Source organism: Micromonospora sp. CV4, assembly GCF_003667455.1.
Classification (GTDB): domain Bacteria; phylum Actinomycetota; class Actinomycetes; order Mycobacteriales; family Micromonosporaceae; genus Micromonospora.
This window is the reverse complement of sequence record NZ_RCVI01000253.1, coordinates 1-56,502: the sequence shown is the minus strand read 5'-3', so window position 1 is coordinate 56,502 and position 56,502 is coordinate 1. Positions and strand designations below refer to the sequence as shown.

Annotated in this window: 50 protein-coding genes and 1 pseudogene (1 of these 51 only partly in view); 29 read left to right on the top strand and 22 right to left on the bottom strand. The window is 72.1% G+C overall.

Annotated elements, in window-relative coordinates:
* Positions 1–1,043: the 3' portion of an aldo/keto reductase gene (locus tag EAD98_RS14115; RefSeq protein WP_121654495.1), read on the top strand. 16 nt of this gene lie to the left of the window's left edge; only the last 1,043 of its 1,059 coding nucleotides appear in the window; its start codon lies beyond the left edge, outside the window; it ends in the stop codon at positions 1,041–1,043.
* Positions 1,044–1,049: 6 nt separating this feature from the next.
* Here EAD98_RS14115 and EAD98_RS14110 read toward each other — a convergent pair whose 3' ends face one another.
* The gene (locus EAD98_RS14110; protein ID WP_121654494.1) at positions 1,050–3,206 is read right to left on the bottom strand and encodes an elongation factor G-like protein EF-G2; all 2,157 of its coding nucleotides are present in this window, start codon (positions 3,204–3,206) and stop codon (positions 1,050–1,052) included.
* 250 nt (positions 3,207–3,456) lie between these two features.
* On the opposite strand from EAD98_RS14110, the gene pgsA reads away from it, so the two are divergent.
* From pgsA to EAD98_RS14070, 8 genes are all read left to right on the top strand, one after another.
* Positions 3,457–4,086: a phosphatidylinositol phosphate synthase gene (pgsA, locus tag EAD98_RS14105; RefSeq protein ID WP_121654511.1), complete on the top strand. Its 630-nt coding sequence runs from the start codon at positions 3,457–3,459 to the stop codon at positions 4,084–4,086.
* A gap of 49 nt (positions 4,087–4,135) precedes the next feature.
* Positions 4,136–5,062 carry a phosphatidylinositol mannoside acyltransferase gene (locus EAD98_RS14100; protein WP_121654493.1) on the top strand — a complete coding sequence of 309 codons (927 nt, stop codon included), beginning with the start codon at positions 4,136–4,138 and terminating at the stop codon, positions 5,060–5,062.
* Between the two features lie 57 nt (positions 5,063–5,119).
* A complete protein-coding gene (locus EAD98_RS14095) occupies positions 5,120–6,280 on the top strand; it encodes a glycosyltransferase family 4 protein (protein ID WP_121654492.1) in 1,161 nt (386 codons plus the stop codon).
* 82 nt (positions 6,281–6,362) lie between these two features.
* Positions 6,363–6,866: a hypothetical protein gene (locus EAD98_RS14090; protein ID WP_121654491.1), complete on the top strand. Its 504-nt coding sequence runs from the start codon at positions 6,363–6,365 to the stop codon at positions 6,864–6,866.
* Positions 6,867–7,018: 152 nt separating this feature from the next.
* On the top strand, positions 7,019–7,936 hold the full coding sequence (pdxS, locus tag EAD98_RS14085; RefSeq protein WP_121654490.1) for a pyridoxal 5'-phosphate synthase lyase subunit PdxS: 918 nt from the start codon (positions 7,019–7,021) through the stop codon (positions 7,934–7,936).
* A 41-nt stretch (positions 7,937–7,977) separates the two neighbouring features.
* Positions 7,978–8,586, top strand: a complete 609-nt coding sequence (gene pdxT / locus EAD98_RS14080) for a pyridoxal 5'-phosphate synthase glutaminase subunit PdxT (protein ID WP_121654489.1) — start codon at positions 7,978–7,980, stop codon at positions 8,584–8,586.
* Between the two features lie 259 nt (positions 8,587–8,845).
* Positions 8,846–9,598 carry a YebC/PmpR family DNA-binding transcriptional regulator gene (locus EAD98_RS14075; RefSeq protein ID WP_121654488.1) on the top strand — a complete coding sequence of 251 codons (753 nt, stop codon included), beginning with the start codon at positions 8,846–8,848 and terminating at the stop codon, positions 9,596–9,598.
* A 104-nt stretch (positions 9,599–9,702) separates the two neighbouring features.
* Entirely contained in the window at positions 9,703–10,329 is a 627-nt protein-coding gene (locus tag EAD98_RS14070; protein ID WP_233583820.1) for a DUF402 domain-containing protein, read from the top strand.
* Positions 10,330–10,361: 32 nt separating this feature from the next.
* On the opposite strand, the gene EAD98_RS14065 is transcribed toward EAD98_RS14070, so the two are convergent.
* The 7 genes from EAD98_RS14065 to EAD98_RS14035 form a co-directional block, all read right to left on the bottom strand.
* The gene (locus EAD98_RS14065; RefSeq protein WP_121654487.1) at positions 10,362–11,423 is read right to left on the bottom strand and encodes an ABC transporter permease; all 1,062 of its coding nucleotides are present in this window, start codon (positions 11,421–11,423) and stop codon (positions 10,362–10,364) included.
* A complete protein-coding gene (locus EAD98_RS14060; protein WP_121654486.1) occupies positions 11,420–12,313 on the bottom strand; it encodes an ABC transporter ATP-binding protein in 894 nt (297 codons plus the stop codon). Before EAD98_RS14060 ends, EAD98_RS14065 begins: the two co-directional genes overlap by 4 nt.
* An 81-nt stretch (positions 12,314–12,394) precedes the next feature.
* Complete coding sequence (locus EAD98_RS14055) at positions 12,395–13,114, bottom strand: response regulator transcription factor (protein ID WP_121654485.1); 720 nt, start codon at positions 13,112–13,114, stop codon at positions 12,395–12,397.
* On the bottom strand, positions 13,111–14,451 hold the full coding sequence (locus tag EAD98_RS14050) for a sensor histidine kinase (RefSeq protein ID WP_121654484.1): 1,341 nt from the start codon (positions 14,449–14,451) through the stop codon (positions 13,111–13,113). The genes EAD98_RS14055 and EAD98_RS14050 overlap by 4 nt, the downstream gene beginning before the upstream one ends.
* Before the next feature lie 125 nt (positions 14,452–14,576).
* Entirely contained in the window at positions 14,577–15,524 is a 948-nt protein-coding gene (locus tag EAD98_RS14045) for a permease prefix domain 1-containing protein (protein WP_121654483.1), read from the bottom strand.
* Positions 15,521–15,862 carry a PadR family transcriptional regulator gene (locus EAD98_RS14040; protein WP_121654482.1) on the bottom strand — a complete coding sequence of 114 codons (342 nt, stop codon included), beginning with the start codon at positions 15,860–15,862 and terminating at the stop codon, positions 15,521–15,523. The genes EAD98_RS14045 and EAD98_RS14040 overlap by 4 nt, the downstream gene beginning before the upstream one ends.
* A 130-nt stretch (positions 15,863–15,992) precedes the next feature.
* Complete coding sequence (locus EAD98_RS14035) at positions 15,993–16,613, bottom strand: hypothetical protein (RefSeq protein WP_121654481.1); 621 nt, start codon at positions 16,611–16,613, stop codon at positions 15,993–15,995.
* A 187-nt stretch (positions 16,614–16,800) separates the two neighbouring features.
* Here EAD98_RS14035 and EAD98_RS14030 point away from each other — a divergent pair, with 187 nt between their 5' ends.
* Positions 16,801–18,201: a serine/threonine-protein kinase gene (locus EAD98_RS14030; protein ID WP_121654509.1), complete on the top strand. Its 1,401-nt coding sequence runs from the start codon at positions 16,801–16,803 to the stop codon at positions 18,199–18,201.
* A gap of 136 nt (positions 18,202–18,337) precedes the next feature.
* Positions 18,338–19,519, top strand: coding sequence for a low temperature requirement protein A (locus tag EAD98_RS14025; protein ID WP_121654480.1), 1,182 nt, complete (start codon positions 18,338–18,340; stop codon positions 19,517–19,519).
* Between the two features lie 27 nt (positions 19,520–19,546).
* On the opposite strand, the gene EAD98_RS14020 is transcribed toward EAD98_RS14025, so the two are convergent.
* From EAD98_RS14020 to EAD98_RS14010, 3 genes are all read right to left on the bottom strand, one after another.
* Positions 19,547–20,116, bottom strand: coding sequence for a hypothetical protein (locus EAD98_RS14020; RefSeq protein ID WP_121654479.1), 570 nt, complete (start codon positions 20,114–20,116; stop codon positions 19,547–19,549).
* A 77-nt stretch (positions 20,117–20,193) separates the two neighbouring features.
* Complete coding sequence (locus tag EAD98_RS14015) at positions 20,194–20,739, bottom strand: RNA polymerase sigma factor (protein WP_121654478.1); 546 nt, start codon at positions 20,737–20,739, stop codon at positions 20,194–20,196.
* 101 nt (positions 20,740–20,840) lie between these two features.
* Entirely contained in the window at positions 20,841–21,461 is a 621-nt protein-coding gene (locus EAD98_RS14010) for an L-threonylcarbamoyladenylate synthase (protein ID WP_121654477.1), read from the bottom strand.
* 145 nt (positions 21,462–21,606) lie between these two features.
* On the opposite strand from EAD98_RS14010, the gene dnaE reads away from it, so the two are divergent.
* Entirely contained in the window at positions 21,607–25,137 is a 3,531-nt protein-coding gene (gene dnaE, locus EAD98_RS14005; RefSeq protein ID WP_121654476.1) for a DNA polymerase III subunit alpha, read from the top strand.
* A gap of 24 nt (positions 25,138–25,161) precedes the next feature.
* On the opposite strand, the gene abc-f is transcribed toward dnaE, so the two are convergent.
* Complete coding sequence (abc-f, locus tag EAD98_RS14000) at positions 25,162–26,799, bottom strand: ribosomal protection-like ABC-F family protein (protein WP_121654475.1); 1,638 nt, start codon at positions 26,797–26,799, stop codon at positions 25,162–25,164.
* 305 nt (positions 26,800–27,104) lie between these two features.
* On the opposite strand from abc-f, the pseudogene EAD98_RS13995 reads away from it, so the two are divergent.
* The 3 genes and pseudogenes from EAD98_RS13995 (at position 27,105) to EAD98_RS13985 (ending at position 28,743) form a co-directional block, all read left to right on the top strand.
* Positions 27,105–27,496 (top strand): annotated as a pseudogene (locus EAD98_RS13995) (type II toxin-antitoxin system RelE/ParE family toxin).
* On the top strand, positions 27,496–27,810 hold the full coding sequence (locus EAD98_RS13990; protein ID WP_121654474.1) for a transcriptional regulator: 315 nt from the start codon (positions 27,496–27,498) through the stop codon (positions 27,808–27,810). Before EAD98_RS13995 ends, EAD98_RS13990 begins: the two are co-directional and overlap by 1 nt.
* Positions 27,811–27,912: 102 nt before the next feature.
* Positions 27,913–28,743: a transglutaminase-like domain-containing protein gene (locus tag EAD98_RS13985; RefSeq protein ID WP_121654508.1), complete on the top strand. Its 831-nt coding sequence runs from the start codon at positions 27,913–27,915 to the stop codon at positions 28,741–28,743.
* Positions 28,744–28,801: 58 nt separating this feature from the next.
* Here the strand turns inward: EAD98_RS13985 and EAD98_RS13980 are convergent, their stop codons facing one another.
* Both EAD98_RS13980 and EAD98_RS13975 read right to left on the bottom strand, forming a co-directional pair.
* A complete protein-coding gene (locus tag EAD98_RS13980; RefSeq protein ID WP_121654473.1) occupies positions 28,802–29,497 on the bottom strand; it encodes a response regulator in 696 nt (231 codons plus the stop codon).
* Positions 29,494–31,080 carry a sensor histidine kinase gene (locus tag EAD98_RS13975; RefSeq protein ID WP_121654507.1) on the bottom strand — a complete coding sequence of 529 codons (1,587 nt, stop codon included), beginning with the start codon at positions 31,078–31,080 and terminating at the stop codon, positions 29,494–29,496. The genes EAD98_RS13980 and EAD98_RS13975 overlap by 4 nt, the downstream gene beginning before the upstream one ends.
* Before the next feature lie 98 nt (positions 31,081–31,178).
* Between EAD98_RS13975 and EAD98_RS13970 the strand changes: the two genes are divergently transcribed.
* Entirely contained in the window at positions 31,179–32,567 is a 1,389-nt protein-coding gene (locus tag EAD98_RS13970; RefSeq protein ID WP_121654472.1) for a cation:dicarboxylase symporter family transporter, read from the top strand.
* A gap of 171 nt (positions 32,568–32,738) precedes the next feature.
* Here EAD98_RS13970 and EAD98_RS13965 read toward each other — a convergent pair whose 3' ends face one another.
* Together EAD98_RS13965 and EAD98_RS13960 are read right to left on the bottom strand one after the other, a co-directional pair.
* Entirely contained in the window at positions 32,739–33,842 is a 1,104-nt protein-coding gene (locus EAD98_RS13965; RefSeq protein WP_199723397.1) for a hypothetical protein, read from the bottom strand.
* A 157-nt stretch (positions 33,843–33,999) separates the two neighbouring features.
* On the bottom strand, positions 34,000–34,353 hold the full coding sequence (locus EAD98_RS13960) for a hypothetical protein (protein ID WP_121654471.1): 354 nt from the start codon (positions 34,351–34,353) through the stop codon (positions 34,000–34,002).
* 476 nt (positions 34,354–34,829) lie between these two features.
* Here EAD98_RS13960 and EAD98_RS13955 point away from each other — a divergent pair, with 476 nt between their 5' ends.
* Both EAD98_RS13955 and EAD98_RS13950 read left to right on the top strand, forming a co-directional pair.
* Entirely contained in the window at positions 34,830–37,010 is a 2,181-nt protein-coding gene (locus EAD98_RS13955; protein ID WP_158609795.1) for an FUSC family protein, read from the top strand.
* A 233-nt stretch (positions 37,011–37,243) separates the two neighbouring features.
* Entirely contained in the window at positions 37,244–38,281 is a 1,038-nt protein-coding gene (locus tag EAD98_RS13950) for an aminotransferase class V-fold PLP-dependent enzyme (RefSeq protein ID WP_121654469.1), read from the top strand.
* Positions 38,282–38,373: 92 nt separating this feature from the next.
* On the opposite strand, the gene EAD98_RS13945 is transcribed toward EAD98_RS13950, so the two are convergent.
* A complete protein-coding gene (locus EAD98_RS13945) occupies positions 38,374–38,895 on the bottom strand; it encodes a peptidoglycan-binding protein (protein WP_233583819.1) in 522 nt (173 codons plus the stop codon).
* Between the two features lie 79 nt (positions 38,896–38,974).
* The gene (locus EAD98_RS13940) at positions 38,975–40,147 is read right to left on the bottom strand and encodes an acyl-CoA dehydrogenase family protein (protein WP_121654505.1); all 1,173 of its coding nucleotides are present in this window, start codon (positions 40,145–40,147) and stop codon (positions 38,975–38,977) included.
* A gap of 98 nt (positions 40,148–40,245) precedes the next feature.
* Here EAD98_RS13940 and EAD98_RS13935 point away from each other — a divergent pair, with 98 nt between their 5' ends.
* The 3 genes from EAD98_RS13935 to EAD98_RS13925 are packed head-to-tail and all read left to right on the top strand — an operon-like array spanning position 40,246 to position 43,561.
* Complete coding sequence (locus EAD98_RS13935; protein WP_121654467.1) at positions 40,246–40,911, top strand: TetR/AcrR family transcriptional regulator C-terminal domain-containing protein; 666 nt, start codon at positions 40,246–40,248, stop codon at positions 40,909–40,911.
* A 56-nt stretch (positions 40,912–40,967) separates the two neighbouring features.
* Positions 40,968–42,425, top strand: a complete 1,458-nt coding sequence (locus EAD98_RS13930; protein WP_121654466.1) for an aldehyde dehydrogenase family protein — start codon at positions 40,968–40,970, stop codon at positions 42,423–42,425.
* Positions 42,422–43,561 (top strand): alcohol dehydrogenase catalytic domain-containing protein, encoded by a 1,140-nt coding sequence (locus EAD98_RS13925; protein ID WP_233583818.1) that lies wholly within the window; start codon positions 42,422–42,424, stop codon positions 43,559–43,561. Before EAD98_RS13930 ends, EAD98_RS13925 begins: the two co-directional genes overlap by 4 nt.
* A gap of 92 nt (positions 43,562–43,653) precedes the next feature.
* On the opposite strand, the gene EAD98_RS13920 is transcribed toward EAD98_RS13925, so the two are convergent.
* On the bottom strand, positions 43,654–44,583 hold the full coding sequence (locus EAD98_RS13920; RefSeq protein ID WP_233583817.1) for an SDR family NAD(P)-dependent oxidoreductase: 930 nt from the start codon (positions 44,581–44,583) through the stop codon (positions 43,654–43,656).
* Positions 44,584–44,742: 159 nt separating this feature from the next.
* A complete protein-coding gene (locus EAD98_RS13915) occupies positions 44,743–45,600 on the bottom strand; it encodes an SPFH domain-containing protein (RefSeq protein WP_121654465.1) in 858 nt (285 codons plus the stop codon).
* A gap of 222 nt (positions 45,601–45,822) precedes the next feature.
* Between EAD98_RS13915 and EAD98_RS13910 the strand changes: the two genes are divergently transcribed.
* From EAD98_RS13910 to EAD98_RS13875, 8 genes are all read left to right on the top strand, one after another.
* Complete coding sequence (locus EAD98_RS13910) at positions 45,823–46,584, top strand: ABC transporter ATP-binding protein (RefSeq protein WP_121654464.1); 762 nt, start codon at positions 45,823–45,825, stop codon at positions 46,582–46,584.
* A complete protein-coding gene (locus EAD98_RS13905; protein ID WP_089016639.1) occupies positions 46,571–47,263 on the top strand; it encodes an ABC transporter ATP-binding protein in 693 nt (230 codons plus the stop codon). The genes EAD98_RS13910 and EAD98_RS13905 overlap by 14 nt, the downstream gene beginning before the upstream one ends.
* A 49-nt stretch (positions 47,264–47,312) precedes the next feature.
* Entirely contained in the window at positions 47,313–48,563 is a 1,251-nt protein-coding gene (locus tag EAD98_RS13900; protein ID WP_199723396.1) for an ABC transporter substrate-binding protein, read from the top strand.
* A gap of 12 nt (positions 48,564–48,575) precedes the next feature.
* Entirely contained in the window at positions 48,576–49,457 is an 882-nt protein-coding gene (locus EAD98_RS13895) for a branched-chain amino acid ABC transporter permease (protein ID WP_121654462.1), read from the top strand.
* Entirely contained in the window at positions 49,454–50,467 is a 1,014-nt protein-coding gene (locus EAD98_RS13890; protein ID WP_121654461.1) for a branched-chain amino acid ABC transporter permease, read from the top strand. Before EAD98_RS13895 ends, EAD98_RS13890 begins: the two co-directional genes overlap by 4 nt.
* Positions 50,468–50,544: 77 nt before the next feature.
* Positions 50,545–51,177, top strand: coding sequence for a transcriptional regulator (locus tag EAD98_RS13885; RefSeq protein WP_233583816.1), 633 nt, complete (start codon positions 50,545–50,547; stop codon positions 51,175–51,177).
* Positions 51,178–51,328: 151 nt separating this feature from the next.
* Complete coding sequence (locus EAD98_RS13880; protein ID WP_121654460.1) at positions 51,329–52,897, top strand: DHA2 family efflux MFS transporter permease subunit; 1,569 nt, start codon at positions 51,329–51,331, stop codon at positions 52,895–52,897.
* An 11-nt stretch (positions 52,898–52,908) separates the two neighbouring features.
* A complete protein-coding gene (locus tag EAD98_RS13875; RefSeq protein WP_121654459.1) occupies positions 52,909–53,517 on the top strand; it encodes a TetR/AcrR family transcriptional regulator in 609 nt (202 codons plus the stop codon).
* 47 nt (positions 53,518–53,564) lie between these two features.
* Here EAD98_RS13875 and EAD98_RS13870 read toward each other — a convergent pair whose 3' ends face one another.
* Positions 53,565–55,484 carry a helix-turn-helix domain-containing protein gene (locus tag EAD98_RS13870; protein WP_121654501.1) on the bottom strand — a complete coding sequence of 640 codons (1,920 nt, stop codon included), beginning with the start codon at positions 55,482–55,484 and terminating at the stop codon, positions 53,565–53,567.
* Positions 55,485–55,498: 14 nt separating this feature from the next.
* Positions 55,499–56,281, bottom strand: a complete 783-nt coding sequence (locus EAD98_RS13865) for a 3-hydroxybutyrate dehydrogenase (protein WP_121654458.1) — start codon at positions 56,279–56,281, stop codon at positions 55,499–55,501.
* Positions 56,282–56,502 lie beyond the last annotated feature (221 nt).

Here is a 56,502-nt window from a genome sequence, read left to right as displayed (position 1 = left end):
GGATGTTGGGGCGCAGCGGCATCGAGGTCAGCGCCCTCGGCATGGGGTGCTGGGCGATCGGCGGCCCCTGGGCCGAGGGGACCCAGCCGCTGGGCTGGGGCGCGGTCGACGACGACGAGTCCGTGCGGGCGGTGCGCCGGGCGCTCGACCTGGGCGTCACCTTGTTCGACACCGCCGACACCTACGGCGCCGGGCACGGTGAGCGGGTGCTGGGGCGTGCGCTCGCCGGCCGCCGGGACGAGGCCGTGATCGCCACCAAGTGGGGCTACACCTTCGACGAGGCGAGCCGGCAGGCGACCGGCGAGGACGCGTCACCGGCGTACCTGCGGCGGGCGGTCACCGACTCGCTGCGCCGCCTGGGCACCGACCGGATCGACCTGTACCAGCTGCACCTGGCCGACCTGCCGGTGCCGCGGGCCGAGGCGCTGATCGGCACCTGCGAGGACCTGGTCACCGACGGCCTGATCCGGGCGTACGGGTGGAGCACCGACCACCCCGACCGGGCGACCGCGTTCGGGCACGCGGCGGCCGGCGCCACCGCCGTGCAGCACACCCTGTCGGTGCTGCGCGACGCCCCCGATCTGCTCGCCGTCTGCGACAAGTACGACCTGGCCAGCGTCAACCGGGGCCCCCTGGGGATGGGGCTGCTCACCGGCAAGTACTCGGCCGCCTCCACGCTGCCCCGCGACGACGTGCGGGGGCTCACCCCGGGCTGGCTGGAGTGGTTCCGCGGTGGCCGCCCGGCGCCGGAGTGGCTGCGCCGGGTGGGCGCGGTCCGTGCCGCGCTCACCGCTGACGGGCGCACCCTGGCCCAGGGCGCGCTGGGCTGGATCTGGGCCCGCAGCGGGCGCACCATCCCCATCCCGGGCTGCCGTACGGTCGAACAGGTCGAGGAGAACGCCGCCGCGCTGCACCGGGGCGCACTGCCGCCGGACCAGTTCGCCGAGGTGGAGCGCCAGCTGGCCGCTCTGCGCACCGCCGCCCTGCGCGACGCCGACCGGCCGCACTGGCCCCGCCCCACGCACCCCGTCACCCATCCCTGACCGGGGTCAGGTGGTGTGTTCCTTGCGCGCCTGGTCGGCCAGGTGGGCGGGCATGGGGTCGTGGCGGACGAAGTGGCGGCGGAAGGTGCCCGTGCCGGCGGTCATCGAGCGCAGCTCCACGGCGTAGCGGAGCAGCTCGGTGGCCGGCACCTCGGCGCGGACCAGGGTGCGGCCCTCGGCGTCCGGGTCCGGTTCGGTGCCGAGCACCCGGCCGCGTCGGCCGGACAGGTCGCCCATCACCGCGCCCACCGAGCCGTCCGGCACCCGGACGGTCACCTCGTCGATGGGCTCCAGCAGCGCCGGCTGGCCGCGTTCGGCGGCGTCGCGCAGCGCCAGCGCCCCGGCGGTCTGGAAGGCCGCGTCGGAGGAGTCGACGCTGTGCGCCTTCCCGTCGACCAGGGTCACCCGCAGGTCCACCACCGGGTGGCCGGCGACCAGGCCGCGCTCCAACTGGGCGCGGACGCCCTTCTCCACCGACGGGATGTAGTTGTGCGGCACCGCGCCGCCCACCACCCGGTCGACGAACTCGAAGCCGCTGCCGCGGGGCAGCGGCTCCACCTCGATGTCGCAGACCGCGTACTGGCCGTGGCCGCCGGACTGCTTGACGTGCCGGCCGTGCCCCTTCGCGGGCACGGTCAGCGTCTCGCGCAGCGACACCCGGACCGGCTCGGTGTCCAGTTCGACGCCGCCGGCGCGCAGCCGATCCAGCACCACGTCCGCGTGCGCCTCGCCCATGCACCAGAGCACCAGCTGGTGGGTCTCCGGGTTGCGTTCGAGTCGCAGGGTGGGGTCGCCGGCGACCAGCCGGGCCAGGTTGCGGGCCAGGGCGTCCTCGTCGGCCCGGCTGCGGGCGACGATCGCCACCGGCAGCAGCGGCTCGGGCATCTCCCACGGCGCGATGAGCAGCGGGTCGTCCTTGGCCGAGATGGTGTCGCCGGTCTCGGCGCTGCCCGACTTGGTGATCGCGCAGATGTCGCCGGCCACGCAGAGCGTCACCTCGCGCAGGCTGGCGCCCAGCGGCGTGTAGATGTGCCCGACCCGCTCGTCGGCGTCGTGGTCCGGGTGGCCACGCTCGGCCATGCCGTGCCCGGAGATGTGCACGGTCAGGTCGGGGCGCAGCGTGCCGGAGAAGACCCGGACCAGCGAGACCCGCCCGACGTGCCGGTCGACGGTGGTCTTGACCACCTCGGCGACCAGGGGACCCGCCGGGTCGCAGGTCAGCGGCGGGCGCGGTGAGCCGTCCACGCCGGCCACCGGCGGCAGCTCGTGCTCCAGCGGCGACGGGAACGCGGCGGTCAGCACCTCCAGCAGCGCGTCCAGGCCGACTCCGGTCTCCGCGCAGACCGGTACTACCGGGTAGAAGTGACCTCGGGCGACCGCCTTCTCCAGGTCCTCGATGAGCACCTCGGTGCCGATCTCCTCGCCCCCGAGGTACCGGTCCATCAGCGTCTCGTCCTCGCTCTCGGCGATGACCCCCTCGATCAGCTCGTTGCGGGACTCGGCGATGGCCGGCAGGTGCTCCGGGTCCGGCTCGCGCACCTCGGCGGGGTGCCCGGCGGTGTAGTCGAAGACCCGCCGGGTGATCAGGCCGAGCAGGCCGACGGTGGAGACCCCGTCGTCGCCGAGCATCGGCAGGTACAGCGGCATCACGTTGTCGCCGAAGACCCGCTGGCAGAGCGCGACCGCCTCGTCGAAGTCGGCGCGTGGCTGGTCGAGCCGCGCCACGGCGACCGCGCGCGGCATGTCGACCGCCGCGCACTCCTCCCACAGCGCCACGGTGGCCGCGTCCATCCCGCCCGCCGCGGAGACGACGAAGAGCGCGGCGTCGGCGGCCCGCAGCCCGGCGCGCAGCTCGCCGACGAAGTCGGCGTACCCCGGGGTGTCCAGGAGGTTGACCTTGATGCCGTTGTGCAGCAGCGGCGCGCAGGACAGGCTCACCGAGCGCTGCTGGCGCACGGCCGCCGGGTCGTGGTCGCCGACCGTGGTGCCGTCGACCACGTTGCCGGCGCGGGCGATCGTGCCGGTGGCCGCGAGCAACGCCTCGACCAGGGTTGTCTTGCCCGCTCCGGAGTGCCCGACGAGCACCACGTTGCGAACCCTGTCGGGTTCGGTCACCACCGGCGTGCCGCCGGCGGGACCCTTCTCCTGACTCTTCTGCGCCATGGGGCGCACCTCCCTCAGCCGGTGGTTGGTGGCGACCGCCGCGCGACGGGAAGCGGCCCGGGGCGAGTGCGCGGCGATATCCTCCGGTGGTCTGCTGCACAGCGGGAACGGGACGGGCGGACGGGTGAGCTGGCTCACCTCCTGGCTCGATCTCACACCCGTTGCCGGGTAGGCACAAGCCTGCCCCGGGCGGGTCGATGGGACCGGCCGTATCGCCGGAGCTGGGCGGACCGTTATCGTGGGGACCGCCATGGCGAAGATCTTCCAAGTGTCGGCCCGCGCGGGGATGACCCGCGTCGTCGAGCCGATCGCACGTGCCCTGCTCCGCGCGGGCGTCACCCCCAATGCCGTCACCGTTGCGGGCACCGTCGGTGTGCTCGTCGGCGCGCTCGGCTTCGGTGCCCGTGGCCATCTGGTCGCGGGCGCGTTGATCGTGACCGTGTTCGCGCTCACGGACCTGCTCGACGGAACGATGGCCCGGATGAGCGGCGGCTCCACCCGGTTCGGCGCGTTCCTCGACTCGAGCATGGACCGGGTCGCGGACAGCGCCGTCTTCGGCGCGGTCGCCTACTGGTTGGCCACCCAGAACAACCACTCCGGGGTGGCCGCCGCGCTGCTCTGCCTGGCCGCCGGCGCGCTGGTCTCCTACGTGAAGGCCCGCGCCGAGGGGCTGGGCATGACCTGCAACGTGGGCATCGCCGAGCGCACCGAGCGGCTGCTCATCGTCGGGGTCGGCGGAATCCTCACCGGTGTCGGCGTCGACCCGGCGCTGGAGATCGCGTTGTGGCTGCTCGCCGCAGTGTCGATCTTCACGGTGGGGCAGCGGATGGCGCACGTCTACCGCCAGGCCCAACAGCTCCAGCCGGACGGCCAGGCGTGAGCGCAGCGAACCACGTGGCACGGCGCGCAACGACCGGCGGCCGGGTCGCGTGAACCTCACCGAGCTGGGCTACATCGCCGGGTGGCGGGTGGTCCGCGCGCTACCCCGGCCGTTGGTGGCGGCGGCGTTCCAGGCGGGCGCGGACCGCGCCCACCGCGCCGGCGGCGGGGGTACGGCCCGACTGCGCGCGAACCTGCGCCGGGTGGTCGGCCCGGACCTGCCCGAGGCCGAGCTGGACGATCTCGTCAAGCGCGGGTTGCGCTCGTACGCCCGGTACTGGATGGAGGCGTTCCGGCTGCCCGCGCTGAGCCGGGCGCAGATCCTGTCCAGTTTCCGGCTCGACGGCGCCGAGCTGCTCGCCGCCGACGTGGCCGCCGGCCGGGGCGCGGTGGTGGCGCTGCCGCACGCCGGCAACTGGGATGCCGCCGGCGCCTGGGTGGCGGCCACCGGTTGGCCGATCACCACGGTCATGGAGCGGCTCAAGCCGGAGGGCGTGTACAAGCGTTTCATGGCGTTCCGAGAGGTCCTCGGGATGGAGATCCTGCCGACCCACGGTGGGCCGCGCCCGGCGTTCGACGTGCTGCTGGATCGCGTACGCGCCGGTGCGGTGGTGCCGCTGCTGGCCGACCGGGACCTCTCCGCCCGCGGGGTGGAGGTGGACTTCTTCGGCGGGAAGACGCGGATGCCTGCCGGGCCGGCCCTGCTCGCGTTGCACACCGGAGCGCCGCTCTACGTGGCCTCGATGTGGTACGAACCGGACGCGGCGTGCGCCTCGCTCGCCGGCCCGCTGCCGGTGCCCGGGCCCGAGTCGGGGCCGCTGGACCAGCGGGTCCGGTCGCTGACCCAGCTGATCGCCGACCGTCTGGCGGCGGGTATCGCCCGGCATCCGGAAGACTGGCACATGTTGCAGCGGATGTGGCTGGACCAGCGGGGGACGGGCGCGGCGCTGCCCTCGCCGGCCGCCGGTCAGGCCTGAGGGGGTGGGTGCACGGTGAGGCGGAGCCCCACGGTCTCGGACGAGGGGCGCTGACGCATGCGGATCGGCATCGTGTGCCCGTACTCCTTCGACGTCCCGGGCGGGGTGCAGAACCACGTGATGGACCTCGCCGAGGCGCTGATCGCGCTCGGCCACGAGGTCAGCGTGCTCGCCCCGGCTGACGAGGACTCTCCGCTGCCGGCGTACGTGGTCTCCGCCGGCCGGGCCGTGCCGCTGCCGTACAACGGTTCGGTGGCCCGGATCGCGTTCGGCCCGGTCTCCACCGCCCGGGTCCGGCGCTGGATCACCAACGGCGACTTCGACGTCCTGCACGTGCACGAGCCGCTCACGCTGAGCCTGTCGCTGCTGGCGGTGCTGTCCGCCCGCGGGCCGGTGGTGGCCACCTTCCACACCGCGATGACCCGTTCCCGGGTGCTGGCCGCCGCGCAGGGTGTGCTCCAGATCGTGCTGGAGCGGATCACCGCCCGGATCGCGGTCAGCGCCCTGGCCCGCAAGGTGCAGGTCGAGCACATGGACGGCGGCGCCGTGGAGATCCCCAACGGGGTGGCGGTGGCCAAGTTCGCCGACGCCGAGCCGTTGCCCGGCTGGCCGGGGGAGTGCACCCCGGGTACGGGCGGCACCCTGGGCTTCCTGGGCCGGTTCACCGAGGCGCGCAAGGGGTTCCCGGTGCTGCGGGACGCCTTCGTGGAGCTGGCCGCCACCCGCCCCGAGCTGCGGCTGCTGGTCGCCGGCCCGGGCGACCGCGACGACCTGTACGACCGGTTCCCGGCCGCGCTGCGCGAGCGGGTGACCTTCCTCGGCCTGGTCTCCGAGCAGGACAAGGCGCGGATGCTGCGCAGTGTGCACCTCTACGTGGCGCCGAACACCGGCGGCGAGTCGTTCGGCATGATCCTCACCGAGGCGCTGGCCGCGGGCACCACGGTGGTGGCGAGCGACCTGGACGCGTTCCGGCGGGTGCTCGACGGCGGGCGGGCCGGTCGGCTCTTTCCCACCGGTGACCCGGCGGGGCTGCGCGACGCGCTGGCCGACCTGCTGGACGATCCGGCCGGGCGGGCCGAGCTGAGCGCCTGCGGCGATCAGGTGGTGGCGAATTTCGACTGGCCGGTGGTTGCCCGCCGTGTTCTGGAGGTATACGCAGCGGCGATCGAGGCAACCGACGGGCGGGTCATCGACCAGGAATGGGTGGGGCTGGGCTGAGCCGGTGTGACGGATGGTGCGGGCGCTGACCGGGTGACCGGCGTGGCCGTGCCCGGACGGACGGAAACGGAGCAGCACTACGATGCCGCACATGTGGTGGGTGGTGGCCGCGAGCCTGGTCGTGGGGCTGGTCGCGGCGTACCTCATCTGGACCGCCGGTCGGGTCGAGAGGTTGCAGGGCCGCGCGGAGCTGGCGGCGCGGGCCCTCGACGCCCACCTGCTGCGCCGGGCGGCGGCCGCCGCCGTGCTGGCCGAGCGGCGTTTCGGCGTCGAGCTGTACGCGGCGGCCCGGATCGCCCTGGACGCTCCTCCGGACGAGCGGGAGGCGGCGGAGAACGATCTGACCCGGCAGCTGCGCGGCGTGCAGCTGGACCCGACCGATCCGGACTGCGGGGCCGTCATCGCCGCGAGTCGCCGGCTCGCGCTGTCCCGGCAGGTGCACACCGACCTCGTTCGCGACGCCCGCTCGGCGCGCAGCCGACCGCTGGTGCGGTTGTTGCGGATGGGGCGGGGCCGGGAGTGGCCGCGGTACTTCGACATCGACGACCCGACCCTGACGGTGCCCGCGGACGTGCCCGCGAACTGACCGGACGTCGTCGCCCGGCCCACTCCGACGGTCGGTGACGGGGGCCACATCGCAGGCCACCGGGGGTCTGATTGGCTGTCGGTGCGGCGTTGGCCCGGGCGTAGCATTTTCGCTGCCACCACCCCCGGAGCACGTCCAAGGAGCGATGACCCGTGTCCGAAACCACCGCCCCGAACGCCGGTACCACCCCCGTCGTCGGCACCGCCCGCGTCAAGCGTGGCATGGCCGAGATGCTCAAGGGTGGCGTGATCATGGATGTGGTCAACGCCGAGCAGGCCAAGATCGCTGAGGACGCCGGTGCGGTCGCGGTGATGGCGCTGGAGCGCGTGCCCGCCGACATCCGCGCGCAGGGCGGGGTGTCGCGGATGAGCGACCCCGACATGATCGACGGGATCATCGAGGCGGTGTCCATCCCGGTGATGGCCAAGGCCCGCATCGGCCACTTCGTGGAGGCGCAGATCCTCCAGTCGCTCGGCGTGGACTACGTCGACGAGTCCGAGGTGCTCACCCCGGCCGACTACGCCAACCACATCGACAAGTGGGCGTTCACGGTCCCCTTCGTCTGCGGCGCGACCAACCTGGGCGAGGCGCTGCGGCGGATCACCGAGGGCGCGGCCATGATCCGCTCCAAGGGCGAGGCCGGCACTGGTGACGTCTCCAACGCCACCACCCACATGCGCAAGATCCGCCAGGAGATCCGCCGGCTCGCCTCGCTGCCGGCCGACGAGCTGTACGTCGCGGCCAAGGAGCTTCAGGCCCCGTACGAGCTGGTCAAGGAGGTCGCCGAGAGCGGCAAGCTGCCGGTGGTGCTGTTCACCGCCGGCGGGATCGCCACCCCGGCCGACGCCGCGATGATGATGCAGCTCGGCGCGGAGGGCGTGTTCGTCGGCTCCGGCATCTTCAAGGCCGGCAACCCGGCCCAGCGGGCCGCCGCGATCGTCAAGGCCACCACCTTCCACGACGACCCGGACGTGCTGGCCAAGGTCTCCCGCGGTCTCGGCGAGGCGATGGTCGGCATCAACGTCGACGAGATCCCGCAGCCGCACCGCCTGGCCGAGCGCGGCTGGTGAGCGCGAGGAGTGAGCCGGTCCTGCGATCGAAGGGCGGGCCGGTGAACGCGAGCGGGCCGACGATCGGTGTGCTCGCGCTCCAGGGAGACGTCCGCGAACATGTCACGGCCCTGGCCGCGGCGGGCGCGGACGCCCGCCCGGTGCGCCGCCCGGCGGAGCTGGACGCGGTCGACGGGCTGGTCATTCCCGGGGGCGAGTCCACCACGATCAGCAAGCTCGCCGACATCTTCGAGATGCGCGACCCGATCGACAAGCGGATCGCCGACGGCATGCCGGTCTACGGGTCCTGCGCCGGCATGATCATGCTGGCCACCGAGGTCCTGGACGGCCGCCCCGACCAGCGTGGCTTCGCGGGTATTGACATGACGGTGCGGCGCAACGCGTTCGGCCGACAGGTCGACTCGTTCGAGGCGCCCGTGGAGATCAGCGGGATTCCGGGTGAGCCGTTCCACGCGGTGTTCATCCGTGCCCCGTGGGTCGAGCGGGTCGGCGGCGGCGTCGAGGTGATCGGGAAGGTGACCGGTGGCCCGGCCGCCGACCGGATCGTGGCGGTCCGGCAGGGCAACCTGCTGGCCACCTCGTTCCACCCCGAGCTGACCGGTGACCTTCGCCTGCACGCGTACTTCGTGGAGCTGGTCCGGGCCGCCTGAGGCGTCTGTCCGGCCAGCGGGGCATGTTCTCCGGCCTCCGGTCGTTGTCTTCTGGGTGCCCCGGGCGCGCCGACGGCGCCCCGAGCGGGTGCCGGGTGTGACACGCCCGGGTGTGACCTCGGTAAGATTGCCGCGGTTCGGCAGGGCCGTCGCCCGGCGCGGCATCTCCCGCGGAGCCGACCGGCCGCCGGATCGCCGACGCGGCGCGGAATCGGTGCGGCAGTCGACGCAGGCGTGGAATGACAGACGGAGGTACGAGATGTCCGGCCACTCAAAGTGGGCGACGACCAAGCACAAGAAGGCCGTCATCGACGCCAAGCGCGGCAAGATGTTCGCCAAGCTGATCAAGAACGTCGAGGTGGCCGCCCGGACCGGCGGCGGCGACCCCTCCGGTAACCCGACGCTCTACGACGCCATCCAGAAGGCCAAGAAGAGCTCGGTGCCGAACGACAACATCGACCGCGCGGTCAAGCGCGGCTCCGGCCTGGAAGCCGGCGGCGCCGACTGGCAGACGATCATGTACGAGGGGTACGGCCCGAACGGCGTGGCGATGCTGATCGAGTGCCTCACCGACAACCGCAACCGGGCGGCGACCGAGGTGCGCACCGCGCTGACCCGCAACGGCGGCTCGCTCGCCGACGCCGGCTCGGTGTCGTACATGTTCTCCCGCAAGGGCGTGGTGATCGTCCCCAAGGAGAGCACCAGCGAGGACGACGTGATGATGGCCGTCCTCGACGCCGGCGCCGAAGAGGTCAACGACCTCGGCGAGGCGTACGAGGTGGTCTCCGAGCCGACCGACCTGATCGCGGTCCGCACCGCTCTCCAGGACGCCGGCATCGAGTACGAGTCGGCCGAGTCCTCCCTCATCCCCAGCATGAACATCCCGCTGGACGAGGAGGGCGCTCGCAAGATCTTCAAGCTGATCGACGTCCTGGAGGACTGCGACGACGTGCAGAACGTCTACGCGAACTTCGACGTCAGCGACGACGTGATGGCCGCGGTCGACGCCTGACGCGGCAGGACCGGCGCTGGCTCCCGCCGGGCGGTTGATCGTCCGGCGGGAGTCGCCCCTTCACGGTCAGGCCGCCGGGCCGACCCGGAGCGAGGGAGTGCACCGTGGGGGAGACGGCACACCGGTTCGCGCCGGGCGACGTGGTCGTCCGACGTGAGGTCCTGCTCGGTGAGGTCTGGTTCGGCTGCCCGACGATCTGCGTCGAGGACTCGCCCGACCTGCTCGCCCTCTACCTCCCGCCGGGGGCCGAGTTCGGCTTCCCGGAGACCGGCGTGTTCCCGTGCGGGCGACACCCGTGGGAAGCCACCGGGCATGGCGCCTGGCGGGGGCACGGCAAGCTGATGCTGCACCGCCCGGGCGAGGCGCACTCGGTCGACGTGTTCTGGACGGGGCCGGAGCGCGACTTCGCCGGCTGGTACTTCAACCTTCAGGATCCCCTGCGGCGTACCCCGATCGGGGTGGACACCCTGGACCACGAACTGGACCTGTGGTGGGGTGCGGACGCCGACCGGTACGTCTGGAAGGACGTGGAGATGTTCGCGCAGCGCCTCGTCGAGGGGCGCTACCCGGGTATGGCGGACGCCATCCGGGGCGAGGGTGACCGGATCGCCGCCCTGCTCGACGCGGGGCAGCGCTGGTGGGACCCGGCCTGGGCGGCGTGGCGGCCCGACCCCTCCTGGTCGGCGCCCCGGTTGCCCGCCGGCTGGGACGAGGTGCCGCCCGCCCACTGAGGACGGACGGCACCCGCGCGGGCCGTTCACGGTCAGCCGATGGTCTCCCGCTCCCGCCAGGCGGCGCGCATCGAGGTCCGCCCGTTGGTCCGCAGCAGCGACCCCTCGTAGATCCGCGCCCCGGCGACCACGAAGGCGCCGGCGGTGACCAGCAGGATGGCCAGCGAGACGAACGGTTCCCAGCCGGCGGCGTCCCCGGTGAACAGCCGCAGAGGCATCGCCGTGGGCGACGAGAACGGCAGGTAGGACAGCAGCCGCATGGCGGCCGCGTTGTCGTTGAGGAAGATCACCGCGAAGAACGGCAGCATGACGGCGAGCTGCACCGGCGTCGACACACCGGCGATGTCCTCCTGCCGGTTGACCAGGGCGCCGGCCGCCGCCCACATCGCGGCCAGCAGCACGAAGCCGAGCAGGAAGAACGGCACGAACCAGCCGATCGCCGGGGCGAGCAGGCTGAGCAGATCGCCGCTGTCGCCGATCTGCATGCCGATCACGGCCACCACAGCGATCAGCGCGATCTGCGCGAATGCCAGGATGCCGCCGGCCACCACCTTGCCGGCCAGCAGCGCCCGGACCGGCACGGCGGCGACCAGGATCTCCACGATGCGGGTCTGCTTCTCCTCGGTGACGCTCTGTGCGATCTGCAGGCCGAAGGTCTGCGAGGTGATGAAGAAGACGAACGCGAAGACGAACGGCACCAGGAACGCCACCACCGGGTCGACCGCGTCGGGGTCGAGCAGCTGCACCGGCGGCGCGCTGCTCAACGCCCGGACCACGTCGTCCGGGGCCTCGTCCATGGCGAGCACCTTCGGACCGGAGACCACTGCGGCGTCCACGTCGCCGTCGCGGACGGCCTGTTCGGCGGCGCGGTCGTCGGCCACCACGCGGACCTCCAGGCCGGCGTCGCGCAGCGGGCCGGCGGCCTCCTGGGTGACCGCGACGCTCTCCGGCCCGCCGGAGAGCAGCGGCGGCAGGATGGTGCCCGCGGCGGCGATCAGCAGGAAGAAGAGCGTGCCGAACAGGAAGGTGCGGTCGCGCAGCTTGACCCGGATCTCGCGTTCGGCGACCAGCCGGGTGGCCTGGGTGACGTTCACTGGGTGACCTCTCGGAAGATCTCGGTGAGCGAGGGGCTGACCGGGCGGAAGGCGCGGACCGGGCCGCGGGCGAGGGCCGCCTGCAGCACGGGCTGTTCGTCGGCGCCGGCTGGCAGGTCGAAGACCACTCGTGCGCCGTCCAGCTCGACCAGGGTCACCCCGGGGTGGTCGCGCACCCAGCCGGCGTCGTTCGCCACCACCAACTCGTAGCGGGGCACGGTGTACGAGTCGCGCAGTTGCCGCCGGCTGCCGGCGGCCCGGATCACCCCGTCGCCGATGATCACCAGGTCGTCGCAGAGGCGCTCCACCACGTCGAGCTGGTGGCTGGAGAAGAGCACCGGCGCTCCGGCCGAGGCCCGTTCCCGCAGCACGGTGACGACGGTGTCGACGGCCAACGGATCGAGGCCGGAGAACGGCTCGTCGAGCACCAGCACCTCGGGGTCGTGCACCAGCGCGGCCGCGATCTGGGCGCGCTGCTGGTTGCCCAGCGACAGCGTCTCCAGCAGGTCGTCGCCGCGCGCACCGAGCCCGACCCGTTCCAGCAGCGTGTCCGTGGCACGGCGTGCCGCGGCGGCGTCCAGGCCGTGCAGACGGCCCAGGTAGGTCACCTGCTCCCGGGTGGTCATCTTGGGGTAGAGGCCTCGCTCCTCCGGCATGTAACCGAAGCGCCGGCGGTCCTGCCGGGTCAGCTTCGTGCCACCCCAGCTCACCTCGCCGGCGTCGGGGGCGAGCACACCCAGGATGATCCGCATGGTGGTGGTCTTGCCGGCGCCGTTGGCGCCCACGAAGCCGGTCATCCGGCCGGCGGCCACCTCGAAGGACACGTTCTTGAGCACCTGCCGGTCGCCGAAGCTGCGGTCGACGCCGTCGATGCGGAGCGTTCTGGTCACGCCCCCACGCTAGATCGAATACGGCGTCCCGCCGTCAGCCCGGCGGCTGAGCCGGCGGGTCCGTCGCGCGACGGAGGCCCGTCACCCGCCGGGTCGGACCACCCCGTTCTCGTACGCGAACACCACCGCCTGCACCCGGTCGCGCAGGCCGAGTTTGGCCAGCACCCGGCTCACGTGCGTCTTCACCGTCGCCTCGCCCAGGTGGATGGTCACGGCGATCTCCGCGTTGCTCGATCCGGACGCGAGCAGCACCAGCACCTCCCGTTCACGCGGCGTCAGCTCAGCCAACGCGGCGTCGGCGTCGGGTCCGCGGTGGGCGTCGCCCGCCGGGTCGCCGGGGCGTGCGAAGGTCGAGATCACTCGGCGGGTGATTTCCGGGGCGAGCAGACCGTCGCCCCGGGCCAGCACCCGGATCGCCTCGATCAGTTCCTCCGGCGTGCCGTTCTTGAGCAGGAAGCCGCTGGCCCCGGCCCGCAGCGCGGCGAACAGGTAGTCGTCGCGGTCGAAGGTGGTGAGGATCAGCACCGCCGGCGTGCCCGGCCCGGCGGCGGTGATCTGCCGGGTGGCCTCCAGCCCGTCCATCCCGGGCATCTCCACGTCCATGAGTACGACGTCGGGCCGGGTGGCCCGGGTCATCGTGACGGCTCGCTCGCCGTCGGCGGCCTCACCGACGACCTGGATGTCGTCCTCCACCTCAAGGATGACCCGGAAGCCGGTGCGGACGAGGTGTTGGTCGTCGGCGAGCAGCACCCGGACCGGCCGGCCGGCGTCGGGTGCCTCATGGGCCGGTGCCGTGCTCATGCCGAGCGCTCCGCGCCAGCCGCCAGCGGGTGCCCGTCGCTCGCCTCCCGCTGTGCGCCGACCGGCGGGTCCGCCGACGCCGCCAGCGGGAAGCGGGCGCGTACCCGCCAACCACCGCCGGCACGCGGCCCGGCCTCCAGGTCGCCGTCGTGCGCGGTGACCCGTTCGCGCATCCCGATCAGACCCAGCCCAACGACGGCGTTGGCCGTGCCGCCCGCCCGTCCGTCGTCGGTCACGTCGACCTCCACCTCCCGGGCCAGGTACCGGACCCGCACGTCCAGCAGGTCCGCCCCGGCGTGCTTCAGCGTGTTCGTCACCGCTTCCTGCGTCACCCGGTAGGCCGCCTGGGAGACCGATTCGGGCAGCGCAACCTGGGCGCCGTACACCCCGAGGGTGGCCGTCAGTCCCGCGGCCCGGGCCCGCTCGACCAGCTCGCCTATTCGTTCGACGCCGCCGGCCGCCGGCGGCTCGACGTCGGCGCGGGCAGAGGTCCGCAGCACGCCGAGCATTCGGCGCAGCTCGTCCACGGCGGTGCGGGCGCTCTGCTCGATGGCGGTCAGCGCCGTGCGGGCCTTGCCGGGATCGCGGTCGAACACCCGGCGGCAGGCGGACGCCTGCACCCCCATCACCGACACGTGGTGGGCGACCACGTCGTGCAGCTCCCGGGCGATCCGGACCCGTTCGCCGAGCACCGCCCGCTCCCGGGACTCCTCCTGCGAGCGGCGCAGGTCCTCGGCCTGGGCGCGCAGCTCGTGCTCGCGCCGCGCCGCCACCCAGGCAGTCTCGCCGAAGAAGTACGCGAACCCGAAGACCAGCACATTGACCAGTACGCCGGTGACCATCGCGGCGAGCACCGGTGGCACCGGCCCGACCGCGTCGGCGAAGGCGTCGGGCGGGATGTGGTCGATCGTCACCGCGTAGTAGATCCCCAGCCAGGCGAACATCGTGGCGATCACGCCGATCCGCAGCCGGCGGGCCAGCTGGTGGTCCTGTCCCCAGGCGCCGACGGTGTAGAGGGCGCAGAACAGAGCCCAGGCGGAGAACTGGGTCTCCGGGGCCGAGCGTGCCTGCGCGGCGATGAACGCCACCGAGACGATCAGCAGGGTCGCGGCCGGCCAGCGCCGCCGCCAGATCAGCGGCAGGGTCACCGCGACGGTCCAGAACAGTTGCTCCTGCCCGGACGGCGGCGGGCCCAGCAGGAACGCCCCGGTGCTGCGGGCCAGGGTGAGGCTGACCAGCGCCAGCAGGGTCACCCCCAGCCCGAGCCAGAGATCGATTCGGCGCTGCTCCGATGTCGGGCCCGGGCGGCGCCATTCGTCACGCTGTGCCACGGTCATCCGGGAACCATGCCACGCCGGCCACGCCGGCCGCCACGTCCATTCGCCCAGCCGTACGGCCTGGTGCGGCGGACGGGCGGCGGCCCGGCGCGAGGTGCGCGCCGGGCCGCCTGGTCGGCTGTTGGTCACGCCGTCTGGCGGCGGGTCTTGAGGGCGGTGTCGATGAGGTCCCAGATCAGGACCACGGCCACACCCACCGCGATGAAAGCGCCCAGGGTGTTCCGGTTGTCCGCCTCCGCCAGCCAGCTCAGGCGCTCGCCCAGGCTCGGGTTGAGCAGCCGGTCAGAGAGCGCCAACCACAGCACCGGCACCGTGAACGCCAGGTTGAGCAGCGCCTTGGTCCCGAACAGGGCCCAGTTCCAGCGCCCGATCCGGTACTTGACGATCTCGAAGATCGCGGTGGCGGCCAGTACACCGATCAGCGCCGGCAGCCAGAACGACCACAGGGCCGGGTCGAGGATCGGGATGTTGTCGCCGTCGGTGGCGTGCACCCAGGACTGGTAGTGCTGGAACGGCAGGTAGCCGATGGTCAGCACCAGCATGGCCACCGACGCGATGGTGTCGGCGAGGGAGACGTCCTTGTGCACGGGGACGTCGGGCAGCTGGTCGACGGTCCAGCCGGGCAGGTCCATGGTCGGCTGGGAGCGCTCGATGAGGGCGAAGACCAGGGTGAGCCAGAAGGCGATCTGCACGGCCACCTGCATGGCGGTGACGACGCCCGTCCCGATGGCCCCGAAGCCCTTGCCTTCGGCGACCTGGACGACTGTCACCACCGTGCCGACGAGCGCCGGGATGAAGCTGAGCAGCAGTTTCAGCAGCCGCAGCCAGACCAGGTAGTACGTCGGGCCGATGAGCTGCAACCGGCGGTCGGCGTACCGGGCGGCCAGGAGGTCCGGGTTGCCCAGCTCGGTGAGCACCTCCCGCTCGGCGGTGGTGGTGTCCTGGCCGGCGCCGGTGCGGTCCTCGATCATGTCCTCGATCGAGGCGCGCAGCTCGTCGGCGATCTCGTCGCGGCGCGGGGTCGGCACCGAGCGCAGGGTGGCAGCGAGGTAGCGGTCGGTCAGGGTGTTCATCGGTCCACTCCTTGGATCAGCCCGGTGATGGAGGTCTGCACGGCGGCGAGGTCGTCGAGCAGCCGGCCCAGCATCGACTCGCCCTCGTCGCTGGTCCGGTAGAACTTGCGCGGCCGGCTCTCCTCGGTGTTCCACTCGCTGGTCAGCAGGCCCTGGTCCTCCAGCCGGCGCAGCAGCGGGTAGAGCGTGTTGGCGTCCACCGGGAAGCCGTGGTCGGTGAGCCGTTGCAGCAGTGCGTAGCCGTAGTCCGGTCGGCGCAGCGCGACCAGGCTGGCCACCACGACGCTGCCTCGACGCAACTCCTGCAGGTGCGTCCGTAGAACGTCCTCGCTAACCATGTGTCACACCATACTGTGTGCCACACAGTATTGTCCAGCTCGATAACATCGTGTCTGCTCGTCCCCCGTCGGTGCGGCACGACGAAAGGGGGCGCCCGGCCGCCGCCGGACGCCCCCACCTGGACCGGGATCAGCAGGACGTGCCCTGCCGGAAGTTCCGCTCGACGAAGGTGGCCGGCCCGACCTGGAAGTAGCCCACGCCGGGTCGGATCGGGTGCCCGGTGAACAACTCCACCCGCGACCCGACGCGCACCAGGTACGCCTCGGCGTCCCCCGCGTCGTTACGGATCAGCGAGCCTCGCCGGCCGTAGATCGCCTCCAGCTCCGCGAAGGACATGCCGACCGCCGCGCCCGCGGGGGACCGGGGCGGTGCGGTGGCCGTACCGACCTCCACCAGACGTCCGTCGCGGAAGGCCAGCAGGATCACGCCGGCCCAGGGCCCGGTCGCGCCGGCGTGCACGACGCCGTCGCAGCCCGCCGCGGTCCAGTCGATGCGCCCGGCCGCGGTGAGTGCCGTCAGGCTGGCACCGATCCGGTACACACCGGCACCGCTGACGCTGAGCACCCGGGGGTGGCGGTGCCCGCCGCCCGGCTCGACGGCGGGCGAGGCGGCGAGCGACCCGGGGTGCGCCGCGCCGGCCCTGGTGTCGCCGGTCGAGGACGCCGCCGCGGCCGGGGCGGCGGCGGTCGCCGGGACGAGCGCCCCGAGCGCCAGCGCCACCGTGGTGATGAGGATCGAGGGTCGGTTCATGTCTGCTCCCTGGGGTGGTTGGTCTCCTGCTCTGTTAGTCACCGCGACAGCGCCCGCGGTTCGTCGGGTTTCGGACCCGAGCGGACGTGTCGCTGACGCACCCGCGCTCGGGCCTGCCGCCGCGTCGGTGGGCCGGTCTACTGTGAACTGGGACGCCGACCGACGGGGCTGGCCGGGGGTGACGCGGGTGACGGCTCCGCAGCGGATCGGGCCCTACGCCATCGAGCGGCTGCTGGGCGTCGGCTCGTTCGCGACGGTCTGGCTGGGCTACGACCGGGCGCTCGACGCGCACGTGGCGATCAAGGTGCTGGCCGAGAACTGGAGCCACGACCTGCGGGTCCGCGAACGCTTCGGGGACGAATTCCGGCTGCTGCGCCGGTTGGAGCACGAGCGGCTGGTCCGGGTGCACACCGTCGGCGAGCTGCCCGACGGCCGGCCGTACGCGGTGCTGGCCTGGGCGGACCGGGGGAGCCTGCGGGACCGCCTGGCCGCTGGGCCGATCCCCGGGCCGGCGGCGCTGCGGCTGCTCGGCGAGATCTGCGCCGGCGTCGCCGTGCTGCACCGGCACGGCGTCGTGCACCGCGACCTCACCCCGGGCAACATCCTGTTCCGCTCCGCCGACGCGGACGGCCCCGACGCCGAACGGGTGCTCATCGCCGACCTCGGCCTGGCCAAGGCCCTCGCCGCCGCCTCCGGGCTGACCGCCCGCGCGGGCACCCCGGGTTACATGGCGCCGGAGCAGGACGACCCGGGTGCGGTGATCGACACCCGCGCCGACGTGTACGGGCTCGGCCGGCTCGGGACCCGGCTGCTCGCCGCCGATCCGCCGGGCGCCGCCTCCGCCGGCCCTGACCCGCCCCGCCACGCCGCCGCGATCCGGCTGCGCGAGGGCGTCCCGTCGGCGGTCGCGCCGGTGCTCGCCCGGGCCACCGCGTACCACCCGGCTGACCGCTATGCGGACGCGGCGGCCGTGCACGCCGCGCTGGCCCGGGCGGCCGGTTCCGCGCCACAGCCCCCGTCAACCCGACCAGCGGTCCGCCGCCGGTGCCGGTTGCGGCTGCTAGGGGCGGCCGTCGTGGCCGTCGTCGCGGTGGGTGGGGCGGGCGCCGAGCCCGGTGGCGCAGGGCGGCCGGCCGCACCGACGTACACCAGCGGTCCACTGACCGTGGCGTTGCCGGCCGGCTGGTCCGCCACCGGGGCGACCTGGGCCGGTCAGTACGGTGCGGACGGCGACCCGGAGCCGGCGCTGGTGCTGTCGCCGCAGCCCCGCCGCTGGGCGGCCGACCCCCGGTTGCCCGGCGCGTTCGTCGGTCTCTCCGCCGCCACGGCCGCGCGTACCACGCCGGCCGGGTTCCTGGCCGAGCGCGCCCACGCGGACTGCACGTCCGCTCCGGCCCGCACCAGCCGGCAGGCGGGCGTCGAGTGGACCGTGATGACGTACCGCTGCGACCGGGGCCGGCCGCGGATCGTCGAGTCGGCCGGGCTGCATCGCGGCCGCGCCGCCCTGGTGTACGTGCAGATCGTGCCCCCCGCCGATGCTGGGCCCGACTTCGTCGACACCCTGCTCGCCGGCGTGCGGGTGCGATAGCGGCAGGTCGCGGTGCGGGCGAACGCGCCCGACGGCGGTCCCTCGGGTGTGAAGCTGTCACCGTGGCCGAGAAGCGCAGTCAGGCCGTGGCGGCGCCGCCGCCCGCCCGTCGCAGGCTCGGCGGGAGTCCGAGCGGATGCCGATGACGGACGGCCCGCCTCAGCCGCTGACCCGCAGGGCGGACGGGCCGCAGCGTGCGGATCTGCTGGAGCTGTTCTTCGACCTCGCTTTCATCGCCAGCCTGACCCTGACGTCGCAGAAGATGGCGGACGAGCAGACCTGGACCGGCATCGGCCAGGCGTTGCTCGCCCTGTCGACGCTGTGGGCCGTGTGGGTGACCACGACGTTGATCACCGACACCTACAGTCCGCGGAAGCGCCCGATCCCCTACCTGATCCTGGGCATCATGTTCGGCGTCATGCTGATGTCCGCCGCGCTGCCGACGGCGTTCCGTGACCACGGACTGATCTTCGGTGGAACCTGGGCCGCGATAAATCTGGGCCGGGGGCTGGTGCTCATCCGGTCCCTGCGCGGCCGGCAGGGGCAGGAGCGCTCCCTGCGCGCCCTGGTCTGGAACCTCGGCTCGGGGACCCTCTGGGTGGTCGGCGGCCTCCTGACCGACCCGGAGTGGCGGCTCGTCGTGTGGTTCGCCGCGCTGGCCGTGGACTACCTCGCGTTCGGGTTCCGCTTCCCCATCCCCGGTCGGGCGCCCCTGCCGCGGTACCAGGTGGCCCCGGAGCACCTCGCCGAGCGGTACCAGCAGATCTACATCCTCACTCTGGGCGAACTCATCCTGGTCAGCGTCCTCAGCCTGAGCCACCAACCCTTCACCCCCGGTCGGATCGGCGCCTTCGGCACCGCGTTCCTGACAGCGGTGGTGCTCTGGTGGAGCTACGCCCAGGGAGCGGGCGCGACCCTCCGCGCGGCCATCGAGGCGTCACCGCACCGAACCCGGCTGGTGCAGACCAATCCGTACGCCCACTGGTTGATGGTGGCCGGGGTGGTGGGCACGGCCGCCGGCGTCGAACGGATCATCGCGCAGCCGGGGGAGCGGCCCGGCGGCCCCATGACCGCGCTCATCCTGGGCGGCGCCGGGCTCTTCCTCTTCGGTCGGACGGTCCTGGAGCACGAGGTCTACGGGCGGGTGCCGCTGTCGCACGTCGTCGGCGTCGCTGTCACGATCGTCCTGGCGCCCTTCGCGGCGCAGCTGCCCGGTCTGGCGCTGGGCGTCGCCGCCGCCCTGGTGCTGCTGGGGGTGGCGGCCGGCGAACTGCTCCGCGCGCGGCGCGGATCCGCCCCGGAGGCGGTGGCACCCTGACGCCGGCCTCGACCGCCCACCGGCGGGCTAGCGGACCACCACCGTGATGGTGTGCGCCCGGTCCTCCTGCGGGATCCGGACGGCGACGGTGCCGGGGCGGACGAACCGGATGTCCACCACCCCGGCCTCGTACTGCTGGGAGACCAACTCGGGGCGGTCCACGGTGACCAGACCGGGCCCGATGCCCTGGATCCGCAGCACCGCTCCGGTGGCGAAGCAGAGCGACCGCAGCAGCTCAAGTTCGGTCTCGGCCAGCGGCAGGTCGTACCGGACCGCTCCCTGGCAGGCCGTGGTCGGTCCCGTCGACGAGGGGGCCGGCCGGGGCGGAGTACCCCGGGTCCTGGTCGGTGCGGGCGGTGCCGGGGCCGGACGCCCGGTGGTCGGCGGCACCCGGGACGGCGACACGCTGCCGGTGGGTGCCGCTGTGGGCGTCGCACTCGCGGTCGCCGTCGAGCCGGGCGTCGCCGTCGGGCCGGATGCGCCGGGCGGCTGGACGGGCAACGGCGAGACCGGCTCGCCGCCGCAGCCGACCGCGACGGTCAGGGTGAGCGCGGCGGCCGTGGTCGTGGTGAGTCGGCGGAGGGGAGAGGGGCGCATGGCGGGCTCCTTCCTCGGCGGTCCGTTCACCCCGTTGGTCGCCGTCGCCGCCGATGCCGTTCGCCGTCCGGGGGCGCTCAGCTCGGATCGCCGCCGAGCCGTTGCCGGACCTCCCGCCGGGCGAGGTGCAGCCGGGACTTCACCGTGCCCTCCGGCACCTCCAGCAACGTGGCGATCTCCGGGTAGCTCAGCCCGAGGACGTCGCGCAACGTCACCACCTCGGCGAGGTCGGGTCGCACCGCGTCGAGCGCGTCGAGCAGGTCCAGGCGTGTGCCGGCGACGACGCTGGTCCGCCGCGGGTCGGCCCGGTCGGGCAGCGGCACACCGCCGGCCTCCAGACGCCAGCGGCGGCGCAGTGTGCGGTACGTCGACCGGGCCCGGTTGGCGCTCAGCCGGTGCAGCCAGGTGCGGAACGAGGAGCGACCCTCGAACCCGCTGACGCCGCGGGCCACGGCCAGCAGCGTGTCCTGGCAGGCTTCCTCGGCGTCCTCCCGGTTGGGCAGGAACCGGGCGCACAGTCGGAGCACCTCGGGGCGCACCGCGACCAGCAGGGCGTCCAACGCCGCCGTGTCGCCGTGCGCGGCGGACCGGGCCAGGGCGTCGATGTCGTCGTCGAGAGGCATGCCGGGGTGTCCAATGCTCGGCGGTGCCGTTTTCCGAGCGTACGGCCCGATGTCGCCGGTCGGCCCGACCGAGTCCGGCAGCCGACTCGGACCGCCCGCTGCTACTCGAAGCGGGACGGGTCCCCGGCGCCCCGGCGCAGGATCTCCGGCTCGGACCCGGACAGGTCGACCACCGTCGTCGGCTCCTTGCCGCAGTCGCCCGCGTCGACCACCGCGTCGAGCTGGTGGTCGAGCCGTTCCTTGATCTCCCAGCCCTGGGTCATCGGCTCGTCGTCGCCGGGCAGGACCAGGGTGCTCGACACCAGCGGCTCGCCCAGCTCGGCCAGGAGCGCCTGGGTGACGATGTGCCGGGGTACGCGGACACCGACCGTGCGCTTCTTCGGGTGCAACATCCGGCGCGGCACCTCCCGGGTGGCCGGCAGGATGAAGGTGTAGCTGCCCGGGGTGGACGCCTTCACGAGGCGAAAGACCGAGTTGCTGATCTGGACGAACTGGCCGAGCTGCGCGAAGTCCCGGCAGACCAGCGTGAAGTGGTGCCGATCGTCGAGGTGGCGGATCTCGCGGATCCGGTCCAGCCCGTCCCGGTTGCCCAGCTGGATGCCGAGCGCGTAGCAGGAATCCGTCGGGTAGGCGACCAGCCCACCTCCGCGGATCAGGTCGGCGACCTGGCCGATGATCCGGGGCTGCGGGTTTTCCGGGTGTACGTCGTAGTACCTCGCCATCCTGAAGAGCCTAGGCTCATTCGCGGGCGTTGAGGAGACGAGGGCCACCCTCGGCGCGGACGGTGGAGCCGCCGAGATCACCTCGGTAGGGTAGGTCCCGGTCGGCTCCGACCAACAAGATCCACATCGCCGGGGGGCGCCACGCATGGCCGATTCGTTCGCGCATCTGCACGTGCACACCGAGTACTCGATGCTCGACGGAGCGGCCCGACTCAAGGACCTGTTCGCCGAGGCCCAGCGGCTGGGCATGCCGGCGGTGGCGATCACCGACCACGGCAACATGCACGGCGCGAACGACTTCTACAACCAGGCGATGGCCGCGGGGATCACCCCGATCCTGGGCGTCGAGGCGTACGTTGCGCCCGAGTCGCGCTACCACAAGGCGCGGGTCAAGTGGGGTCGGCCGGAGCAGAAGAGCGACGACATCTCCGGTAACGGCGCGATCACCCACAAGACCATGTGGGCGAAGAACGCGCAGGGCCTGAAGAACCTGTTCACCCTCAACTCGCGCGCGTCCATGGAGGGGCACTACGTCAAGTGGCCCCGGATGGACATGGAGCTGATCGCCGAGCACGCCGAGGGGATCATGGCCACCACCGGCTGCCCCTCCGGCGCGGTGCAGACCCGGCTGCGGCTCGGCCAGTTCGACGAGGCGCTCAAGGTCGCCGCCAGCTACCAGGACATCTTCGGCAAGGACAACTACTTCCTGGAGATCATGGATCACGGCCTCTCCATCGAGAGCCGGGTCCGCGACGGGCTCACCGAGATCGCCCGCAAGCTCGACATCCCGCCGGTGGTCACCAACGACTCGCACTACACCCACGAGGCGCAGGCCACCGCGCACGACGTGCTGCTCTGCGTGCAGACCGGCAGCAACATCGACGACCCGAACCGGTTCCGCTTCGAGGGCGGCGGCTACTTCATCAAGAGCGCCGACCAGATGCGCGCGGTGGACTCGTCGGAGCTCTGGCAGGAGGGCTGCCGCAACACCCTGCTGGTCGCCGAGAAGGTCGACCCGACCGGCATGTTCGAGTTCCACAACCTGATGCCGCGCTTCCCGGTTCCGGAGGGGGAGACCGAGGAGTCCTGGTTCCGCAAGGAGACCTTCGCCGGCCTGGGCCGCCGCTACCCGAACGGGATCCCGGAGGGGCACGTCGTCCAGGCCGAGTACGAGCTGGGCGTCATCAACCAGATGGGCTTCCCGTCGTACTTCCTCGTGGTCGCCGACTTCATCCAGTGGGCGAAGAACCAGGGCATCGCGGTGGGTCCGGGCCGTGGTTCGGCCGCCGGCTCGCTCGTCGCGTACGCGCTGGGCATCACCGACCTGGACCCGATCCAGCACGGCCTGATCTTCGAGCGGTTCCTCAACCCCGAGCGGGTCTCGATGCCGGATGTCGACATCGACTTCGACGAGCGTCGGCGCGGTGAGGTGATCAAGTACGTCACCGACAAGTGGGGCGAGGACAAGGTCGCCCAGATCGCGACCTTCGGCACGATCAAGGCGAAGGCCGCGATCAAGGACTCGGCCCGGGTGCTCGGTTTCCCGTACGCGGTCGGCGACCGGATCACCAAGGCGATGCCGCCGGCCGTGATGGGCAAGGACATCCCGCTCACCGGCATCTTCGACAACAAGCACCCCCGCTACGCCGAGGCCGGCGAGATCCGCGGCCTGTACGACTCGGACCCGGACGTCCGCAAGGTGATCGACACCGCCAAGGGCATCGAGGGGCTGATCCGGCAGACCGGTGTGCACGCCGCCGGCGTCATCATGTCCGCCGAGCCGATCATCGAGCACATCCCGTTGATGCGCCGCGACGCCGACGGGGCGATCATCACGCAGTTCGACTACCCGACGTGCGAGTCGCTCGGGCTGCTGAAGATGGACTTCCTCGGCCTGCGCAACCTGACGATCATCGACGACGCGGTCAAGAACATCGAGCTCAACCACGGCAAGAAGCTCGACCTGCTGGCCCTGCCACTGGACGACAAAGCCGCGTACGAGCTGCTGGCCCGCGGTGACACGCTCGGCGTGTTCCAGCTCGACGGCGGCCCGATGCGGTCGCTGCTGCGGTTGATGAAGCCGGACAACTTCGAGGACATCTCCGCCGTCCTGGCGCTGTACCGGCCCGGCCCGATGGGCGTCGACTCGCACACCAACTACGCGCTGCGCAAGAACGGCCTCCAGGAGATCACCCCGATCCATCCGGAGCTGGAGGAGCCGCTGCGGGAGATCCTGGCGCCCACCCACGGCCTGATCGTCTACCAGGAGCAGGTGCAGCGCGCGGCGCAGATCCTCGCCGGTTACACCCTCGGTCAGGCGGACCTGCTGCGCCGGGCGATGGGCAAGAAGAAGAAGGAGATCCTCGACAAGGAGTTCATCCCGTTCCGGGACGGCTGCCGCGAGCGCGGCTACTCCGACGAGGCGATCCAGGCGGTCTGGGACGTCCTGGTGCCGTTCGCCGGGTACGCCTTCAACAAGGCGCACTCCGCCGCGTACGGCCTGGTCTCCTACTGGACCGCGTACCTCAAGGCGCACTACCCGGCCGAGTACATGGCGGGGCTGCTGACCAGCGTCGGTGACGACAAGGACAAGATGGCCCTCTACCTGTCCGAGTGTCGCCGGATGCGCATCCAGGTGCTGCCGCCGGACGTGAACACCTCGGCCGGGCCGTTCACCCCGGTCGGCACGGACATCCGCTTCGGCCTGGCCGCGGTGCGCAACGTCGGCGCGAACGTGGTCGCCTCGATCATGCGGTGCCGCGCGGAGAAGGGCGACTACACCGACTTCTACGACTTCCTGTCCAAGGTGGACGCGGTGGTCTGCAACAAGAAGACGATCGAATCGCTGATCAAGGCGGGTGCCTTCGACTCGCTCGGGCACCCGCGCAAGGGCCTGCTCACGGTGCACGCCGACGCCATCGACGCGTACGCCGACGTCAAGCGCAAGGAGGCGGTCGGCCAGTACGACCTCTTCGGCGCGGGCTTCGGTGACGCCGACACCGGCAGCACGACGGTGATGCCGACCATCGGCGACAGCGAGTGGGAGAAGCGGGACAAGCTGGCCTTCGAGCGCGAGATGCTCGGCCTGTACGTCTCCGACCACCCGCTGTTCGGCCTGGAGCACATCCTCGGCGCGGCGGCCGACACCACCATCGCCTCCCTCGCGGAGGACGGCGCGGTCCCCGACGGGGCGGTGGTCACCCTCGCCGGCATCCTCTCCGGGGTGCAGCGCCGGGTCACCAAGCAGGGCCGTGCCTGGGCGTCGGCCACCCTGGAGGACCTGGCCGGTGGGGTGGAGACGCTGTTCTTCCCCAACACCTACGAGGTGATCGGGCAGTACATCGCCGAGGACGCCATCGTGGTGGTCAAGGGTCGGGTGGACCGCCGCGACGACACCCCCCGGATCATGGCGATGGACATGTCCATGCCGGACGTCAGCACCAGCGCCAGCGCCAAGCCGGTCACCCTGACCATCCCGGTGCACCGGTGCACGCCGCCGCTGGTGGAGCGGCTCAAGGAGACCCTGGTGCTGCACCCCGGCGACACCGAGGTGCACGTCAAGCTGCTCAACGGCGGCCGGACCACCACCCTGCGGTTGGGCCCGTTCCGGGTGGCGGCCACCACCGCGCTGATGGGTGACCTGAAGAGCGTCCTCGGCCCGGCCAACGTGAGCTGACCGGGCCGCGGGACGCCGCCGGGCTCAGCCCCGGTCGGGGGCCGCGATCTCCCGCAGCTGACCGTCGGCCAGCCGCAGCCAGCGCTGCACGCCGATCTCGGCGAGGAACCGCTCGTCGTGGCTGACCACCACGAACGCTCCCTGGTACGCGCTCAGCGCGCTCTCCAGCTGCCCGACGCTGACCAGGTCCAGGTTGTTGGTCGGCTCGTCGAGCAGCAGCAGTTGCGGTGCCGGTTCGGCGCAGAGCACGCAGGCCAGGGTGGCGCGCAGCCGTTCGCCGCCGGAGAGCACCCCGACGGGCAGGTTCACGCGCGAGCCCCGGAACAGGAACCGGGCGAGCAGGTTCATCCGCTTGGCGTCGGGCAGGCTCGGCGCGTACGCGGCGAAGTTCTCCGCCACCGTACGGTCGAGGTCCAGCAGGTCCAGCCGCTGCGACAGGTACGCGATCCGCCCGTCGCCACGCTTCAGCTCGCCGCCGGCCGGTTCGAGGTCACCGTTGACCAGGCGCAGCAGGGTCGACTTGCCGACGCCGTTCGCTCCGGTGAGCGCGATCCGTTCCGGCCCCCGGATCACCAGGTCGGCGCCGTCGCCGGCGAACAGCTCCCGGTCGTCGAAGCGGGCCCGCATGCCGTGACCGGAGAAGACCGTCCGCCCGCCCGGGACGGTGGTGTCCGGCAGGTCGACGGTGATCTTGTCTTCCTCGCGGAGCGCCCGGCCGGCCTCGTCGAGTCGGGACTTGGCCTGGCCGAGCCGGTTGGAGTGTGTCTCCTGAGCCCTGCCAGCCGACTCCTGCGCGCTGCGCTTGAGGCCGCCGGCCACGATCCGGGCCAGGCCGGCGTTCTTCAGGTTCTTGGACGCGTTGCTGGCCCGCCGGTCGGCGCGCTCCCGGGCCTGCTGCATTTCGCGCTTCTCCCGCTTGACCTCCTGCTCGGCGTTGCGCAGGTTGCTCTCGGCCACCTCCCGCGCTGCCTGCACCGCCTCGGTGTACGCGGTGAAGTTGCCCCCGTACCAGTGGATCTCGCCGCGTTCCAGCTCGGCGATGCGGTCCATCCGGTCCAGCAGCTCCCGGTCGTGGCTGACCAGCAGCAGGCACCCGGACCAGTCCGTGAGGACGTCGTAGAGCTTGTGCCGGGCCTCCAGGTCCAGGTTGTTGGTCGGCTCGTCGAGCAGGAGCACGTCCGGGCGTCGGAGCAGTTGCGCCGCCAGGCCGAGGGAGATCACCTGGCCGCCGCTGAGCGTGTGCAGGCGGCGGTCGAGCGACACGTCACCCAGGCCGAGCCGATCCATCTCGGCGCGGGTGCGCTCCTCGATGTCCCAGTCGTCGCCGATCGTGGCGAAGTGTTCCTCGCTGGCGTCGCCGGCCTCGATGGCGTGCAGGGCCGCGATCGGCTGGGCGACGCCGAGCACCTCGGCCACGGTCAGGTCGCCGGCCAGCGGCAGGGTCTGCGGGAGGTAACCGAGCAGGCCGTCGACGGTGACGCTGCCGCCGCTGGGCCGCAGCTCGCCGGCGATCAGCCGCAGCAGGGTGCTCTTGCCGGCGCCGTTGGGGGCGACCAGGCCGGTGCGACCGCCGGGAACGGTGAAGGACAGCTCCGAGAAGACCGGGGTGTCGTCCGGCCAGGAGAAGGACAGGTTCGAGCAGACGATGAAAGCGTCAGACATGCGAGTGACCTCAGTGAGTGGGCTGGGCGCGTTCGAGCGCGCCCGACGACAAACGGGACCAGTGGAACGACGTCATGGCCACGGCAGCTGCCGAACCGATGGCCGAACACATCCGGTCTCACCCGGAGATGTCGTCGTCACCCGCCATGTCTGGTCTCCCTGGTCGTACCGCTAACCCAGCGGGCCCAGTCTAACAACGGATCTTCATCCCGCCACCGGGTTCCCGGGCTGCCCCGGAGTGGAGGAGGCGCGCCCAACGACAACGGGACGAGGACGTCGGGTATAGGCGGAGCTATAGTTCTCCTATGTCTCATGACCCGCCACGTCGCTGGGCGATCAGGACGACAACGGATGTCCGTGATTGGTTGCGCTCTCTTCGCCAGGCTGACCCGGTGACGTACCGATCGGTCAACGTAGCGATCGACATGCTGGCGGAGACCGGCCCGGGCCTGGGGCGCCACTGGTCGACACCCTCAGAGGTTCGAGCATCAGCAACCTCAAGGAACTCCGACCACGATCTGGAAGGGACGTCGCCGTTAGGGTGCTGTTCGTCTTCGATCCCTGGTCCCAGGCCGTGCTGCTGGTAGCAGGCAACAAGGCAAGAGATTGGAATGGATGGTACGAGAAGGCGATTCCGGTCGCCGAGATTGCGTACGAGGGCTGGATTGCTGTTGAGAGGAAGAGGAGGGAGGGCTGATGAGCGACTTCCATGACTGGAACGACATCCGGGCTGAGCTGCACGACGGGGACGATGAAGCGCTCGACGCAGAACGTGCTCGCACCGAGGCGTGGATCAGCGCGTTCCACCTTGCCGAGGAGCGGAAGCGGCTTGGCCTGACCCAGCGGCAGGTGGCCGAGCTGATGGGTGTCACGCCCGGTCGAGTCAGCCAGATCGAGAACGGTGATCTGGAGGCCAACGAAGTCGCAACGCTGAGCCGCTATGCGCGGGCGCTCGGGGCTCGCATGAGGATCATTTTCGACTACGGCGACGACCTCCGTCAGATCGCCTGACCCCTGCTCGGCATCGTGACGGCGCTGCCCATCTCCTTGCCCGCAAGCGCGCGGAGTGGCAGTCGCACGGCGGTGTCGGACTCGGTGTCTACGATGGCGGCCATGGCGACGGCGATCAATTACGTCACGGGTGGCCAACTGACGACACTTGCCCGGGTTCGCCCGTCCGCACTCGCACACCTTCCGAGTGACCCTGTCGATATCTGTCGACTGGTGCCAAACCTGGTGATCCAGCCGAGCGCCGCGAAGGACCTGTGCCTGCCGGCCGAGCGGTTTTCCGAGAATCAACTTCGACCCGCCGCCAGGCTCATCGACGCCCTACTGTCCCTGGACCCGGCCCCGTTGACTGTGGCGCGGGAGCCCGAACGGCGAGTGATCGGCACCTGCCGTCACTTCGCCGTGCTGAGCTGTGCCCTGTTGCGTCATCGCGAGATCCCAGCCCGTGCCCGCTGTGGCTTCGCGACGTACTTCCAGCCTGGGCGAGGTGTGGACCACTGGATCACCGAATACTGGCACGATGCCGACGGTCGCTGGGTGCGAATCGATCCCGAGATCGTGAACGATTCCATCGTTGCGAGACCGGAAGACCTAGCGGCCGGAGACTTCCTGACCGGCGGTGAGGCGTGGGCTGCCTTCCGGGCTGGCCATATCGACGCTGCGCATTTCGGCGTGTACGGGACCGAGAACTGGGGGCCTGGGGAGATCCGAGGCAATGCGATTCGGGATCTCGCCGCCTTGAACAAGCTGGAGATGCTTCCGTGGGATGAGTGGGGGCGAATGGACGCGTCCTACCGGGGCGAGACCGGGGCCGACTACGACGCGCTCATGGACACGGTCGCTGCCGTCTGCGCCAGCGACGATCTCAATGCAGTAGCAGATCTCTATGCGTCTGCGGGTGCGGACCTGGAAGTCCCCACGGACCTCGTCAACTGACCCTGGCCACCAGCGCCAAGGGGTTGCGGGTGGGTGATCGCGCGGAACTAACGCTCGCCTACCTGGGCCGGTACTCGACCTCGGGGCGGCCGGGGGTGCCGTAGCGGGGGGTGCGGGCTGCCCGGTCGACGGTCACCAGGTATTCCAGGTAGCGGCGGGCGGTCACCCGGGAGATGCCGGTCGCCGCGCTCACCTCGGTCGCGGAGAGCCCCGCCTGCGCGCCGGTCCCGTCTGTCAGCGCGGCGCGTACCCGATCGAGGGTCTGCGCGTCGAGCCCCTTGGGCAGGCTGTGCCCGGCGGTGCCGCGCAGGGTGGCGAACATCTGGTCCACCTCGTGCTGGGCGGCCACCTCACCGTCGGCGAGCGCCTGGGCGCGGTAGTCGGCGTACCGCTCCAGCTTGTCGCGGAACGCGGCGAACGTGAACGGCTTGAGCAGGTAGTGGGTCACGCCGAGGGAGACCGCGGTGCGCACCACCGCCAGGTCCCGCGCCGAGGTCACCGCGAGCACGTCGACGCTGCTGCCGGCCGCGCGCAGCGCCCGGCAGACGTCCAGGCCGTGCAGGTCGGGCAGCCGAAAATCAAGGAGTACGAGGTCCACGTCGCCGCCGTCGTTGGCGCGCAGCGCCGCCATTGCCGCCCGCGCGGTGTGCGCCACCCCGACCACCACAAAACCGGGAACCCGTTCGGCGTACGCGCTGTGCGCCTCCGCCAACAGCGGCTCGTCCTCGACGACCAGCACGCGGATGTCGGTCATCGGCGCGCCCGGACGACCGGCAACCGGACGGTGAACAGGCTGCCACCGTCGTCGGAGCGGCCCACCTCGGACCGGCCGCCGTGCCGGTGGATCACCTGCCCGATCAGGGCCAGGCCGAGCCCCCGGCCGTTGCTCTTGGTGGACCAGCCGCGCCGGAACGCGTCCTGCACCCGGTCCGGAGCCAGCCCGGGGCCGCTGTCGGCGACCCGGACCACCAGTTCGTCGTCGACCGCGCCGACGAAGACCCGCACGCGGCGGGGCGCCGGCGTACCGGCCACCGCTTCGAGGGCGTTGTCGATCAGGTTGCCGACCACGGTGAGCAGGTCGTTGGTCGGCAGCGGGCTGTCGTCGAGCCGGCAGTCCGGTTCGATCACCAGGTCCACCCCGCGCTCGCTGGCCTGCGCCGACTTGCCGAGCAGCAGTGCGGCCAGCGCCGGCTCGGTCACCGCGCCGACCACCCGGTCGGTCAGCTGCTGAGCCAGCGCGAGGTCCCGGGTGCCGAGCCGGACCGCCTCGTCGGGGCGGCCCAGCTCCACCAGGGTCAGCACGGTGTGCAGCCGGTTGGCCGACTCGTGGGTCTGCGCCTGCAACGCCTCGGTCAGCGCCCGTACGGAGTCCAGTTCGCTGGCCAGGCTGCGCAGCTCGGTCTGGTCGCGCAGGGTCAGCACCGTGCCGAGCACGGCGCCCTCGAAGCGGGTGATCCGCTGGTTGGCCACCAGCACCCGGTCACCGGCCAGGACCGGCTCGTCGAGGGCGTCCCGCCCGGAGCCGAGCAGCTCCGCCACCGCCGGCGGCAGGTCGATGCCGGCCACCGGTTGGTCGATCACCGGCGCGTCCGCGTCGAGCCCCAGCAGCCGGCGGCCCTCGTCGTTGATCAGCGCCACCCGGCGGTCGGTGGTCAGCACGACGAGGCCCTCACGCACCGAGTGCAGGACCGCGTCGTAGTACTCGTACATCCGGGTCATCTGCGCCGGCCCGAGGCCGTGCGTCTGTCGTCGCAGCCGGCGGCTCAGCAGCCAGGAGCCGGTCGCCGCGAGGGCGAGCGCCGGCGCGGCGAAGCCCAGCAGCACCGGCAGCTGGCCGAGCAGCTTGCGGTTGATCGCCGAGGTGGTGATGCCCACCGAGACCAGGCCGACGATCCGGCGCTGGTCGTCGTACACCGGAACGACCGCGCGCACCGACTCGCCGAGCGTGCCGACGTTGGTGACGGTGAACGGTTGGCCGGCGAGCGCCGGCCCGATCTCCCCGACGAACGGCTCGCCGATCAGCTCCCGGGTCGGGTGCGAGAAGCGGGTGCGATCGAGGGCCATCACCACCACGAAGTCGGTGCCCGTGGCCAGCCGGGTCGATTCGGCGTACGGCTGGAGGATGCTGGCCGGGTCGGCGGTCGCGAGGGCCGCGCGGACGTCGGGGGAGCGGGCCACGGTCTGCGCCACCGCGAGCACCTCCTCCTGTGCCGCCTGCCGGGCGTCGCTGCGGGCCAACCAGAAGGCGCCCGCCGCGCCGGCCAGCACCAGCAGCGTCACCACCACCGCCTGGAGGGCGAACAGCTGCCCCGCGATGCTCCACTGGCGCCGGGCCACCTCCACCACCTCCTCGTCGTGCCGGTCGTTGTGGCTTTCGCGGTGAACAGAATGACCGCAAGGCTGTCAACGGGTGAGACGCGCTTCACATTGTCGACATGGACTCCACCGCATCCACCACCACACCGGCGCCGCCGGCCCGCCGGGACCGTACCCGTTACCTCTACCTGGCCGTCATCGTCGCCGTGCTGGCCGGCATCGTGGTCGGGCTGGTCGCCCCCGATTTCGGCAAGGAACTCAAGCCGATCGGCACCGGTTTCGTCAACCTGATCAAGATGATGATCAGCCCGGTCATCTTCTGCACCATCGTGCTGGGCGTCGGCTCCGTCCGGCAGGCCGCCAAGGTCGGCAAGGTCGGCGGCCTGGCCCTCGGCTACTTCCTGACCATGTCGACCGTCGCGCTCGCCATCGGCCTGGTCGTCGGCAACCTCATCCACCCCGGTTCCGGGCTGGACCTGGGTCAGGACCTCGCCGGCGCGGGCAAGGCCGCCGCGGGCGACGAAGCCGGCGGTACGGCGGACTTCCTGCTCGGGATCATCCCGACCACGCTGCTCTCCGCGCTCACCGAGGGGGAGGTGCTCCAGACGCTGCTGGTCGCGCTCCTGGTCGGCTTCGCCGTACAGGCCATGGGCCGGCGCGGCGAGCCCGTGCTGAGCGCCATCGGCGTCATCCAGCGGGTGGTCTTCAAGGTGCTCGCCATGATCATGTGGCTGGCGCCGATCGGCGCGTTCGGGGCCATGGCCGCCGTGGTCGGCGCGACCGGCGTGGACGCGCTCAAGAGCCTCGCGCAGATCATGGTCGGCTTCTACGCGACCTGCCTGATCTTCGTGCTGGTGATCCTCGGAGCGCTGCTCTGGTTCATCGCCCGGATCTCGATCTTCTCGCTGCTGCGGTACCTCGGACGGGAGTTCCTGCTGATCCTGTCGACCTCCTCGTCGGAGTCGGCGCTGCCGCGCCTGATCGCCAAGATGGAGCACTTCGGGGTGAGCAAGCCGGTCGTCGGCATCACGGTGCCCACGGGGTACTCGTTCAACCTGGACGGCACGGCGATCTACCTGACGATGGCGTCGCTGTTCATCGCCGACGCGCTGGGCAAGCCGCTGTCGATCGGCGAGCAGGTGTCGCTGCTGCTCTTCATGATCATCGCGTCCAAGGGTGCCGCTGGGGTCACCGGCGCCGGGCTGGCCACGCTGGCCGGGGGGCTTCAGTCGCACCGCCCCGACCTGGTCGACGGGGTCGGGCTGATCGTGGGCATCGACCGCTTCATGTCGGAGGCCCGGGCGCTCACGAACTTCGCCGGCAACGCGGTGGCGACCGTGCTGGTGGGGACGTGGACCGGGGAGTTCGACCGCGACCGGGCGGTTGGAGTGCTGCGCGGCGACGACCCGTTCGACGAGGCGACCATGCTCGACGAGCACGACGACGAGGACGAGTCGGCGCAGCGTTCCGAAGACGAGAAAGCGGCGCCGGTCGGCGTACCGGCCTGACCTCGTCGCAGAGACGCCCCGGGGTCCCGCCGGCTCAACGGCAGCGGGACCCCGGGTTCACCACCGACGTGGGCTACCGATCGAGGCCAGCGCAGTGAGTCGATAATGAGCCGATGTAGGACGAGCAGTCGACGGAGCTGACCCGCCCCAAGAAGGTTCACACCGAAGCGGTCACTCCAGCACGGCTGAGGGGTTGGTCACGGTAGACGAGACACGTTCCACCGGGGGAAGACTCCACAGCAGGAGCTGGAACGGGTCCTCTCCGCAGGTGAGCCAGGTGCCGTCGCCGAGCGCCATCGGGCTCTCCGAAATGGGCATCGGGTACTCGACCTGACCGAGCACGTCACCCTGCGACGCGTCAATGAGCCAATGCCGCGGGCGACCATACTCCTCGTCGTTCTCGTCGGCGCTCGCGATCACCGTGTGCTCGTCGACGAAGCCGCACAGGTAGTCCCAGTAGGGCTCCTCCGCCGTATCCGACGGCGGCTGCCGGTGTGGCTGAAGCTGGTCGGCGGCGACCTCGTGCAGCACCGTCCCGTCGGGAAGCCGATGAATCGCCAGGTCTCCCTGATGGTGGGCGACCGTGAGCAACAGTTTTCCGGACGGGCTGACGTCGATGAGGGAACGGTCGTCGTCCCCGATCGAGGTGACGGTGAGTTGGGCGCCGTCCCACCGGCCCCACCGCAGCGGGACACCGTCCTGGCCTTCGCCGATGCTGATGCCCATCTGACCGGGGTCGGGGTGGGGAACGTGGTGGGAGCCGGCGGCTGCGGTGCCGGTCGAGGCCCGTCCCAGGACGCGACCGTCGGTGGCGTCGATCACGAGCCACTCCTCGTCGTACTCCGGCTCCGCGTCGTCGGGCAGAGGGGTGCGTACGTGCGCCCACACCGTCGAGCCGTCCGCGCTGATCGAGCACGAGCCCTGATCGGGGTAGCGGTGCTCGTCGGTGTCCGCGTACTCCTCGTAGGACTCGTGCAGCGACGTGCAGGAGGAGCCCCAGCACGCGTGCCGCACACTCCAGCGCAGCGCGCCGGTCCGGTCGACCGCGTGCAGCGCGTGCTGGCCGCTGAAGACCGCCAGATCGAGAGTGGGGCTCACGGCATCCACCCCGCCTGCCCGACGTGGCCATGGCGCCGGGAACCGCGCGGCGGGGGTGTCGTCACCGGCGAGGAGCCGGTCGAGGTCGTATGCCGACAGCTCGTCGTCCCGGCGGATCACGACGAGCCGGCGGTGCGGCCAGCGCTGGACGGCGGGCGTGTCGGCGGTGCTGGCCATATCGGGTACGCGAGGGGCGTTCGACGGCATCCGGAAGGACGTCACGAGGTGAGGGGTGAAGCGCACCGGAGCATCCTGCCAGAGTGCGCACCACGGCTCTGGAGCGTCGTGGTCGTTGCCGCCCTGGCGTTCGCCGATGGCGTCAGGCTGCCTGGGGCTACGGCGTGTTGGTCTCGTCGCAGGGGCGACCGATACCGAGGTTGACGCGGTCCTGCCCCCCACTCGACCGGACGATGAGCGGTAGGCAGGTCGAATTCGCGACCCACGTGCCACCGACGAAGGCCATCCACTTGGCTCGTCCATCGTTCGGCGCGCAGGCGTGCACCTGGGCGGTCGCCGCGGGCGTGGTGGGCGCACCCCACCCGATCCGCGCGTCGTCTTCCCATCCCTGTGCCACCTGAAGGTCGACGACCGCGCCGGCGCGGATGACGAGCCCCCATTTGGCGAATAGCCGAGCCGCTGGATCGGCCTCTCCGGATTCCGCGACCGACAGCATCGCCCGGTCCGGCACGGCTACGTCTTCTCCCACTAATCGATAACCCGGCGGTAGTTCCGGCATCGCCTCCACCGACGGCGTGCACGGTGGCTCGGCACTGTTGTCACGCGTCGCGGCGCCTCCGACAGGCGGCCCGGGCGGTTGGCGCGAATCGCGTGGGGACGTACAGGCGGTCAGCATTGCCAGCAGGCACAGGACGCTCACCCCCAGGACCGGCCTGGTCCGGCTGCCCGGCGAGGGCTCCGGGCGGACCGGGACCCACGCGTCCCAGGTCTCCGGAGAACTCGAATCCATTCGATATTCATAGCAAAATTGGGCAGGTAATGATCGCCGAGTACGTTCCTGTCATACCCGACGCCCTCGACAGTTGGTTGCCGAACGCTACCGTTTGGTGACCGCGGGCTGTTCGTCGCGAAACCCGCCGCCACCGGACCTCTCGGTGAAGAATGGTGGACCGGGGAGGGTGCTGCGACGGACCCGGGGGAGCAGGCGTGCTCGGAACCAGCCTCCTGGGCCGGCTTCGCGGCCGTGACCCTGGGGATGTCGTCCTGCGGCGTGCGGCACGGCTGACCCTCGTCGCCTCCGCTGTCTTCTACGCCTGCCGCTACGGCGCGGACAGTCCGATGCTCGCCACGTACGGCCTGTTCGGCGTCGTCGCCGCCGGGTCGTTCGCGCAGCTGCCCGGTCCGGCGCCCCAGCGGGCGCGGATCCTCGTCACGTCGCTGCCGGCCGTCTGGGCGCTGATCGCCGCGGGCACCCTGCTGGCGTGGAGCACCTGGGCGGCGGCCGGCGGAATGCTGGTCATCGGGTTCGTCGTGGCGTTCGCCGGTGTCGCCAACTCGCGCCTGGTGGGGCTGGCCAGCGCGTTCCAGCTCTTCTACATCCTGGCGTCCTTCCCGCCGTACGAGCCGGACACCCTGCCGGAGCGCCTGGGTGGGGTCACGCTCGCCGTCGTCCTGCTCGCCGTGGCCGAGGTGGTCCTCTGGCCCGATCCGGTGCCGGTCACCTACCGGCAGCGACTCGCCGAGGCGGCGGACGGCGTCGGGACGTTCCTCGACGACACGGCGGACGCGCTGACCCACCCGACCGGTGGTCGGGACACGCGGCGGGAGCGCGCGTACGACGCGGTGGCCGCGCTCGCCTTGAGCCGCAATCCTCCGGCGTGGGCGCCCACCGCGGCGGGCGCTCAGGACCGCGCGTTGCGAATCTGCGCGGCGGCGTTGCGGGAGGTGCTCGCCGAGGCGGACCGGTTGGCGGCGGACGCGCCGCCGGAGCCGATCCCGGACCTAGCGGCGGTGCGGTTGCTGCGCTCGTGCGCCGACACGACCCGTGCCGCCGGCCGGAGCCTGTCGCCGGATGGGCCGCCGGTCGACCTCGGCGGCCTGGACGTCGCGGTCGGGCGGGCCGAGGCGGCCTACCCCGTTGGAGAGGGCGACGGCCGCGCCGCGCCGGACGTGCCCCGGTTGTGCCGGGACGCGACCGCGCTGGCCCTCGCCGCCCAGGTGCGTGTCCTCGCCGTCGGTACCCGGGTGGCCAACGGGTCGCGGCTCGACGGCGAGGATGCCTACTCGGGGCTGTTCGAGTACGCGCGGCACGGCCCATGGACGCTGTACTGGCGGCAGTTCCGCGCCCACCTGGCGCCCCGCTCCGCCCACCTGCACAGCTCGCTGCGGCTGGCTGTGGCGCTGGCCGTCGCCCGGGTGGCCGCCGGGCTGTTGCAGCTCACCCACGGCTTCTGGGTGCTCCTGGCGACCCTCACCGTCCTGCGCACCTCGGCGGCGAACACCCGCACGGAGCTGCGGCCCGCCGTGCTGGGCACGATCGTCGGCGCCGTCGTCAGCGGTGGGCTGATGCTCGTCATTCAGGAGCCGATCGTCTACGCCGTCGCGTTGCCGTTCACGCTGATGCTGGCCTTCGGCGTCGGTCGCCTCCTGGGGCCGGTCTGGCAGCAGGCGTTGTTCACGGTGCTGCTGACGTTCGTCTTCGCCCAGCTCGCCCCCGAAGGATGGCGACTCGCCGCGGCCCGCCTGATCGACGTCGTGCTCGGCGCCGTGATCGGTGTGCTCGCCGGAGTGGCGATGTGGCCGCACGGCGCGAGCCGTGACCTGCGGCGCAACGCCGCCCGCTACCTCGCGGCCTGCGCGGACGTGGTGGAGCAGACCGTCCAGGCGGTGCTCGGCGGCCCCCCACCCGATCGTGCGCTCGACCGGGTCCGCAGGAGCACGACCCTGGTCGACTCGTCCTACTGCCAGTACCACTCGGAGCGGCCCGATCCGCCGAGCCGGGGCGTGGACTGGGAGGCCGTCCTGGCCACCGGGCACCGCGCGGTGCCCGCCGCCGAGTCGCTGCTGCGACGCAACCCACCCGGCTGTCTCGCCGGTTGGCCCGCGGCGGCGGCGTTGCTGCGCGACTCCGCAGGTCAACTGCGATCGGGGTACGACGACCTCGCCGACGAGGTCGCGCACGGCCGGTCGTCGAGCCCGGTGCCCGTGCCCACCAACTGCGTCGACGAACTCGACCGCGTCCGCCCGTTGCTGGGCGAGGTCGGCTCCCGGTCCTCGATCCGGCATCTGGTGGAGGTCGACCGGTGGCTCGCCGGCCTCGCCGACAGCCTCGCCCGGGTCCGCCCGCCCGGGGGTGGTGACGCGTCCAGTCGAGGCGGGAAGTCGTGACGAGTCGCTCGGGCGGGCCGGTGGTGTCGGACAGTGTCGATCGTGTCGGGCCCGGCCGGCAGGATGCTCGTGAGCGGTATACCTGAGAGTCATATTTATACCTCTGAGTCATCACGCTCGTCAGGGACCAGCCCGCCCGCGCGCGGCCGGCAGGTGACTCGTCCATGCGCGGCAGGCCGCCGGTCGCCGATTGGTCGTGCCCATCCCCGACCGTCCGGCCTAGCGTCGGAGTCATGGAGATCGAGCAGGCACAGAAGCTCTGGCAGCCGGAGCCCGGTTGGTTGAACACCGCCTCCTACGGCTTGCCACCCGAGCCGGCCTGGACGGCCATGCAGGCGGCGCTGGCCGACTGGCGGGTCGGTCGCACGTCCTGGGAGGGCTGGGGCGACTCGGTGAACCGGGCGCGGAACGCGTTCGCCGGCCTGATCGGGGTGCCGGGCGAGGACGTGGCGGTCGGCGCCACGGCCTCGCAGATGCTGGCGCCGGTCGCGGCGGCGCTGCCGGCGGGGTCGACGGTGGTGGTCCCCGAAATCGAGTTCACCTCGAACCTCTTCCCCTGGCTGGTGCAGGCCGAGCGGGGCGTCACGGTGCGCACCGTGCCCGCCGACGAGCTGGTCGACGCGATCGACGCCGACACCGACCTGGTCGCGTTCAGCCTGGTGCAGTCGGCCGACGGCGCCGTCGCGGCGTACGACGAGATCGTGGCCTCGGCCCGCGCACACGGCGCGCTGGTCGTGGTGGACGCGAGCCAGGCGTGCGGCTGGCTGCCGTTCGACGGGAGCCTGGCCGACGTGGTCGTGGTGAGCGGCTACAAGTGGGTGATGGGCCCGCGTGGCTGCGCGTACGCCTATCTGGCCCCGTCGTTGCGCGACCAGCTGCGTCCGGACGCGGCCGGCTGGTACGCGGGCCGCGACCCGCACGCCTCCTACTACGGCCCGCCGCTGCGGCTGGCCGACGACGCCCGCCGGTTCGACATCTCACCGGCCTGGTTCAGCTGGGTGGGCGCGGCGCCCGCCCTGGAACTGGTCGCCGAGATCGGCGTGCCGGCGATCCAGGCGCACAACGTGGCGCTGGCCAACCGGTTCCTGACCGGGCTGGGCCGGCCGCCGGGGGAGAGCGCCATCGTCACCGTCGACGTGCCCGACGCGGAGCGGCGACTTTCGGCGGCCGGCATCCGGGCGGCGGTGCGCGCCGGGCGGGTCCGGGCCTCGTTCCACGTCTACTCCACCGAGGCCGACGTGGACGCCGCCCTCACGGCGTTGGCCGGCTGAGCCCGCCAACGGGCGGCCCACCGAAGCGCCGGTGAGCCGCCCGGCCGGCCGCGCCCTGCGGGGTCACGGCCGGCCCGCGATCGCCGTGGTGGTCAGGAACAGACGCTCAGGTTCGCGGAGGTGTAGGAGAGCAATCCCCACTCCAGGTCGAGCCCGGCGGGCATGTCCCACCTGCCGTCCGCGCGCCGGCCGAAGTAGGCGAAGTTGCTGCCGAGCCCGTCGTAGTAGAACCATCCCTCGCTCTCGTAGAGGCTGAGGCGGGTGGCCGCCTTGGCGAAGGTTTTGGGACCGACGACGCCGTCGCTGACCAGACCTCGGTCCAGCTGCCACCGCTTGGTGGCGGCCGTCGTCGCCGGCCCGAACCGGCAGTCGACGCCGGAGGCGGCGAGGTAGCCGTCGGCCTTCAGGATCGTCTGCCACATGGCGACGACGTTGTTGTACGAGCGCGTCGACGCGGAGATGGGGCCCTCGTCCCCCCAGTCGTCGGTCCAGGTGCCGGAGCCCATCACGTACCCCTGGTTGACGTTGGCCGTCGCCGGTGCGGCCGAGACGGCGAGTGTGCCGACCGTGGCGACGGCCAGCGCCGTCGCCACGGCCTTGATCCGTGCAAGCATGTGCATCCCCTTCCGGGCGGGTGGCTTGCCAGCTTCACGTGTGAAGCCCCCGGTGGGTTGCAGTCGCCGGCACGGCGTCTCAGGCCAGGTGGCCGCCGATCTTCGTGTACCCGCGCAGCAGGTCCCGCGAGATGATCAGGCGCTGCATCTCGTCGGTGCCCTCGAAGATCCGGTAGAGCCGGACCTGCCGGTACCAGCGCTCGACGGGCAGCTCACGGGTGTAGCCCATGCCGCCGTGGATCTGGAGCACCCGGTCGACCACCCGGTTGACCATGCCGGCGCCGTAGAGCTTGCCCATCGACGAGGCGTGCCGGGGATCCATGCCCTGGTCGACCGTCCACGCCGACTTCAACACGAGCCAGCGGGCCGCCTCCAGCTCGGTCTCCGAGTCGGCGATCATCCACTGGATGGCCTGGTTGGTGCCGATCTTCGAGCCGAACGTCTCCCGGGTGTTGGCGTGGTCGATGGCCATCTGCAGGACCCGCTCGGCGATGCCGATGGCGTGCGACGGGATGGTGTAGCGGCCCTTGCCGATCCACTCCATGCCGAGGGTGAAGCCCTGCCCGATCTCGCCGAGGATGTTGCGGTGCGGCACGCGTACGTTGTCGAAGATCAGCGACGCGGGCCCGCCCTCGCCCATGGTCTGGATGAACTCCGAGCGCCAACCCATCGACCGGTCGACCAGGAACGCGGTGGCGCCGCCGTTGCGGGCGCCCTTCTCCCGGTCGGTCACGGCCACCACGATGGCGAAGTCGGCGTCGTTGCCACCGGTGATGAACGTCTTCTCGCCGTCGAGGATCCAGTCGTCGCCGTCGCGGCGGGCCGACAGCCGGATGTTCGCCGCGTCCGAGCCGGCGCCCGGCTCGGTGATCGCGAAGCAGGAGCGCCGCTCGCCCTCGATGGTCGGGATGAGGAACTCCCGCTTCTGCTCCTCGGTGGCGTGGAACAGGATGTTGTCCGCCTCGCCGCCGAAGCGGAACGGCACGAACGTGTGGCCCAGCTCGGTCCAGATCAACGACTGGAGCACGGCCGGCAGGTCCATCCCGCCGTACTCCTCCGGGGTGGCCAGACCCCAGAAGCCGAACTTGCGCGCCTTGAGTTGCAGCTCGCGCACCTCGGAGTGGTCCAGACCGGGCTGGTGCGCCCGCTCCCGGCGGAGCACCTCCGCCTCCAGCGGCATCACCTCGCGGCGGATGAACGACCGGACGGTGTCCCGCACCGCCCGCTCCTCGTCGGTCAGCGAAAAGTCCACGGTGGTCCTCCTGGCGTCGGTGCTGCCGGTCACCCTTAAACTAGCGGTGTAAGTTTTGTCGCGTCCAGACCCCACGGTCGAGACCCGCGAGGAGCGCAGTGCCCCGACCACGCCAGCCCCGGCTCACCCGGCAGCTCATCGTCGAGACCGCCACCGCGGTGATCGACGCCGAGGGCCTGCCGGCGTTCTCCACCCGGCGGCTCGCCGCCGAGCTGGGTGTGCGCGGTCCCTCGCTCTACAACCACTTCGCCACCAAGGACGAGATCCTGGACGCGGTCGCCGACACGGTCACCGCCGCCGTCGACACCAGCGGCTTCGCCAGCCGCGACTGGGCCGCCGCCCTGCGCGACTGGGCCTGGTCCTACCGGCGGGCGCTCACCGCCCACCCGAACATCGTGCCGTACCTGGCCCAGGGGCCGGGGCGTCGACCGGCCGCGCTGGCCATGGCCGACGCGGTCTACGGCGGCCTCGTGCGCGCAGGTTGGCCGCCGGCCCGGGCCACCCACATCGGCGCCGCGCTGCGTTACTTCGTGGCCGGGTCGGCGCTCGGGTCGTTCGCGCGCGGCTTCGTCGAGGACCCCGAGCTGTACGCCGCGCACTACCCGCACCTGCGCCAGGCGCACCGGCTCGCCGAGCACCAGCAAAGCGTGGATGAGGGCGCGTTCGCCCTCGGCCTGGACGCCCTGCTGCACGGCCTGGCCGCCGAGTACGCCCGCACCGTCGGCCCCCTCGACCCGGTGGAGTCCGCCCGGTCCAGCGGGTAGCGTCGAAACTCCCAGCGCTAGTTTCATCGCCCATCGCCCACCCCCGAAGGGACGACATGGACCTCGCCGCCGCGCCGTCGCAGCTACTGCCCGACGCCCTGCGCCTCCGGCGCCACCTGCACATCGCCGGCCAGTGGACCGAGCCCACCGCCGGTGACGTGCTCGCCGTGGAGACCCCGAGCACCGGTGAGCTGATCGGGCAGGTGCCGGCCGGCACCCCGGCCGATGTGGACCGGGCCGTGGCCGCGGCCCGCGCCGCCTTCCCCGGCTGGTCGGCCGCCGCCCCCGCCGAGCGTTCCGCTCACCTCGACCGGCTGCACACCGCGCTCGCCGCGCGCGCCGACGACCTCGCCCGCACCATCGCCGTGGAGCTGGGCGCCCCGCTCAAGCTCGCTACCCGGGTGCACGTGGGGCTACCGCTGACCGTGCTGCGTGACCACGTCGCGCTCGCCGCCCGCCCGCCGATCGAGGAGACGATCGGCAACTCCCTCGTCGTGCGCGAGCCGATCGGCGTCGTCGGCGCCATCACCCCGTGGAACTACCCGCTGCACCAGGTGCTGGCGAAGCTGGCGCCCGCGCTGGCCGCCGGCTGCACGGTGGTGCTCAAGCCCAGCGAGCTGACTCCGCTGACCGCGTACCTGCTCTTCGACGCGGTCACCGAGGCCGGACTGCCCCCGGGCGTGCTCAACCTCGTCCCCGGCACCGGCCCGGTGGTCGGCGAGGCCCTGGTCGGGCACCCCGACGTCGACCTCGTCTCGTTCACCGGCTCCACCGCCACCGGCGCCCGGATCATGCGGCTCGCCGCCGACCGGATCGCCCGGGTCGCGCTGGAGCTGGGCGGCAAGTCCGCCAACGTGATCCTCCCCGACGCCGACCTGGCCACCGCGGTCAAGGTCGGCGTCGGCAACACCCTGCTCAACTCCGGCCAGACCTGCACCGCGTGGACGCGGATGCTGGTGCACCGCGACCGGTACGCCGAGGCGCTCGACCTGGTCGCCGCGGCGGTGGCCGGCTACCGCCTCGGCGACCCGTTCGACCCGGCCACCCGGCTCGGCCCGCTGGTCTCCGCCGCCCAGGCCGAGCGGGTCCGTGGTCACGTCGACCGGGCCCTCGCCGACGGCGCCCGGCTGGTCTGCGGTGGTCCCGACGCCGCGGTGCCATCCCAGGGTCACTTCGTCGCCCCGACCGTCTTCGCCGACGTGCACCCCGACAGCGCGCTCGCCCAGGAGGAGGTCTTCGGCCCGGTCCTCGCCGTCCTTCCGTTCGCCGACACCGAGGAGGCGGTGACCATCGCCAACAACTCGAAGTACGGGCTGGCCGGCGCGGTGTGGTCCGCCGACACCGACGCGGCCCTCGCGGTGGCCCGGAGGCTGCGCACCGGCGCCGTCGACATCAACGGTGCGCCGTTCAACCCCCTCGCCCCGTTCGGCGGCTACAAGCAGTCCGGCCTGGGTCGGGAGCTGGGTGTGCACGGGCTCGCCGAGTTCAGCGAGCTGAAGGCGATCCAGCGATGAGCGGCACCGAGCCAGTGGCCGCGCCGGCGGGCGGCACCGAGCCGGCGTCCGCGCCGGTCACCGTCCGCGCGCTCGTCGCGCGCGGGTCCGGCGCCGAGCTGCGAATCGAGCGGGTACGCCTGCCCGCTCCCGGCCCCGGCGAGGTGCGGGTGACGATCCGCGCCGCCGGGGTCTGCCACTCCGACCTGTCGATGGCCAACGGCACCCTCGCGGCGAGGTTCCCGCTGGTGCTCGGGCACGAGGCGACCGGAGTGGTGGCCGAGACCGGGCCGGGCGTGGACCTGGCCGTCGGCACGCCGGTGGTGCTCAACTGGGCGCCGGCCTGCCGGGCCTGCTGGTGGTGCCGGCGCGGCGAGCCGTGGCTGTGCGCCGCCACCACGAGCCCGACCGTGCCACGCGGCGAGACCGACGACGGCGTCCCACTGCACCTGACCCTCGGCCTGGGCGCGCTCGCCGAGGCGGTGGTGGTACCCGAGCGCGCCGTCATTCCGATCCCCGCCGGGCTGCCCGCCGAACAGGCGGCGCTGCTCGGCTGCGCGGTGCTCACCGGCGTCGGCGCGGTCCGTAACACCGCCCGGGTGGCGCCCGGCGAGTCCGTCGCCGTCGTCGGGCTCGGTGGGGTCGGGCTCGCCGTGCTCACCGCCGCCCGCCGGGCCGGCGCCACGACGATCCTCGCCGTCGACGTCGCCGAGGCGAAGCGGGACCTGGCCCTCGCCGCCGGCGCCACCGACTTCCTGCTCGCCGACGACCGGCTCTCCAAGGAGGTACGGGCGCGCACCGAGGGCCGGGGCGTCGACCACGCCTTCGAGTGTGTCGGGCGCGCCGCCACCATCCGCGCTGCCTGGCGGCTCACCCGGCGCGGGGGAGCGGTGACCGTCGTCGGCATGGGCGCCAAGGACGACATGGTCAGCCTCGGCGCGCTCGACATCTTCCACTCCGCCCGTACGCTGCGCTCCTCGGTGTACGGCTCGTCCGACCCGGACCGGGAGGTGCCGGTGCTGGCCGCCGAGCTGGCCGACGGTGCACTCGATCTGCGCCTGCTGGTCAGCGGCACGATTCCGCTGGACGAGGCGCCCGCGGCGTTCGACCGGCTGGCGCGGGGCGAGGGCGCTCGCTGGGTGGTCACCCTCGACTGAGCCGAAAGGGGTTGGTCGGCGGTCGCGTATCGGTGCCGGTGGGACGGACGGAAAGACCCTTCCTGCACGGTGAGTGTCGGCGGGCCGGGCGGTCAGCCTGGGGTGGGCCGGTTACTGCGTGCTTGCGTGACGCCCAGCCACTCGCCGAGCCGACGGCGGACCCGGCTGCGGCGATATCCGCCGTGCACCGCCCCGGTTGGTGGTGGATCGAACAGCGATCCCGACCCGGGTGCGGCCGTGGCCGGCCTGGTCACGAACGTCGCGCTCCACCGGGCGACCAACGACTCGGTGGCACGTGGTGCCAGTCGGTGGGCGGCCAGCGCCAGGTGTGCGACCAACCCCGTTGTTGCCTGCCTGCGTGGGCGGCGGGCGCACGCGAGGATCTTGGCAGCGAGACGCTCCGGTGCGGACGCGGGCGGGATGGCCCGTAGTTGGCGGCCCGAGTGGTTGGCGGCCCGCTCGAAGAAGGGTGTGTCGACCGGCCCCGGTAACACGAGACAGACCCGTATCCGAGGATGACGGGCGACTGCCTGCTGAAGGTTCAGCGCCAGCCCTCTGATGGCGAACTTGGTCATGGAGTAGAGCGGGACCAGCGGGTTCGGAAACAGTGACAGCAACGACCCGACGAGCACGAGGACCCCGTTGCCCTGCGCCTGGAATGTCGCCATTGCAGCGCGGGCGCACAGCGTGGTGCCGAACACGTTGGTGTTGACCAACCGACGAATCTCGTCCACGGATTCAGAGCCCAGCGGCCCGGCAATGCCGACGGCCGCCGCTTCGACCCAGACGTCTATCTGCCCGAACCGCTGCGCCGCCAGCCGGGCCAACCGCTCGACGGCCGCGGGATCTGCGATGTCGGTCGGCACTACCAGCACCTGCCCGCCTCGTGCTCGGCAGTCGTGTTCCACCTCCGCGAGCGCTTCCTGGCTGCGCGAGGCGAGTACCAACCTGGCCCCTTCGGCGGCGAACGCCAACGCGGTCGCGCGGCCGATTCCACTCGACGCCCCCGTAATCAGCACCACGGCGTCACGGAAGGTTCTACGCCTGACCATCACACCTCCCGCAACGCAGACGACATGGACCATCTACCCACGGGCGCGACGATCACTCGCAGGGCGCATCACGGCTGCGGGGCGTGACGTGGGAGCCGGCGCACCTGCTACGGGTGGGCCGGCTCCAGGTCACTTGCCGGTGACGATGCCCGGGTTGATGCAGAGCCCCGGGTTGGCGCCGTTCTTCTCGGCGATCTCCAGGCAGCGGGTCACCTTGTCGACCTTCGCGTTGGTCTCGGTGATCTGCTTGGAGATCTCGGCGTTCTTGCGGTCCTGCTCCAGGTTGCGGGTCTGGGCCAGCTTGTCCTGGAACGCCTTGATGTTGCCCTCGGTCTTCTCGTCGTGGTTCACCCGGGTGATGGTCACCGAGAGGATGTCGACGTCGGCGGCGAGCCGGGTCTCGGCGCTGGTCTTGATGTTCGCCGCGAACGGCTTCAGGTCGACGTTGAGGTCGCCGGTCTGGGCGTCGATCTTCTCCAGCGGGTTGTACGCGGCGAACGCGTCGTTGACCGCGCTGTCGAGCTGCACGCCCACCCGCTGGCCCCGGAAGCTGTCGAAGTCTCCCTTGTAGTCCATGAACTGCTTCGGCGCGTTCTCCGGCTTGACCTGCCACTCGACGAGCACCTCGACGCACGCGTCGGCGAGTGTGCCGGTACGGACCCGTACGCAGTTGTCGCCGCCGATGTGGTCGTACTTCTGGCGGCCGGCGTCCCACTCACCGACCTTCTGCCAGGGAGCGACCCACTTCAGGCCGGAGCCGGTCACCTCACCGGTGGGCTTGCCGAAGCTGGTGACGATGCCGACCGAGCGGATGGGCACCGAGTGGGCGCTGGAGGTGACACCGACCAGCAGGGTGAGGGCGAGAAAGACGAGCGCCGCGAGGGCGGCCATCCGCTTCAGCGGCCGCGCCGGGGTGACGAGGGCCAGGACGGCGCTGACCGCCAGGGCGACGGCGAAGACGATCGCCATGGTGAAGCCGACGGGCATGGGGTGGGGACCTTCCACTGGGCTGTGTGGATCATCAACCTAGGGGGGCCGGTCAAGGCGGCGACGCCGGGGAGTGGGGTTTGGGCACGTCTCCTTCCGGCTGAATATGGATGCCATCGACATGGCTCGACTCGCGCGGCCCGCCGTAGGTTTCCTCCACGCGACGGCCCTGTGACCACGGTCACCGACCGGACGTCGCCGCGACCTGCGGAGGATGAGGCGATGGCCGGGCAAGCGCTCCTGTCGGCCCGTGGGCTGACCCGGGACTTCCGGGGCTTCCGGGCGGTCGATGACGTCGACCTCGACGTCGCGCCGGAGAGTGTGCACGCGCTGGTCGGCCCCAACGGCGCCGGCAAGACCACCCTGTTCAACCTGCTCACCGGCTTCCTCCGCCCCAGCGGCGGGCGGATCGAGCTGGACGGGCGGGACGTCACCGGGCTGCCCCCGGAGCAGGTGGCCCGGCTCGGCGTGGCCCGCTCGTTCCAGATCACCAGCCTCTTTCCGCAGTTGTCCGCCCGGGAGCACGTCGCGCTGGCCCTCCAGTCGTCCAGCGGGCTGGGCTGGCGGTTCTGGCGCTCGGCGAAGCTCATGGGTCGCTACACCGCGCGGGCCGACGAGCTGCTCGCCATGGTGGGACTGTCCGAGTTGGCCGACGCCCCCTCCGAAGCGCTGGCGTACGGCCGCAAACGGGCCCTGGAGCTGGCCATCGCCCTCGCGCTGGACCCGAAGGTGCTGCTGCTCGACGAGCCGACCGCCGGAATGGGCCTCGAAGACGTCGACCGCACCGTCGAGCTGATCGGCCGGGTCCGCGAGGGCCGGACCGTGGTGATGGTCGAACACAACATGAGCGTGGTCGGCCGGCTCGCCGACACCGTCACCGTGCTCCAGGCCGGCAAGGTCCTCGTCGAGGGCCCGTACGAGCAGGTCCGCGCGGACGAGCGTGTGATCACCGCCTACCTGGGAGCCGCTGATGCTGCGCATTGAGAACCTGTCCGCCTGGTACGGCGAGGCGCAGGTGCTGCGGGACGTCAGCCTGGAGGTCGCCGCCGGCGAGGTGGTCACCCTGGTCGGGCGCAACGGCGCCGGCAAGTCCACCCTGCTGCGCTGCGTGATGGGGCTGCACTCCGGCCAGCGCGGCACGGTCGAGCTGGACGGGCGGGACGTCGGGAAGCTGCCGGCGCACCGGCGGGCCCGACTCGGGCTGGGCTGGGTGCCCGACGACCGGGGCAGCTACGCCACGCTGACCGTCACCGAGAACCTCACCCTGCCGCCCCGGGTCGGCCCGGACCCGTGGTCGCTGGAGCGGGTGTACGAGGCGTTCCCCGCCCTCTACACCCGGCGCGACTCCGCGGCCACCATGCTCTCCGGCGGTGAGCAGCAGATGCTCGCGCTGGCCCGGGTGCTGCGGATGGGCGCCCGGCTGCTGCTCTGCGACGAGCCCACCGAGGGGCTCTCTCCACTGTTGGTGCAGCAGGTCGGTGACCTGTTGCGGGAAGCCAAACGGCACGGGGTGACCGTGCTGCTGGTCGAACAGAACCTGCACTTCGCCACCGGCGTCGCCGACCGGCACTACCTGCTGGCCGAGGGACGCGTCGCCGAGGCGATGGACAACTCCGAGGTGCGCTCGCGGGAACGCGAGCTGCTGGCGTACCTCGGGATCTGATTTTCCGACGACGACTCGCGCGATGAGGCGCGGAATGGATGGAGTGGGCATGCGCAGGACGGTGGGTGTGGCCGCGGCGTCGGCCGCGGTGGTGCTGGTCGCCGGTTGCGGCGGCGGTGGGCCCCAGTCGGGCGGCGACCAGAAGCTGACCGGCGACAAGATCGTGCTGGGCGTGCTGAACGACCAGTCCGGGGCGTACTCGGAGTTGTCCGGAAAGAACTCGGTCACGGCGGTGGAGATGGCCATCGCCGACTTCACCGCCAAGTACGGCGACAAGGCGGTGACCAAGGACATCACCGTGGAGACCGCCGACCACCAGAACAAGCCGGACGTGGCCAACTCCAAGGCCCAGGAGATGTACGACCGCAAGGGCGTCGACCTGATCCTGGACGTGCCCACCTCGTCGGCGGCGCTGAAGGTCGCCGACGTGGCCAAGGAGAAGAAGAAGCTCTACTTCAACATCGGGGCGGCGACCACCGACCTGACCGGCAAGAGCTGCAACAAGTACACCTTCCACTACGCCTACGACACGTACATGCTGGCCAACGGCACCGGGAAGACCACGACCGAGCAGATCGGCAAGAACTGGTACATCCTGTACCCGAACTACGCCTTCGGTCAGGACATGGAGAAGAGCTTCTCCACCGCGATCACGGCGGCCGGCGGGAAGGTCGTCGGCAAGGACGGGGCGCCGTTCCCGAACACCAGCGGCGACTTCTCCACCTTCCTTCTCAAGGCGCCGACGCTGAACCCGAAGCCGGACGTGCTGGGCACCATGCAGGCCGGCGCAGAGTTGGTCAACGTGGTGAAGCAGTACAACGAGTTCAAGCTGCGCGACAAGGGCGTCGGCCTGGCGGTGGGGCTGATGTTCCTCACCGACATCCACTCGCTCACCCCGGCCGCGCTGGCCGGCACCACGTACACCGACGCCTGGTACTGGAACTTCGACGCGAAGAATCGGGAGTTCGCCGACCGGTTCCAGCAGAAGGCCGGCACCCGGCCGACGTTCGCGCACGCGGCCAACTACTCCGCCGCGTTGCAGTACCTGGAGGCGGTGCAGGCCGCCGGCACCGACGACGCGGACGCCGTCGTCAAGGGCCTGGAGGGCAAGACGGTCGAGGACGTCTTCCTGCGCAACGGCAAGATCCGCGCCGAGGACCACCGGGTGGTGCACGACGCGTACCTGGCCCAGGTGAAGCCGCAGTCCGAGGTGACCGAGCCGTGGGACTACGTCAAGGTGCTCAAGACGATCCCCGCCGCGGAGGCGTTCCGCGCGCCGTCCGCGGACTGCAAGCTGTGAGCGTGTGACGCTGTGAGTGGATTCGCGCAGAACACGTTCAACGGGTTGGTGAGCGGGGCGTTCTACGCCCTGCTCGCCCTCGGGCTCGCGGTCATCTTCGGCATGCTGCGGGTGGTCAACTTCGCCCACGGCGCGTTCTACATGCTCGGCGCGTTCGGCGCGTACGTGCTGCTCACCGAGGCGGGCGTGCCGTTCTGGGCGGCCCTGGTGATCATGCCAGTGGGGCTGGGTCTGCTGGGCATGGCCCTGGAGCGCGCGGTGATCCACCGGCTGACCAGGCTCGACCCGCTCTACAACTTCCTGCTCACCTTCGGCCTGACGCTGATCCTTCAGGACCTGGTGAAGTTGCGCTACGGCGTGCAGTCCAGCCCGTACGAAACCCCGTCGCTGTTGAGCGGGACGGTGAACTTCGGGTTGTTCGACTTCCCGACCTACCGGGTGTTCATCCTCGGCTTCGCGGTGCTGCTCTGCGTCGCCGTGTGGTGGGTGCTCACCCGGACCCGGATCGGCATGGTGGTCCGCGCGTCCACCGAGCGGCCCGATTTGACCCGCGCGTTCGGTATCGACGTCGGACGCTGGGTGACCCCGGTCTTCGGCTTCGGCATCGGGCTGGCCGGGCTGGCCGGTGTGCTGGCCGCGCCGATGCGCGCGGTCAACCCGCTGATGGGCGCCGACCTGATCATCGTGGTCTTCGCGGTCGTGGTGATCGGTGGGCTGGGGTCCATCTTCGGGTCGGTCGCCGCCGGCTTCGGCATCGGCCTGGTCCAGGCGTGGGGCGAGGCGTACCTGTCGAACTTCCCGATCGTGTCCCAGACGATCGTCTTCATCGTGATGGCCGCGGTGCTGCTCTGGCGCCCGGCCGGCCTGTTCGGCCGTGAGGAGGCGCCGGCATGACCAGCACCGTGGACACTCCGGCCGACGCGCCCCGGGCGGCGCCGCCGTCCGGGCTGGTCACCGTGGCCCGTGCCCCCGGCTGGGTGCGGTACGCGCTGCTCGCCGTCGGGCTGGCCGTCGCCGCGTGGCTGCCCAACGGCCTCTATCCGGCGGTCGCGGTGGACATCCTCTGCTGGGCGTTGTTCGCCGTCGCGGTGGACCTGCTGCTCGGCTTCACCGGGCTGATGTCGTTCGGGCACGCCGCGTTCTGGGGCACCTCGGCGTACGTCACCGGGTTGGTGGCGATCCACGCGGGCCTGCCGTTCCCCCTCGCGGTGCTGGCCGGGGCGCTGGCCGCGGCCGTGCTGGCGGTGCCGATCGGCTACCTGGCGGTCAAGCGGACCGGCATCTACTTCGCCATGGTGACGTTGGCCTTCGCGCAGATGGTCTACTACGTCGCCAACGAGTGGCGCTCGGTGACGCAGGGCGAGAACGGCCTCCAGGGGGTGCCCCGATCGCTGTTCGGCTGGGACCTCACCGACGACTACTACTTCTACTACGCGATCCTGCCGATCGTGCTGCTCGGGCTGTCCGCGGCCTGGCGGATCGTGCACTCGCCGTTCGGTCGGGTGCTGGTCGGCATCCGGGACAATCCGGCCCGCGCGCGGGCGCTGGGCTATCCGGTGCACCGCTACAAGCTCACCGCGTTCGTGCTCTCCGGGTTCATCGCCGGCCTCGGCGGCGGACTGTTCGCGGTCGGCCACCGGTTCGTCTCGCTGGACGTGCTGCACTGGACCACCTCCGGCAAGGCGGTCATCGTGGTGGTGCTCGGCGGGATCGGCACCCTCTGGGGCGGGGTGCTCGGCGCCGGGATCGTGGTCCGGCTGGAGGACTGGCTGTCGTTCTCCGGGTTCGAGGCGATCGGCCTGGTCACCGGCGGCATCTTCGTCCTCGTCGTGGTGCTGTTCCGGCGCGGCATCTGGGGCAGCGCCGCGGCGCTGGCCCGCCGGCTGGTGGCGCGCCGCCGGTAAATTCCCGCGCCGGCGCATCCGCCGCGCGCCCTCGTGGCGTACCCCCGGGTAGGAACACCTACCCGGGGGTACGTCTGGTGCTGACCGAGCCGATGCCGGCGGAGGCCGTGGAGACCGCGCTCAAGCGGGTCACGCTGGCGGCCGAGGACCTGGACGGCAACCGGGTCGCCACGGTGCTGCTGGAGCTGGCCGGGGAGTGGGGGGTGCCGGCGCTCTGGGAGCAGGTCTGCCAGCCGCTGCTGGCCCGCCTGCCGGGGCGTACGCCCGCCGAGATCGCCGTCGAGCACGCCCTCTGTGCGGGGCTGCGGGTCGGGCTGGACGTGTACCGGCGGGAGCCGGGCCGGTCGTTGCCCGCCGGCGGCGTGCTGCTCGCCGGGGCCGAGCGGGAGGCGCACTGCCTCGGCCTGCACGCGCTCGCCGCCGCGCTGCGCGAGCAGGGTCGCGGCTGCCTGCACCTCGGCCCCGCGCTGCCGTGGACCGCGCTGACCAGCGCCGTGTACCGGGCCCGCCCGAGCACCGTCGTGCTCTGGTCGCAGACGCCGGTCACCGGCCGCGCGTACCGCCTGGTGCGCTTCGCCCGGGACTTCCCGCTACTGCGGGTGTACGGCGCCGGGCCCGGCTGGATCGAGCCGCTCGCCGCGCCGGCGACGCGCCTGCGCACGCTGCCCGCCGCCGTCACCGCCTGCCTGGCCGCCCCGCGACCTTGCTGACCTCGGCGGCTGGCCGGCCCCCCGACGTGACGCCGGACACATACGATACGGATCGGTTCCGTATCGTTACTGCCGCCAGTACTCTGACCGGAGTTACGAGTCTGGCCCGTATCGTATTGCGCGGCCGGTGAAACCGGGGGGAGAACCGGGCATGGAGCTGCACAACAACACCGGACATCCGAGGAGGTGGGCGATCCTGGGGGTGCTGGTGATCAGCCTCCTCGTCGTCGTCCTCGACAACACGATCCTCAACGTCGCCCTACGCACCCTGGCCGACCCGGTGCACGGCCTCGGCGCCAGCCAGGGCGAGCTGGAGTGGTCCATCAACTCCTACACGCTGGTCTTCGCCGGGCTTCTGTTCACCTTCGGGGTGCTCGGTGACCGCGCCGGACGCAAGCGCTTCCTGATGATCGGGCTGGCGCTGTTCGGCCTGGCGTCGTTGCTCTCCGCGTACGCCCAGGACCCGGCACAGCTGATCGCGGCCCGCGCCCTGATGGGGGTCGGCGGCGCGGCCATCATGCCGGTGACGCTGTCGATCATCTCGAACGTCTTCGACCCGCGCGAGCGTGGCCGGGCGATCGGCGTCTGGGCCGGCGCGGTCGGCCTCGCGGTGGCGATCGGCCCGATCCTCGGCGGCGCGCTGCTGGAGCACTTCTGGTGGGGCTCGGTCTTCCTGATCAACGTGCCGGTGGTGGTCGCCGGCGTCATCCTGGTCGCCCTGCTGGTGCCCGAGTCGCGCGACCCGCGCCCGGGCCGGGTCGACCTGCTCGGCGTCCTGCTCTCCGTGGTCGGTCTGGTCGCCCTCTCCTACGGCATCATCGACGGCGGCGAGCACGGCTTCGGTCGCCCGGTGGCCTGGGGTTCGATCGTCGTCGGCCTGGCGGTGCTGGCCTGGTTCGTGGAGCACGAGCGGCGCAGCGACCACCCGTCGCTGGACGTCCGGCTGTTCCGCCTGCCTCGGTTCGCCGCGCCGGTGGCCATCGTCGGCCTGGTGTTCTTCGCCGCGATGGGCGTGATGTTCTTCAGCTCGTTCTACCTGCAACTGGTACGCGACTACAGCCCGCTCCAGACCGGTCTGCTCTTCCTGCCCTTCGCCGGCGCCCAGCTGATCTTCGCGCCGCGCAGCGCCGCGATGGTCCGCCGCTACGGCGGCCGGGCGGTCGCCACCGTCGGGCTGGCGCTGACCGCGGCGGCGCTCGCCGCGTTCGCCTTCGTCGGCGCGTCCACCCCGATCTGGGTCGTGCTGGTCGTCTTCTTCTTCCAGGGCGTCGGAATGGCCAACATCATGCCGCCGGCCACGGAGTCGATCATGTCGGCGCTGCCACGGGAGAAGGCCGGCGTGGGCTCCGCGGTCAGCAACACCGTCCGCCAGGTGGCCGGCGCGCTCGGCGTGGCGGTTCTCGGCTCGGTGCTCTCGGCGGTCTACCGGGCCGACGTGGACGGCGCGCTGACCGGCCTGCCCGCGCAGGCCCGTGACGCGGCGAACGAGTCGATCTCCGGGGCGTACGCGGCGGCCGGGCAGCTCGGGCCCGCGGGGCCGGCGCTGATCTCGGCGGCCAACGACGCCTTCGTCACCGCCATGCACTGGGCGGCGGCGCTCTCCGCGGTGGTCGCCGCGCTCGGGATCGTGGTGGTGTTGCGCTGGATGCCCGGCCGGGAGGCCGTGGCGGACGCGCCGGCGGCGCCGGTCGCCGAGCCCGAGTTGGCCGGGACAGCCTAGGTTCGGGGACAATGTCCGACATGACGTCCACTGCCGATGCTCCGCGGTCGCCCGGGCGACCGCGGAGCCTCCGCGCCGATGAGGCGATCATCGAGGCCACCCTCGACCTGCTCGCCGAGGGCAGCACCATCGAGGCGCTCTCGATCGAGGCGATCGCCGCCCGCGCCGGGGTCGGCAAGGCCACCATCTACCGCCGCTGGGCCGGCAAGGACGCGTTGCTGCTGGACGCGCTGCGCCGGCTCAAGGGCATCCTGCCGCAGCCCGAGGGGCACTCCGTCCGGGACGACCTGGTGCTGCTCGTCGGCGCGATCGGGAAGAACGTCGACCCGCGAGCGGCGAAGATCATGCCCTGCCTGGTGCCCGCGGTGAACCGCAGCCCCGACCAGTTCCAGCTCTACCAGAACATCATCGCCCCGCGCCGGCAGCTCATGCGCGAGGTGTTGCGGCGCGGCATCAGCGAGGGTCTGCTCCGGCCGGACATCGACCTGGAGGTGACCATGGCGCTCCTCACCGGGCCGATGCTGATCCAACGGGTGCTGCGCTGGAACCCGGAGCTGGACGAGCAGGCCCTGCCGGAGCAGGTCGTCGACGCGGTGCTGGAGGGCATCCGCGCCCGCTGACCCGTACCCGGCCGGTGGTCAGCCGGCCGGGGTGGCGCAGCCGGTGGTCAGCCGGCCGGGTTGCGCAGCCGGTGCAGGCGCAGCGCCAGCTGCACCTCCAGCGCCCGCTCGGGCCGCTGCCAGTCGGCGCCGAGCAGCTGACCGACCCGCTCCAACCGCTGGGTCACCGTGTTGACGTGCACGTGCAGCTGCTCGGCGGCCCGGGCCAGGCTGCCGCCCACCCCGAAGTACGCCTCCAGCGTCTTCACCAGCGCCGTACCTCGCCGGGCGTCGTAATCGAGCACCGGCCCGACGGTGGCGGTGAGGAACTGGGCCACGTCCTTCTCGCCCCGGTCACCGACCGTGCCCAGCAGCAGCCCGACGAAGCCCAGCTCCGCCGTGCTCGCCCCCTGGCCGGAGCGGCCCAGCGCGCCCAGCGCGGTGAGGCACCGATCCGCCTCGTGGAACGCGCCCGCCAGGGTCGCCGGCCCGGCCGACGGGCCGCTCGCCCCGGCGGTCACCGGACGGCCGGTCACCCGGGACAGGTCCCGGGCCACCGCGCGGGCGCTGCCACCGGCGTCCCGCCCGGGCAGCATCAGCACCACCCGACCGTCGCGGGCCGCCGCCAGCCCACCCCGCGCCGAGGCGTACGTGGTGGCCCAGGAGAGCACCCGCTGCCGGGCCGAGCCGGTGGCCGCGATGGCGTCGTCGCCCACCGCCACCAGCACGTGCGGGGCGTCCAGATCCACCCCGAGGCGGCGGGCCCGGCTGCGCAGCGCGTCGGTGTCCCGCAGCGGCCGGGCGATCAGGTCGTCCAGCAGCTCACCGCGGACCCGGCCCTCCGCCTCCGCCACGGTGCGCCGGAACAGCAGCAGCAGCGCGGTCACCAACGCGGCCCGCTCCAGGATCCGCTGGTCGGCGTCGACCAGCTCGTCGTCCGGGCGCAGCACCAGGGCGCCCAGGTTCTCCGCGCCCGCCACCACCGCCGCGTACCAGAGCGGGCCGCGACGCACGCTGCGCCCCTCCGTCCGGGACGCGGCCACCGCCTCGACGATGTCCGCGCGGTCCGGCTCGTCGATCTCACCGACGCGGGCCAGCAGCCGCCCCTCGGCGTCCAGCGCCAGCAGCGCGCCGTCCAGCACCTCGGTCACCGCGGCCGCCACGTCCTCCACCCCGCCGCCACGCAGCACCAGCGCGGTCATCCGGTCGTGCGCCGCCGCGGCCCGCTCCACCGAGCTGCTGTGCGCCCGGATGGTGGTGTTCGCCGCCGACAGCTCGGCCAGCGCCGAGCGGGTCTCGGCCAGCAGCCGGGCGGTGTCGATCGCCACGGCGGCGTGCGCGGCGAGGGAGACCAGCAGCGCCACCTCCTCCCGGGCGAACGGCCGGGCCGAGCGGTTGGCCGAGTAGAGCACCCCGATCGACGTGGAGCCGAGCCGCAGGGGCACCCCGAGGATCGCCACCAGGCCCTCCTCGCCGACCCCGGCGTCGATCTCCCCGGTGTGGTGGAAGCGCTCGTCCTCGCCGTAGTTGGCGGTCACGTACGGCGCGCCGGACTGGGCCACCAGGCCGCCGAGGCCGGCGCCCATCGGCAGCCGCAGCCGCTGGAAACGGGCCGAGACCGACCCGTCGGTCACCCGCATGTACGTGTCGCCGCGCTCGTCGTCGTTGAGCGTCATGTAGGCCACGTCGGCGCCGAGCAGGTTGCGGGCCCGGTGCACGATCGCCCGCAGCACGTCGTCCAGGTCGCGCAGCCCCGCCAGGTCGCTGACCGTGTCGTACAGGCCGGACAGCTCGGTCTCCCGGCGGCGCCGGCGCTCCAGCAGCGCGCGGACCCGCAGCGCCACCATCTTCGCCTGCTCCAGCTCGGCCAGCCGGTCGGCGGGCAGTCCGGCGGCCCGCGCGGCCACCAGCGGTCCCTCGAACTCGACCGCCGCGGCCTCGCGAGCGAGCAGTTCCAGGAACTCCACCGGCGACGACATGGTCGACATTGTGCTCAGGCCCACTAGTTGGCCGTCCAGCCCCCGTCGAGCGCGATCGACGCGCCGGTGATGAACGCCGCCGGAGGCGAGCAGAGGTACGCCAGCAGCTCCGCCACCTCCTCCGGCTCGATCAGCCGCTTGATCGCCGCCCGGGCCAGCATGATCTTCTCGATCACCTCAACCTCCGGGATGTCATGGCTGGCCGCCTGATCGGCGATCTGGCTCTCCACCAGCGCGGTGCGCACGTACGCCGGGTTGATGCAGTTGGCGGTCACGCCGTGCGCGGCGCCCTCCAGCGCCATCACCTTCGACAACCCTTCGAGGGCGTGCTTCGCCGACACGTACGCGGCCTTGTACGGCGACGCGCGCAGCCCGTGCACGGAGGAGATGTTGACGATCCGGCCCCAGCCACGCGCGTACATGTGCGGCAGCGCGCGGCGGATGATCAGGAACGGCGCCTCGACCATCACCCGCTGGATGTACTCGAAGCGCTCGACGGGGAAGTCCTGCACCGGCGCCACGTGCTGGAGCCCGGCGTTGTTCACCACGATGTCCACGTCCACGTCGAGGCCGTCCACCGCGGCGGCGTCGGCCAGGTCCACGCCCTCGGCCCGGCCCCCGGCCTCGGCGGCCACCGCCTTGGCCGCCTCCAGGTTGCGGTCCACCACGAGCACCTTGGCGCCGGCCGCGCCCAGCCGCAGGGCGCACGCCCGCCCGATGCCGCTGCCGCCCCCGGTGACCAGGGCGGTCCGACCGGCGAGGTCGACCTGTACGACGTGGGGGACCGCCACGGGTTCTGCCGTCATGGCGCAAGAAGTTACGAGCTGTGTGCCCCCGGGCACATGGCTGGACGACACATACTCCACACCAAAGCTGTGTGGCCCGCCGCGCAGGGCTGGTTCCTCGACCGCTCTCGTCGATCATGAAGTCGTGGTGCCCGATCAGCGTGCTTTCGCGGCCTCTGTGACCCACCACAACGCCATGATCGACAGGGGCGGGCGTGTCTCTCGGGGCCCGTGGGAGGGCG

Bases quoted from the DNA above. Each gene is read 5' to 3' on its own strand.
- EAD98_RS13970 (WP_121654472.1), top strand. From the start codon at position 31,179: ATGGACTCCACCGCATCCACCACCACACCGGCGCCGCCGGCCCGCCGG.
- EAD98_RS14015 (WP_121654478.1), bottom strand. From the start codon at position 20,739: ATGCCTCTCGACGACGACATCGACGCCCTGGCCCGGTCCGCCGCGCAC.
- EAD98_RS13980 (WP_121654473.1), bottom strand. From the start codon at position 29,497: ATGACCGACATCCGCGTGCTGGTCGTCGAGGACGAGCCGCTGTTGGCG.
- dnaE (WP_121654476.1), top strand. From the start codon at position 21,607: ATGGCCGATTCGTTCGCGCATCTGCACGTGCACACCGAGTACTCGATG.
- EAD98_RS13900 (WP_199723396.1), top strand. From the start codon at position 47,313: ATGCGCAGGACGGTGGGTGTGGCCGCGGCGTCGGCCGCGGTGGTGCTG.
- EAD98_RS13945 (WP_233583819.1), bottom strand. From the start codon at position 38,895: ATGCTTGCACGGATCAAGGCCGTGGCGACGGCGCTGGCCGTCGCCACG.
- EAD98_RS14110 (WP_121654494.1), bottom strand. From the start codon at position 3,206: ATGGCGCAGAAGAGTCAGGAGAAGGGTCCCGCCGGCGGCACGCCGGTG.
- EAD98_RS13905 (WP_089016639.1), top strand. From the start codon at position 46,571: ATGCTGCGCATTGAGAACCTGTCCGCCTGGTACGGCGAGGCGCAGGTG.
- EAD98_RS14075 (WP_121654488.1), top strand. From the start codon at position 8,846: ATGTCCGGCCACTCAAAGTGGGCGACGACCAAGCACAAGAAGGCCGTC.
- abc-f (WP_121654475.1), bottom strand. From the start codon at position 26,799: ATGTCTGACGCTTTCATCGTCTGCTCGAACCTGTCCTTCTCCTGGCCG.
- EAD98_RS14090 (WP_121654491.1), top strand. From the start codon at position 6,363: ATGCCGCACATGTGGTGGGTGGTGGCCGCGAGCCTGGTCGTGGGGCTG.
- EAD98_RS14055 (WP_121654485.1), bottom strand. From the start codon at position 13,114: ATGAGCACGGCACCGGCCCATGAGGCACCCGACGCCGGCCGGCCGGTC.
- EAD98_RS13910 (WP_121654464.1), top strand. From the start codon at position 45,823: ATGGCCGGGCAAGCGCTCCTGTCGGCCCGTGGGCTGACCCGGGACTTC.
- EAD98_RS13990 (WP_121654474.1), top strand. From the start codon at position 27,496: ATGAGCGACTTCCATGACTGGAACGACATCCGGGCTGAGCTGCACGAC.
- EAD98_RS14010 (WP_121654477.1), bottom strand. From the start codon at position 21,461: ATGGCGAGGTACTACGACGTACACCCGGAAAACCCGCAGCCCCGGATC.
- EAD98_RS13890 (WP_121654461.1), top strand. From the start codon at position 49,454: ATGACCAGCACCGTGGACACTCCGGCCGACGCGCCCCGGGCGGCGCCG.
- EAD98_RS14025 (WP_121654480.1), top strand. From the start codon at position 18,338: ATGCCGATGACGGACGGCCCGCCTCAGCCGCTGACCCGCAGGGCGGAC.
- EAD98_RS13930 (WP_121654466.1), top strand. From the start codon at position 40,968: ATGGACCTCGCCGCCGCGCCGTCGCAGCTACTGCCCGACGCCCTGCGC.
- EAD98_RS13925 (WP_233583818.1), top strand. From the start codon at position 42,422: ATGAGCGGCACCGAGCCAGTGGCCGCGCCGGCGGGCGGCACCGAGCCG.
- EAD98_RS13880 (WP_121654460.1), top strand. From the start codon at position 51,329: ATGGAGCTGCACAACAACACCGGACATCCGAGGAGGTGGGCGATCCTG.
- EAD98_RS14095 (WP_121654492.1), top strand. From the start codon at position 5,120: ATGCGGATCGGCATCGTGTGCCCGTACTCCTTCGACGTCCCGGGCGGG.
- EAD98_RS13965 (WP_199723397.1), bottom strand. From the start codon at position 33,842: ATGGCCAGCACCGCCGACACGCCCGCCGTCCAGCGCTGGCCGCACCGC.
- EAD98_RS13950 (WP_121654469.1), top strand. From the start codon at position 37,244: ATGGAGATCGAGCAGGCACAGAAGCTCTGGCAGCCGGAGCCCGGTTGG.
- pgsA (WP_121654511.1), top strand. From the start codon at position 3,457: ATGGCGAAGATCTTCCAAGTGTCGGCCCGCGCGGGGATGACCCGCGTC.
- EAD98_RS14040 (WP_121654482.1), bottom strand. From the start codon at position 15,862: ATGGTTAGCGAGGACGTTCTACGGACGCACCTGCAGGAGTTGCGTCGA.
- EAD98_RS13985 (WP_121654508.1), top strand. From the start codon at position 27,913: ATGGCGACGGCGATCAATTACGTCACGGGTGGCCAACTGACGACACTT.
- EAD98_RS14020 (WP_121654479.1), bottom strand. From the start codon at position 20,116: ATGCGCCCCTCTCCCCTCCGCCGACTCACCACGACCACGGCCGCCGCG.
- EAD98_RS14035 (WP_121654481.1), bottom strand. From the start codon at position 16,613: ATGAACCGACCCTCGATCCTCATCACCACGGTGGCGCTGGCGCTCGGG.
- EAD98_RS13875 (WP_121654459.1), top strand. From the start codon at position 52,909: ATGTCCGACATGACGTCCACTGCCGATGCTCCGCGGTCGCCCGGGCGA.
- EAD98_RS14045 (WP_121654483.1), bottom strand. From the start codon at position 15,524: ATGAACACCCTGACCGACCGCTACCTCGCTGCCACCCTGCGCTCGGTG.
- EAD98_RS13865 (WP_121654458.1), bottom strand. From the start codon at position 56,281: ATGACGGCAGAACCCGTGGCGGTCCCCCACGTCGTACAGGTCGACCTC.
- EAD98_RS13870 (WP_121654501.1), bottom strand. From the start codon at position 55,484: ATGTCGACCATGTCGTCGCCGGTGGAGTTCCTGGAACTGCTCGCTCGC.
- EAD98_RS14050 (WP_121654484.1), bottom strand. From the start codon at position 14,451: ATGACCGTGGCACAGCGTGACGAATGGCGCCGCCCGGGCCCGACATCG.
- EAD98_RS13915 (WP_121654465.1), bottom strand. From the start codon at position 45,600: ATGCCCGTCGGCTTCACCATGGCGATCGTCTTCGCCGTCGCCCTGGCG.